This window comes from Pseudomonas sp. GW821-FHT02H09, assembly GCF_059421425.1.
On record NZ_JBWKVA010000006.1, the window covers coordinates 252,769 to 308,857 of the forward strand.

Sequence of the window (56,089 nt, forward strand, 5' to 3'; positions counted from 1 at the left end):
CACCGCTGGCTCTATGCCCGGCCGGCCAGCAGTCATGAATGGGGGGCGCTGGCCGACGCCGATCTGGGTCTGTATGTGTGTGGCGACTGGTGCCTTTCCGGGCGGGTCGAAGGGGCCTGGCTCAGCGGTCAGGAAGCCGCCCGACGCTTGCACGAACACCTGCAGTAAACCGCATCAAAGCGCGCAAATTGCTGCTGTCGAAATGGACAGCAGCCCACCGCGACCTCTCCCGGCAAACCTCCACAAAATACCTATACAGACAATTTGACTTGTAGACCTTTGAATCTATGATGAACAAAAGCTGTACAGACACAATGATTTGTATAGCTATAGATCCGAGGTTCTCCAATGCCCAGCGACCTTGCTGCAACCAGACCTAAAATTGCCATCAGCGCTGCAGACAAGCAGGAACTGCAGCATGTCATCGGCCAGTACCGCCACGGCATCGTGCCGCTGGTGGTGCCGCTAACGCTGCCCAAGCATCACTTGCGCCAGCATCCCGATCCGTATGTGGCGCAGCAGGTGTATCTGCAACCGCACCCGGAAAACCTCAGCCTGCAAAGTGCGATTTAGACCATGGCCAAGCCCGACACCACAACCAATGATGATCCTGCCCCCGACTACCAAAGGGCGCTGGACGAAGGCTGGCTACCGATTCGCGAAGTCGCCCGCCAGACCGGCGTCAACGCGGTCACGCTACGGGCATGGGAGCGGCGTTACGGCTTGATCGTGCCCCAGCGCACGCCCAAAGGTCACCGGCTGTTCTCGGCCGAGCATGTGCAGCGCATTCTGACGATTCTGACCTGGCTCAATCGCGGTGTTGCCGTCAGTCAGGTCAAGCAGTTGCTCGACACCCCACAGGCTTTCGCCCAGCCAGCCGACAACGATTGGCACGCCCTGCGTCAGAGCATGATGCACGCCATCAGCCAGTTGGCCGAACGCCAGGTCGACGATACCTTCAACCAGGCCATGTCGCTGTATCCCCCGCGAACGTTGTGTGAACAACTGCTCATACCGCTACTGGCAGAACTTGATCAGCGTTGGCAGGGCCAGTTCGGTACACGGATGGAGCGGGTGTTTTTCTATTCCTGGCTGCGCAGCAAGTTCGGCGCGAGGATCTACCACAACAACCGCCAGTTGCGCGGGGCACCGCTGCTGCTGATCAACCACTCGGACCTGCCGCTGGAGCCCCATCTGTGGCTCACCGCCTGGTTGGTGAGCAGCGCCGATTGCCCCGTGGAAGTCTTCGATTGGCCACTGCCCGCTGGCGAACTGGCAATGGCAGTCGATCATCTGCAAGCTCGTGGTGTACTGCTGTATTCGAGCAAAGCCATGAATGTGAGCCAACTGCCGAAAATTTTGAACGGTATCAGTTGCCCAAAAATCATTGCGGGAGCAACGGTGTGCATCCACCACGCCGAGTTGTCCGTAAGCACCGCTGAAATTGCTGATTTATTCCTGGCCGAAGATCCTTTGTCGACTCACCTGGGACTGGTTCAGTGCGGTCTAATTTAAGGAACGACCATGCAATTGATCTGGCTGCGCAGCGACCTGCGCCTACATGACAACACTGCCCTTACGGCCGCCGCAGTGTGCGGCCCGACCATAGCCGTGTACTTTCTGAGCCCGGAGCAATGGCAGGCCCACGACGACGCTCCGTGCAAAGTCGACTTCTGGCTGCGCAATCTACGCGAGCTAGGCAAAGCCCTTGGCGAACTGAATATCCCCTTGCTGATCCGCCATGCCCCTACTTGGGCACAAATACCCCATGTGCTACTTGAGTTATGCCAACAACTCGGTATCGACGCGGTTCACGCCAACGAGGAATACGGCACTCATGAAAGCCAGCGTGATGCGGCGGTCGCCAAAGCGCTGCAAACTCATGGCGTCACCTTTCACAGCTACCTCGATCAATTGCTGTTCAAGCCCGGCAGCGTGCTGACCAAAATGGGCACTTATTTCCAGGTCTTCAGCCAGTTTCGCAAAGTCTGCTACTCCCGCCTGCAAGGCGCACTGCCACGACTGATCGCAGCCCCCGAAGAACTGGCCGCCTGGCAGCAGGCGCGGACGGGGTTACCCATCATCGACGCAGCCATGCGCTAATTGCCGGAAACCGGATGGATGCACAACCGCCTGCGGATGGTCATGGTGATATTATTTCGATGCCAGGGCCCTGCGTTATGAAACTTTGTCTGCGGTTAGCCAAGCCATCGCATGGCTAAAAAGGAGAATGGGATGAGTCGCACACCTGCACGTCGTATCTGGCTGACCGGGGCCAGCAGCGGAATCGGTGCCGCGTTGGCCGAAGAACTGCTCAGGTCCGGTGTGCATCTTGCTGTCAGTTCGCGAACTGTCGCGCCGCTGGAAGCACTGTCCACGCGCTTCCCGGGGCAAGTGCTGCTGGTGCCCGCCGATCTCACCAACAGCCAGCAAGTCCGGGAAGTCGGCGAGCACATCGCAGAGGTTTGGGGGGCTCTCGACACGGTGATCCTCAACGCCGGGACCTGTGAATACGTCGACGCCAGGCAGTTAGACGCATCGATCATCGAGCATGTAATACGCACCAATCTGCTTGCCAGCAGTTATTGCATCGAAGCTGCGCTCCCCCTGCTGCGCGCCGGGAACTTACCGCACCTGGTGGGCATCGCCAGCTCGGTGACCTACCTGCCGTTGCCGCGATCCGAAGCCTTTGGCGCGTCCAAAGCCGGCTTGCGCTATCTGTTCGAGTCCCTGCGCGTCGATTTGGCACCGCAAAGCATCGCCGTCACCGTGGTCAGTCCTGGCTTCGTCGACGCCCCACTGGCCGATAAAAACGACGTCCCCATGCCGACGAGCTGGCCGGTGGACAAAGCCGCGCGGCATATCCTGGAGAAAATCCAGGATCGCCCCCTGGAGGTCGCTTTTCCGGCCTTGTTCATGGCGCAGTTCTGGCCGCTGTCAACGCTTCCCAACCAGACGAAACCGGCGATCGACCAGCTCATGGTCCGAAACGGACCGACGACCGAGGACTAGTCGTAAATGTCGACATCATCGGCAGTGGACACTCGACCGCTGCCCGGCAAGCGTTAGCTCACCGGGCGTCCGTCAGGCCTTTCACACAGCACGGGCCCACTGCCTTACACTGCGCGTCTATGACCAACATCCCCCTCACCGAAATTGCCGAACCGGCGATTACCTGCTCCACCTGCGCAGCCTGCTGCTGCCAACTGGAAGTCATGCTGATCACCGACACCGGCGTGCCTGAACGCTTTATCGACACTGACGATTGGGGCGGGGAAGTCATGCTGCGTCTGGATGATGGCTGGTGCGCCGCGCTGGACCGCAACAGCATGATGTGCACCATCTACGAGAAACGCCCGCTGATCTGCCGGGAGTTCGAGATGGGTGAAGCGGATTGCATCAACGAACGCCAAGGGATTGCTACCGCGTACCGTTGAATCTCAAACGTAAGCATTTGTGGCGAGCAGGCAAGCCCCTCGCCACAATAGTTCCCTGGCCAGTGTTCAGATCAAAGCGGCATCGTGTAATGCAGCGCGTAGCTCTCTATACCGTCGTTATGGCTGTTGATGCTGGCGTTGGAATAGTGAGTCGCGCGAATACCGATTTCATGTCCACCGCTAAAGCGCAGGCCTAAACCGATGCGATCTTCGAACTGAAACGACGACCCCAACTTGTTGTCTTCCACCTCGGTGTGGGCGAACAATGACACACCAATCCCTGCCTCGACATAAGGTTTGACGGTTTCGCCGGCGAACTCATAAACCAGTACCGGAGAGAATGACAGGCTGTGGTTGCTCGGCTTTTTGTCGCCGTTCCAGAAGGTGTAGGCGCCGCTCCAATAGCCGGTTAGACGACCGACATTACTCTGTAGCCAGCTCTTGTCCCAATCCAGTTGCATACCCAGGCGGTAGGTCTGGGTCGAGTCGCTGGTCTCGCCAATCGCGAACTCCACTCCAGCAGCCTGTGCCGAAAAACTTTGCCCCAACAGTGCGGCCGCAAGCGCAGCCAAACAGAATAGTCGCTTCATTAGAAACATCCTTTTCCGAACGATTTCGTATGGTTTTCGTATGGTTTTCGTACTACTCAACAGACTAGCTATAGAACTCGGTGCTGACGTAGAAGCTCAGCTCTTTTGAATCGTTTTTTTTAATTTTTTTACAAAGGGAAGCTTTGCACAGCGCCAGACTTATTCCATAGCAACGGCAAGATATTTCTCAGATGCTCAGGGCTGGCACTGGTCCAGAATTTCGCTTCGTGTGCGGGGCCTTCGGCGAGCATTTCACGCTCGGCGAGCAAGCGTTGAAGTTGCCGGGCCACGGCGGCGCCGGTATCGATCAGGCTGATCTCGTCAGCGAGCATCTGCTTGAGCAATGGCTTGAGAAAGGGATAGTGGGTGCAGCCGAGAATGATGGTGTCGCAACCTGCCGCCAACAGGGGCTCAAGGTAACCGAGCAGTAGCTGGCGAAGCACGGCACTGTGCAGATCACCCGCTTCAATCAGCTCCACCAGCCCGGGGCAAGGTTGGGTAATGACCCGCACATCGGTGGCGAAACGGTCGAGCAACGCGGCAAACTTGGCGCTCTGCAAGGTCCCGGTAGTTGCCAGCACGCCGACCACACCGCTGCGGGTCGCTGCCGCCGCCGGCTTCACCGCTGGCTCCATACCGACGATCGGCCAGTCCGGGTAATCGCGACGCAAGTCCGCAACACCGGCCACCGTCGCCGTGTTACAGGCCAGCACCAACGCCTTGGCACCCTGCCGGGCGAAGAATTCAGCCATCACGCTGCAGCGCTGCCGAATGAACTCCGGAGTCTTCTCGCCATAGGGAATGTTGCCGCAGTCGCCGAAGTACAGCAGCGACTCGTTGGGCAGCAGGCGCTGGATTTCACCCAGCACCGACAGACCGCCGACACCGGAGTCGAACACACCAATCGGCGCTTCACGCATGTTTTGGCCCGCAGACACCGCAGCCTGGATCACGCTTGACCCGCAGTTCGCGAAAGCGCGTACCCAAGGCATCGATCAACAGCAAGCGCCCCACCAGCGGTTCGCCAAAGCCGACCAGCAATTTCAGCGCCTCAAGGGCTTGCAGGCTACCGACCAGCCCCACCAGCGGACCGAGCACGCCGGCTTCACTGCAGGTCAATTCGGCTTCGCTGCCGTGCCCATACAAGCAGTGGTAACAAGGGTTCTCGGGCCGACGCGGATCGAACACCGAAAGCTGCCCCTCCAGGCGAATCGCCGCGCCGCTGACCAAGGGTTTGCGCGCCGCAACACAGGCCGCATTGACGGCTTCGCGGGTAGAGAAATTATCGGAGCAATCAAGAACCAGATCGACAGCAGCGACAGCGGCTGCCAGCGAGTCTTCGTCCAGCGCCGAGCGATGGGCGATCAACTGAATCTCTGGATTGATCGCTGTAAGGCGACGAATCGCCGAATCGACCTTACTCAGGCCAACGCTGTCCGTGTCATGAATGATCTGCCGTTGCAGGTTGGTCAGATCGACCGTATCGAAGTCCGCCAGATGCAGCTCGCCAACCCCGGCCGCCGCCAGGTACAAGGCCACCGGCGCACCGAGACCGCCGAGGCCGACGATCAATATGCGGCTGTTCTTGAGGCGCAACTGACCGTCGATGTCGACATGCTGCAACAAAATCTGCCGGCTATAGCGCAACAGCTCCTGATCATTCAGCACGGTAGACGCCCCAGACTGATACGTTCGTGGTCGCCCAGATCTTTACGACTGTGTACTTCTTCAAAGCCGCGAGTCAGCAGCAAATCACGCACTGCCAGCGCCTGGTCGTAGCCATGTTCAAGCATCAACCAGCCGCCCGCCTCGAGGTGTTGCGGTGCCTGGGCGATGATCAGACGCAGATCGTCGAGTCCGTCCACACCCGCCACCAGCGCACTGGCCGGCTCGAAACGCACATCACCGGCCACCAGATGCGGATCGGCATCGGCAATGTACGGCGGGTTACTGATAATTAGCTGGAAACGATGATCTTGCAGTGCGCTGAACCAGTGACTGTTGAGCACCGTGACATTGTTCAGGTTCAGCCGCTGCCGGTTGCGCTCGGCCAGGGCCACGGCTTCGAGCACCCGATCCACCGCCGTGACGTGCCAGGCCGGACGTTCACTGGCCAGGGCCAAGGCAATCGCGCCGCTGCCGGTGCCCAGATCGAGCACCTTGGCAGGTGTAGCCGGCAACAGTTCCAGCGCGGCCTCCACCAGCAGCTCAGTGTCCGGACGCGGAATCAGTGTATGCGGCGCGACTTCCAGGTCCAGCTTCCAGAAACCCTGCTGGCCGAGAATATAGGCCACCGGCTCGCCAGCGCGGCGGCGCTGTAAATAATCGGCAAAGGTCAGCGCAGCTTCGCTGCTGACGATCCGCTCTGGCCAGGTGTGCAGAAAACTGCGGGACTTGCCCAGAGCTGCTGCCAGCAATAACTCGGCATCCAGACGGGCCGTGGGCGAATCAGGCAGTTCGGCCGAGCGTAACAAGCTGGCAATAATCGTCATTTACTCACCTATCGATGCCAGTTGATCGGCCTGATATTCGGCCAGCAATGGCTCGATCACCGCTTCGACGCCGCCCGCGAGGATTTCATCAAGGGAATACAGGGTCAGGTTGACCCGATGATCGGTAACCCGGCCTTGAGCAAAGTTATAGGTACGGATCCGCTCGGAACGATCACCCGAACCTACCAGCAACTTACGCTCGCTGGCGATGGCATTGGCCGCGGCGCTGGTCTGCTGGTCGTTCAACTTGGCCGACAGCCAGGACATCGCCCGCGCACGGTTCTTGTGCTGAGAACGTTCTTCCTGGCACTCAACCACAATTCCCGAAGGAAGGTGAGTGATGCGGATCGCCGAGTCGGTCTTGTTGACGTGCTGACCACCGGCGCCGGAGGAGCGATAGGTATCGACCCGCAGGTCCGCCGGGTTGATCTCGATGGCTTCCTGTTCATCCGGCTCAGGCAATACCGCCACGGTACAGGCCGAGGTGTGAATACGGCCCTGAGATTCTGTCGCTGGAACCCGTTGCACGCGATGGGCACCCGATTCGAATTTCAGTTTGCCATAGACGTTGTCGCCTTCGACCCGGGCAATGACTTCTTTATAGCCGCCGTGCTCGCCTATGTTCTCCGAGAGAATTTCCACCCGCCAGCCGCGACGCTCGGCGTAGCGTGAATACATACGGAACAGGTCGCCGGAGAAAATCGCCGCTTCGTCACCGCCGGTGCCGGCACGTATCTCGAGGAAGACGTTGCGCCCGTCGTTGGGATCCTTGGGCAGCAGCATGCGTTGCAGGTCGCCTTCGAGCTCGATCAGCCGCTCTTTGGCTTCGCGCACTTCCTCGACCGCCATTTCGCGCATGTCCGGGTCGCTGTCCTTGAGTAGCGCCTGGGCGCCTTCGAGGTCAGCTTGAACCTTGAGCAGTTGTGCATAGGTGGTGACAATCGGTTCAACTTCCGCGTATTCCTTGGAATAGGTACGGAACTTGTTCTGGTCGGAAATGACTTCGCCATCGCCAAGCAAGGCGGTCAATTCCTCGAAACGGTCCTGGAGGATGTCCAGCTTATTGAGCAGTGACGCTTTCATTGCGGTTTTTTATCCGAAAAGCTATCCGATGGGCCCTCACCGAGGGCAAAGAGTTCCTGAGCCATGGCCAGCGCATCGAGGCGGCCTTCGGCGGAAAGCTTTTTCAACTGCACGCTCGGGGCATGCAGCAATTTGTTGGTCAGGCCGCGGGCCAGATGCACCAGCACGTCTTCGGCGTTGCTGCCATTGGCGAGCATGCGCTGGGCCTTGAGCAGCTCTTCATCACGCAGGCGTTCGCTTTGCTGGCGGTAGGCCTTGAGTACATCCACCGCCGCCAGTTCACGCAATCGCACCATGAAGTCGTCGGCGCCGATGGACACCATCTCTTCCGCCGCTTGCGCAGCACCCTGACGACTCTTGAGGTTTTCGGCGACCACTTCGTGGAGATCGTCGACGCTATAGAGGTAAACGTCGTCCAACTCGCCGACTTCCGGCTCGATATCGCGCGGCACGGCGATGTCAACCATGAAGATCGGTTTGTGCTTGCGCAGCTTCAATGCACTCTCGACCGCGCCCTTGCCCAGAATCGGCAACTGGCTGGCAGTGGAGCTGATGACGATGTCGCTGCGAACCAATTCTGCCGGGATATCCGAGAGCAGCACCGCGTGGGCACCGAACTGTTCGGCCAAAATGCTCGCGCGCTCCAGCGTGCGGTTGGCGACCACGATACGCTTGACGCCAAGCTCATGCAGATGTCGGGCGACCAGCGTGATGGTTTCGCCGGCGCCAATCAACAGAGCCTGGCTGCGTTGCAAGTCACTGAAAATCTGTTTCGCCAGGCTGACGGCGGCAAAGGCCACCGACACCGGGTTTTCACCGATGGCGGTGTCGGTACGCACCTGTTTGGCCGCATTGAACGTCGCCTGAAACAAGCGCCCGAGCAGCGGACCAATGGTGCCGGCCTCGCGAGCCACGGCGTAGGCCGACTTCATCTGGCCGAGAATCTGCGGTTCACCCAGCACCAGCGAATCCAGCCCTGAAGCCACACGCATCATGTGACGAACGGCCGCATCATCTTCATGCACATAAGCACTCGCACGCAGCTCCTCGAGGCTCAATTGGTGATAATCGGCCAGCCAGCGCAGCACGATGTCAGCCGAAAGGTGATCCTGTTCTATATACAGTTCACTGCGATTGCAGGTGGAGAGGATCGCAGCTTCGCGGCTATCGGTGAGGCGGCAGAGCTGCTGCAAGGCCTCAACCAACTGCTCAGGGGTAAAGGCCACGCGCTCGCGGACGTCTACTGAAGCAGTCTTGTGGTTGATACCGAGTGCAAGAAAGGCCATTCAAGGTCGCTGATGATGTCGAGAAGCCGTCAATTGTCCTACTTCGCCAGATTCAGAACAACCATTGCCGCAACGAATCCCCCCTGCACGAAGCATTCGAGCGCCCTTTAATATGAATTAACGGGGCGGTTATGTTTGGCCGAAGGCTTGTGTCATGATGATCCGACCGCAGGTTAGTCGTCCTCTTCCTATATGAATAGATCCTCCGCGTTGCTCCTTGCTTTTGTCTTCCTAAGCGGCTGCCAGGCCTTGGCACCCGTATCATCGGACGGTACGCCACCGGTCGAAGACAGCACTCCGGCCCCTGAAAAGCCCAAGGTTTACAGTTCGTTCAGCGAAGATACGATCTTCAGTCTGCTGAGTGCGGAACTGGCTGGCCAGCGCAATCGTTTCGACATTGCACTGGACAACTATGTGACCCAGGCCATCAATACTCAGGATCCGGGAATCTCCGAACGGGCGTTCCGCATCGCCGAGTACCTGGGTGCCGATCAGGCAGCGCTGGACACCGCTCTGATCTGGGCGAAAAACTCCCCGGACGATCTGGAGGCGCAACGTGCCGCAGCCGTTCAATTGGCCCGCGGCGGGCGTTATGACGATTCCATGGTCTACATGGAGAAAGTCCTGCAAGGCAAAGGCGACACCCATTTCGACTTTCTTGCCTTGTCTGCCGCCGATACCGACCAGGACACCCGCAACGGCTTGATCAAAAGTTTTGACCGGTTATTGCAGAAACACCCGAAAAACGGTCAGTTGATCTTCGGCAAAGCGTTGTTGCTGCAACAGAATGGTGAATCCGGGGCCGCACTGACCCTCCTTGAAAAAAATCCACCGGAAGATGGCGAAGTAGCACCGCTGTTGCTCCACGCCCGCCTGCTGCAAAGCATGGGTCGTGGCAAGGAAGCCTTGCCACTGCTGGAAAAAAGCATCCGTAAATACCCGGACGACAAACGCCTGCGCCTGACTTATGCACGCATGCTGGTCGAACAGGACCGCATGCACGACGCCAAAGTCGAGTTTTCCAGGCTGGTTCAGCAATACCCGGAAGATGACGAGCTGCGTTACTCACTGGCGCTTGTCTGCCTGGAAGCCAAGGCCTGGGAAGAGGCCAAGGGCTATCTGGAAGACCTGATCGCCCGGGAAAGCCACGTCGATTCGGCACACCTGAACCTGGGCCGCATCGCCGAAGAACGCAACGACCCACAAGGTGCACTGATCGAATACGCCCAGGTTGCACCGGGCAATGACTACCTGCCGGCGCAATTGCGTCAGGCCGATATTCTGATGAACAACGGTCGCACCAGCGAAGCCGAAAGCCGTTTGGCCACTGCCCGCGACACTCAACCCGATTACGCAATACAGCTGTATCTGATCGAGGTTGAGACCTTGTCTGCCAACAATCAGGGCGATCGCGCCTGGAAAGTATTGCAGCAAGCCTTGCAGCAGTACCCGGACGATCTGAATCTGCTGTATACCCGCGCCATGCAGGCGGAAAAGCGCAATGACCTGGCGCAGATGGAAAAAGACCTGCGGCTGATCATCAAGCACGATCCGAACAATGCGATGGCGCTGAATGCTCTCGGCTACACCTTGTCGGACCGTACAACGCGTTACGCCGAAGCCAAGGCGCTGATCGAACAGGCTCATCAGCTGAATCCGGAAGATCCGGCGGTACTCGACAGCCTCGGCTGGGTGAACTTCCGCCTGGGCAACCTCGATGAAGCCGAACGCTTGCTGCGCCAGGCCCTTGAGCGCTTCCCCGATCAGGAGGTCGCTGCGCACCTGGGCGAAGTCCTGTGGGCCAACGGCAAACAACGCGAGGCCAAGCAAATCTGGGGCAAATTCCTCAAGGATCAGCCCGACAGCCCTACCCTGCGCAGCACCATTAAGCGCCTGACCGGATCCGAGACTTTTTAAGATTATGTTTTTGCGCCACTTTATCGTTTTCAGCTTCATCGCCCTGCTTGCCGGTTGCGCGGGCTTTGGCGCCCGTGAGTCCGTCGAAGGTCACGGCAACCCCGCGCAATGGCGCGTGCACAAACAACAGTTGAGCAGCCTCGATGGCTGGCAGATCAGCGGCAAGGTCGGCATTCGCGCGCCGAAGGATTCGGGTAGCGGCACCTTGTTCTGGCTACAACGTCAGGACTACTACGACATACGCCTGTCCGGCCCATTGGGTCGCGGCGCGGCACGCCTGACCGGTCGCCCGGGCCGGGTGGCACTGGAAGTCGCCAACCAGGGACGCTATGAAGCGCCTACGCCAGAGGCCCTGCTGGAAGAACAACTCGGCTGGAGGCTGCCGGTCTCGCATCTGGTCTGGTGGGTTCGCGGTCTTCCCGCGCCCGATAGCAAAAGCCGCCTGAACCTCGATGCCGACAGCCGCCTGGCCAACCTCGAGCAGGATGGCTGGCAGGTCGAGTATTTGAGCTACGCCCAAGAGAACGGTTTCTGGCTACCGGAACGAATCAAGCTGCATGGTCCCGACCTCGACGTCACGCTGGTGATCAAGGACTGGCAACCGCGCAAACTGGGGCAATGACATGACAACTCCACGCCTGACCCTGCCTGCTCCGGCAAAACTCAATCTGATGCTGCATATCCTCGGTCGCCGTGAAGACGGCTACCACGAGCTGCAGACGTTGTTTCAGTTTCTCGATTATGCCGACGAACTGACCTTTGCCGTTCGCGATGACGGCATCATCAAGCTGCATACCGAATTCGACGGCGTCCCCCACGACAGCAATTTGATCGTGCGCGCGGCGAAAAAGCTTCAGGAACAATCCGGCTCCACGCTGGGAATCGATATCTGGATCGAAAAAATTCTGCCCATGGGCGGCGGAATCGGTGGCGGCAGTTCAAATGCGGCGACCACTCTGCTCGGCCTCAATCACCTCTGGCAAACGGGTTGGGATGAAGATCGATTAGCGGCTTTGGGCCTGACATTGGGCGCGGACGTCCCGGTTTTCGTGCGTGGGCACGCAGCTTTCGCTGAGGGTGTGGGAGAAAAACTCACCCCCGTAGACCCCGAAGAGCCGTGGTATCTCGTGCTTGTGCCGCAAGTATCTGTAAGTACAGCAGAAATTTTTTCAGATCCACTGTTGACACGTAACTCTCCGCCCATTAAAGTGCGCCCCGTTCCCAAGGGAAACAGTCGAAATGACTGCTTACCGGTGGTAGCAAGGCGTTATCCAGATGTACGTAACGCATTGAATTTGTTAGGTAAATTTACCGAAGCAAAACTCACCGGAACTGGAAGTTGTGTGTTTGGGGGCTTCCCAAGCAAAGCTGAAGCTGATAAAGTCTCGGCCCTTCTTACAGAGACCCTAACAGGGTTTGTAGCAAAGGGAAGCAACGTTTCGATGTTGCATCGCAAGCTGCAAAGTCTGCTCTAAAAGGAACCGGGTGCTGGGCACTCGTTGCAACAGATACAGGGGCGTCGCCAAGCGGTAAGGCAGCAGGTTTTGATCCTGCCATGCGTTGGTTCGAATCCAGCCGCCCCTGCCATTTTCCTATACTCATCCAGGTATACCCTCAGCCTTCAGGTACTGCGCGTGTCCAAGATGATGGTCTTTACGGGGAACGCTAACCCCGATCTGGCTCGGCGTGTTGTACGTCAGCTGCATATCCCACTCGGTGACATTTCTGTCGGTAAGTTCTCCGACGGCGAAATCACCGCTGAGATTAATGAAAACGTCCGCGGTAAAGACGTCTTCATCATTCAGCCGACGTGTGCTCCGACCAACGATAACCTGATGGAACTCGTCGTGATGGCTGATGCCTTCCGTCGCTCCTCAGCAACTCGAATCACTGCGGTGATCCCCTACTTTGGTTATGCCCGTCAGGACCGCCGTCCGCGTTCCGCACGTGTGGCTATCAGCGCGAAAGTCGTCGCTGACATGCTCACCGTAGTCGGCATCGATCGTGTTCTCACGGTTGATTTGCATGCTGACCAGATCCAGGGCTTCTTCGATATTCCGGTAGATAACATCTACGGCTCCCCGGTATTGGTGGATGACATCGAAGACCAACGCTTCGAAAACCTGATGATCGTGTCCCCGGACATTGGCGGCGTCGTGCGTGCACGTGCTGTTGCCAAATCCCTGGGCGTGGATCTTGGGATCATCGACAAGCGCCGTGAGAAAGCCAATCACTCTGAAGTGATGCATATCATCGGTGATGTCGAAGGGCGTACCTGTATTCTGGTCGATGACATGGTCGATACCGCCGGCACCTTGTGCCACGCGGCTAAAGCCTTGAAAGAGCATGGCGCTGCCAAGGTCTTTGCCTACTGCACACACCCTGTGCTGTCGGGGCGAGCGATCGAAAACATTGAAAATTCCATGCTGGACGAGCTGGTGGTGACTAACACCATCCCGCTGTCCGCTGCAGCACAAGCCTGTTCGCGTATCCGTCAACTGGATATCGCACCGGTAGTTGCCGAAGCGGTTCGCCGTATCAGCAACGAAGAATCGATCAGCGCGATGTTCCGCTAAGGGCCCTGCCCTTCGCACTCATCACGATGACGAAAAGCGCCCCGCCCCGGCATTCTTGTTGGGGCGGGGCTTTTTTGCCCATATCGCCTTTAGCGCTGGTCGCAAACGCTGGGGCGAATGTGGTTATTTTGGAGATACAACATGAACGATTTTACTCTGAATGCTGAAGTGCGTTCCGACCTGGGGAAAGGTGCGAGCCGCCGCCTGCGTCGTCTCGCAAGCCTGGTTCCAGCTGTAGTTTACGGTGGCGAAAAAGCCCCTGAATCCATCAGCATGCTGGCTAAAGAAGTTGCCAAACTGCTCGAAAACGAAGCTGCTTTCAGCCACGTTATCGAACTGAACGTTGGCGGCACCAAGCAAAACGTCGTTATCAAAGCTCTGCAGCGTCACCCGGCCAAAGGCCACGTGATGCACGCTGACTTCGTACGCGTTGTAGCTGGCCAGAAACTGACCGCTCACGTTCCAGTGCACTTCATCAACGAAGAAGCTGCCCTGAAGAAAGGCGGCGAAATTTCGCACGTTGTTGCTGAAGTCGAAGTTTCTTGCCTGCCAAAAGACCTGCCTGAATTCATCGAAGTCGACCTGGCTAGCGCCGTAATCGGTTCGATCATTCACCTGTCCGACCTCAAAGCACCTAAAGGCGTTGAGTTCGTAGCTCTGGCTCACGGTAACGACCTGGCTGTTGCCAACGTTCACGCTCCACGTGTTGCTCCAGAAGCTGCAGAAGGCGCTGCAGAGTAATTCACTCTGTACGCCGGAGTTTGTTGGAAACATCGCGGACTAGAGCGTAGCGAGAAAGCGGGCGAGAACGCGGAGTTTACATAATGGTAAATGAGCATTTTTCGTCCACTTTCGCCGCACAACCTCAACGCGGCGATGCTATCCACAACTCCAAAGAAGGGCCCCTGATGTGACTGCCATACAACTGATCGTTGGCCTGGGAAATCCAGGCACCGAATACGAACAGACCCGGCATAACGCAGGGGCCCTTTTTGTTGAGCGCATCGCATCGGCCCAGCGCATCAATCTGGTGCCCGAGCGCAAATTTTTTGGCCTGACCGGGCGCTTCACGCATCAGGGTCAGGATGTTCGTCTGCTGATTCCCACCACGTTCATGAACCGAAGTGGCCAGGCCGTAGCGGCACTTGCCGGTTTTTACCGCATCCCACCGGAAGCGATACTGGTGGCGCACGACGAACTCGACTTGCCACCCGGCGTAGCCAAGCTCAAACAGGGCGGCGGGCATGGCGGTCATAACGGCCTGCGCGACATCATCGCGCAGCTCGGCAATCAGAATACTTTCCACCGCTTGCGGCTTGGCATCGGCCACCCAGGCGTCGCCAGTATGGTTTCAAATTTTGTCCTGGGTCGTGCGCCACGCGCCGAACAGGAAAAACTCGATGCAAGCATCGACTTTGCCCTCGGCGTGCTGCCGGATATTCTCGCTGGTGAATGGAACCGCGCGATGAAAAACCTGCACAGCCAGAAGGCCTGACTCTTATCCGAGGGGAAACACCATGGGATTCAACTGCGGCATCGTCGGCCTGCCTAACGTCGGCAAGTCCACCCTGTTCAACGCCCTGACCAAATCCGGTATCGCGGCCGAGAACTTTCCCTTCTGCACCATCGAGCCGAACAGCGGCATAGTGCCAATGCCCGATCCGCGTCTGGACGCACTGGCGGAAATCGTCAAACCCAAGCGCATCCTGCCGACCACCATGGAGTTCGTCGACATCGCAGGCCTCGTTGCCGGCGCCTCGAAAGGTGAAGGTCTGGGCAACAAGTTCCTGGCCAACATCCGTGAAACCGATGCCATCGCCCACGTGGTCCGCTGCTTCGAAGACGAGAACGTGATTCACGTCTCCAACAGCGTCGACCCGAAACGCGACATCGAGATCATCGACCTCGAACTGATCTTCGCCGACCTCGACAGCTGCGAGAAGCAACTGCAGAAAGTCACCCGCAACGCCAAGGGTGGTGACAAGGACGCCGTGGTTCAGAAAGGCCTGTTGGAGCAGTTGATCGCTCACTTCACCGAAGGCAAGCCTGCGCGCAGCCTGATGAAGAACATGAGCACCGACGAGAAAGCGGTGATCCGTGGCTTCCACCTGCTGACCACCAAACCGGTCATGTACATCGCCAACGTTGCCGAGGACGGCTTCGAAAACAACCCGCTGCTCGACGTGGTCATGGCCATCGCCGAAGAAGAAGGTGCAGTGGTTGTACCGGTCTGCAACAAGATCGAAGCGGAAATCGCCGAGCTTGACGACGGCGAAGAGAAAGACATGTTCCTCGAGGCCCTGGGCCTGGAAGAGCCTGGCCTGAACCGCGTGATCCGCGCCGGCTACGAAATGCTGCACCTGCAGACCTACTTCACCGCCGGTGTTGAAGAAGTCCGCGCCTGGACCGTAAAAGTCGGTGCTACTGCGCCACAAGCGGCCGGGGTGATCCACACCGACTTCGAAAAAGGCTTCATCCGCGCCGAAGTCATCGCCTACAACGACTTCATCCAGTACAAGGGCGAAGCCGGCACCAAAGAAGCCGGTAAATGGCGTCTGGAAGGCAAGGATTACATCGTCAAAGACGGCGACGTGATGCACTTCCGCTTCAACGTGTAAAAGAAACGCCCAAGAAAAAGCCGCGTCTCGACGCGGCTTTTTTGTGCCTGGTGATTATCAAACCACCACATATTCCGTAGGAGCGAGGCTTACCCGCGATATAGACGCTACGGTCTTTCTATTAGACCGCGCCATCGTTCTTCGCGGGCAAGCTTCGCTCCAGGATCTCTGACTTATGCCTTTTTGGTTCTCGGCAAAAAGATCGCCAAAACACCGAACAACGGCAGGAACGAGCACAGCAGGTACACGTACTCGATGCCGTGTATGTCGGCCAGATGCCCAAGCAGCGCCGCACCAATCCCGCCGAAACCAAACATCAGACCAAAGAACACCCCGGCAATCATCCCGACGTTACCTGGTACCAATTCCTGTGCGTAAACCACAATGGCCGAGAATGCCGAAGCCAGAATGAAGCCGATCACCACGCTCAGCACGCTGGTCCAGAACAGGTCCACGTGAGGCAGCAACAACGTGAACGGCGCCACGCCGAGAATCGAGAACCAGATGACCGCCTTGCGACCGATCCTGTCGCCGATCGGGCCGCCAAAGAACGTCCCCGCCGCGACCGCACCGAGAAACAGGAACAGATGCAACTGCGAGCTGGCCACCGACAGGTCAAATTTCTCGATCAGGTAAAAAGTGAAATAGCTGGTGAAGCTGGCCATGTAGAAGTATTTGGAGAACACCAGCAGCCCAAGCACGACTAATGCACTCAGTACCCGCCCTTTCGACAAGCCATGGGTTGCGGCCTGGCCCTGCTTGAGTTTGAACAGGTTCAGGTGATTGCTGTACCAACGGCTGATCGCATACAGCACGCCCAAGGCGAACACCGCAAACACCCCGAACCAGGCGACGTTGCCCTGGCCGAACGGAATGATGATCGCTGCCGCCAGCAACGGCCCGAACGCCGAGCCGGCGTTACCACCGACCTGGAAGGTCGACTGCGCCAAGCCATAACGGCCGCCCGAGGCCAGTCGCGCGACCCGCGAAGCTTCCGGGTGAAAGGTCGAAGAGCCGATACCAATCAACGCCGAGGCCAACAGAATCAGCGGGAAGCTACCGACTTGAGACAGCATCAAAATGCCAATCAACGTGCTGACCATACCCAGCGGCAGCAGATAGGGCTGGGGATGGCGATCGGTGTAATACCCGACCCATGGCTGCAACAGCGAAGCGGTGAGCTGAAAGGTCAATGTGATCAAACCGACCTGAGTGAAGGTCAGTCCATAGTTGGCCTTGAGCATTGGATAGATCGATGGCAACACCGCCTGAATCAGGTCATTGATCAAATGCGCCAAAGCCACGGCACCGATGATGCGCATGACCAAAGGGCTGGTTTGCGGGGCGGTAGAAGCCGGGCTCGCGGAGGTCTGAAGGTTACTGATAGCCATAAGAGTTTCCGTACAACAGATGGGTGCGCATTTGCAGGTGGGTCAATGTGCCATTTTTCAGTGCAGCAAAGCCATCCCCTTAGCCTGCTAACAACTTCAAACCTTACAACGCATAACGTGATAGCTCAAAGCCATGGTCTGAATCTTGCCTTGCTTATCCACTTCAACGCGGCCCCTTACAAAGGGGACCGAGAATGGGAAGTTTCGCTACAGGGCTCACCGCACAGGGCTCGCGATTGCGATTTTCCGAGGCCTTTAACAGCAAGCACAGGTCCAGGCCACACCGCCAGGACTGCACGCCATTGGTGCGTGGTGCTCAGAGGAGTAGTCGGGCATGCAGGTTTTTCTATCACCAGGAATCAGACTGCTTGGGCGCTTCGGCTTTGCCCGCAAGTTTCAGCTGTTGTTTCTGCTGTTCATCCTGCCGCTGATGGGCAGCCTGTGGATAATCGGCCAGGACTACCGCGACAAGTTAAGCCTGATCTCCGGCGAGCGTGCCGGAGTTCGCCAATTGCTGGCCCTCGACAGTCTGGACAACTTGCTGGCCACTCAGCGTGACCGCGCCGCCCGCTGGCGAGCAACAGAAACCAATCGTCAGCCTACACCGGCGACCCTTGCCGCCATGGCTGCGTTCGACTCGGTCCAGCCCGCCGTCACTCAAGCCGTCACCGACCTCGGCACCGCTCTGCAAACCGAAGGTGCCGTCGGCGACACCTTGAGTCGCTATCAAGGGCTGCAAGCGGCTCTAAGCGGATTGGACTCCAAAAGCCTGAGCAGCGTCGGCTGGTGGCCGGACGGCTACGAGCGCTTCACCGCCGCATTGAGCGCGTTGCAAGCCCTGCGCGAGCAGATAGCCATGGACAACCGACTGATCCTCGCCCCATGGCTGGAAACCTGCCTGCTGACGCAGATTTCCACCCAGCACGCTCCAGACCTGATCGAACGGGTTGGTCGCCTGGCCAGTGTCGGCCAGGCCTCAGTGGTGTCCGGGCAATTCACCCTGCAAAGCCGCCTGCAACTGCGGGACCTGCGCAGCCGCATCGGCGACGCGCGCGAGCAGCTGGTGAAGACCGGCAGCCTGCTCGAAGCCCGGCTGCCCAGCGCGTTGCGATCCTGGGCCGGGCAATACCACGACAGCCTGAAGCATCTGGATGACGGCCTCAAAGTTCTCGACGACGGCGTGTTCGGCGGCAGCATCAATCTCAAGCCGCAAGACTTCGAGCGCAGCCTCGACGCCCTCCTCATGGACCTGTCATCGTTGCGCCAACAGTCTCTGGTGTCGCTGGACAGCCGCCTGGATTACTACCAGAGCTCGGCCATCCGCCAATTCATCCTGGTGGCGACGATCTTCGGCAGCCTGCTACTGGCAGCGCTGTACCTGTTCATCTGCTTGCAGACATCGATCCGTCGCAGTGCCAGCGGCATCACCTTGCTGGCCGAGTCCTTGCGTGACGGCAACCTGTCTTTGCAAGTACCGGTACACGGGCGCGATGAACTGGCCGCCATCAGTAGCGCGCTCAACGTCGCGGTGGTGCAGTTGCGTACCAGTCTGCTCGGGGTTGATCACGAAACCCTGCAACTGAGTGACGCGGTACGCACCCTCAACGACCACTCCAGCGGCGCCTTGGGCGAAGTCGAAGCACAGCAATTGCAGATCAGCCAGATCGCCGCGGCGGCGACCCAACTGGCCGCCACCTCACAAGGTGTCGCACACAGCTGCGAACAGGCTTCCGGCAGTGCCCGGCACACCCAGCGTATTGCCGCCGACAGCAGCCGCGACAGTCAGCGGACCACCGCCAGCATCCAGCAACTCAACCAGCGCCTGAACGAGACTGCCGCAGCACTTGGCCGGGTCAGCGAGCAAGGGCAGCAGATCCAGCTGGTGGTGGATACCATTCGCGGCGTCGCCGAGCAGACCAATCTGCTGGCGTTGAATGCCGCCATCGAGGCGGCCCGGGCCGGGGAGCAAGGTCGTGGGTTTGCCGTGGTGGCCGATGAAGTGCGCAGCCTGTCGCAGCGCACCCAATCCTCCACCGCGCAAATCGCCGGTACCGTCGATAGCCTGCGGGCCACGGTGAGCGAGGCCGTGGCCTTGATGGAAGCCGCCTGCGGTCAGGCACAAACCGATGCCCAGGCAGTGACCGGGCTTGGCGAACGCCTGGTAGAAATTGCCAGTGCGGTGCAAAGCGTCACCAATACCCTGGCGCAGATTGCGACTGCCGTCGAAGAACAGGCCAGCACCGCCGATGAAGTCAGCGGCAATATTCAACAGGTCGATCAAGCGGCCATGCGCCTGCTTGAAGGCGCACGAGCGGTGAACCGCGCGGCGGATACCTTGAGCCAGGGTAGTAAGGCGCTGAGTGAGAATACGGGGAGGTTTCGGTTGAACTAGGTGTCGCAATCTTCTGTAGCAGTTGCCGAAGGCTGCGTTCGAGCGCGCAGCAGTCGCAAAGAGTCCTGACACGATTCAACAGGACACTTGAGTTGCCCGGATTACGACCGCTGTGCGGCCGAACGCAGCCTTTGGCAGCTGCTACGGGGTAGGTGCAGGCCTTCACTTTTGACGTCAAGTCGGGGCCATCAAACCCCGACCACCGCCTCTGGAAACTCTTGCTCCAGCGACGTCGACAACCACTGGATAAACCATTGCACATCCGCCGACAACGCGGCTGACGGCGTCAGTACGCGATAGCTTTCCAGTCTCACCTGGGCCTCAACTGCTCGCACCAGGGTGCCGGCCTCAAGTTCATCGCGTACCAATACTTCGTTGGCCAGTGCAATACCCTGGCCGCTTTCGGCCACCGATAAGGCGTGGTCATTGTTGACGTACAACACGTCGGAAGTCAGGTGAATATCCAGATCATTGGCGGCGAACCACATGTTCCACCATTCGCCGTCGTCAAAGTGGATCAAATTGTGTTTTACCAGATCGACCGGGCTGTGAATCGGCTCGATGCTCGCCAGGTACCCCGGCGTACAAATCGGAAATACCCGCGGGCAGATCAAGGTCGCGCGGGAATTGGCGTACTGCCCATCCAGGCCATAAACGATGCCCAAGTCAGCGCTCTTGCCATCTACTTCGGTAAAGGTCGAGTTGGGTTCGATGGCGAACTTCAACCCCGGTCGCAGATGCCGCATCGCCTCAAGCCTGGGCGTCAGCCAGCGCTTGGCGAAGCCCGGCACCACCATGATCCGCAGCCAGCGCTCGGAATCTCTGGGCAGCAACTCCTTCCCGGCCTCAACGATCAACTGCAAAGCCGCGGAGATTTTGTGGTGGTATTTCTGCCCGGCGACTGTCAGCACAACCCCGCGTGAGGTCCGCTCAAATAGCTGCACGCCAAGCCACTCCTCAAGCAACTTCACATGCCGGCCAATCGCTGGCTGGGTCACGTGCAGCGCTTTTGAGGCTTCGACATAGCTGCCCAGACGCGCCGCCGCATCAAAAGCGCGTACGGCATTGAGTGGCGGCAAACGGTGGGTAGGCATTGGGTAGAACCGCCTCTAGCTATTAAATTATTTAACAGCTCCTATGTTAAAATTGAAGTTTCGCACCTGCAACCCCTCACTGATAATCGAGCCACACCAGAACAACAAGAACAGAACAAAGAGCCCGCCGACGCGGCTCGCTGCACACCCGAAAACATCTCGATCCTGCCCAAAAAAATAATATCCATGGCCTGACGACGCAGCTCTTTACAGAGCAGCACTCAAACGGGCGATGGGGGAATCGGAGGTAACGCATGAATGCCCTGCATTCGCTGCAAACGCTGGCTGTGTCCATTCGCTCAGTACGCAAGGTTTACGGTGATCCGCAAACCGGTCCGGTGGCGCTGAAAAGCATCGACCTGGATATCCGCGACAACGAGTTCTTCACCCTCCTCGGCCCTTCCGGCTGTGGCAAAACCACCCTTCTGCGGATGATCGCCGGGTTCGAGTTTCCGACCCAGGGCGAGATCCTGCTCTACGGCGAAAACATCGCCGATCGCCCGCCCTTCAAGCGCCCGGTCAATACGGTGTTCCAGCACTACGCGCTGTTCCCACATATGACCATCGCCGAGAACCTGGCCTTCGGCCTCGAATCGCAGCCCATGGGCAAAGTCCTGAGCAAGGTGCAGATCGCCGAGCGCGTGCGGGAAATGCTCGCACTGGTGCAGATGGAACGCTTCGCCACGCGCCGCCCGACACAATTGTCCGGCGGCCAGCAGCAACGGGTTGCCCTGGCCCGGGCACTGGCGCCGCATCCCAAGGTGCTGCTGCTCGACGAGCCGCTTTCGGCCCTTGACCTCAAGCTTCGCCAAGCCATGCGCGAAGAGCTGAAAACCATCCAGGCCAAGACCGGTATCACCTTCATTTTCGTCACCCACGACCAGGAAGAAGCGCTGACCATGTCCGACCGCATCGCCGTATTGTCCGAAGGCGAAGTGCAGCAGGTCGGTCGTCCGGAAGACATCTATGAGCGCCCGCGCAATCGCTTCGTCGCCGACTTTATTGGCGAGACCAACTTCATCGAAGGCCGGGTCTCACGAGTCGAGGCCGGGCTGGCCTGGTTCGATGGCCCGGCCGGTCACCCCTTGCCGGCTCAGCCCTGCAGCGACGTAGCCATCGGCGATAGCGTTGCGCTCTCGGTGCGTCCGGAACGCCTGCACCTGGTGCCAGACGGCGCCACCGGTGCACTGCCCTGCAGGATCGACGCGCAGATCTACCTGGGCACCGACCTGCAATACCAGGTCAGCCTGGCCGATGGTTCGCGCCTCACCGTGCGCACGCCCAACAGCGTCGACCAAAGCCAGCGCTTCCCGGTCAACAGTCGGGCCGGCCTGCTGTTCGATCGAGGCAGCGCCAGCGTTTTGCTGGATTGAGCGAGGGATTCCCATGCACGCTTCACCGATATCCACCACTCTGGCACGGCGCAAGGCCTTCGGCAGCTTCCTCGGGGTGACTCCCGCGCTACTCGCCATCGGCCTGTTTCTGATCGTGCCGATTCTGATCGTGATCGGCTATTCACTGATGGAAGCCAACCCCTATGGCGGGGTGAACAAGGTCTTCAGCAGCGACGCCTACACCTCGTTGCTGTTCGAACGGCAACTGGACGACAGCCTGGCCTTTGCCGACTCCTACCTGATCATCGCCCTGCGCTCCATCGGCATCGCCGGGCTGACTACGGTCATCACGCTGTTAATCGGTTTTCCAGTGGCGGTCTGGCTGGCCATGCAGCCGGCCCATCGTCGCGGGCTGCTGATATTCCTGATCACCGTGCCGTTCTGGGCCAATCTGCTGATCCGCACCTACGCCTGGATTCTGCTGCTACGTAACACCGGGGTGATCAACAACAGCCTGATGGGGCTCGGCGTGATCGATCAACCATTGCAACTGCTCTATACCGATGGCGCGGTGCTGCTGGGGCTGGTTTATACCTACGCACCGTTCGTGGTGCTGCCGATTTACGCGACCCTGGAAAAGATGGACATCCGCCTGCTGGAAGCTGCGCAGGACTTGTATGCCGGGCGTTGGCGGACGCTGATCAAAGTCGTGCTACCGATCGCCAAACCGGGGATTTTCGCCGGCGCGATCCTGACCTTCGTCCCTTGCCTGGGCGCGATGATTGCCCCGGAACTGCTCGGTGGCGGAACCAAAATGATGCTCGGCAACCTGATTTTCCGGCAGTTCAGCGATGCCCGTAACTGGCCGTTCGGCGCTGCCCTGTCGCTGGTGCTGATGGCGGCAGTGATGCTGGTGCTGACCGTTTACGCCCTGTGCGCAGAGCGCCAGCGCATCGCCAAAGGAGGTGAGTGATGTTGCGTCTGCTCAAACGAAACGGGCTCAGCGTGCAGGACTTCCCGGGCTTCGGCGGCTTCAGCTTGCTGTTCTACCTGTACCTCTACGCGCCGATCGTGGTGCTGGTGGTGTTCTCCTTCAACGCCAATCAATCGGCCACGGTCTGGACCGGTTTCAGTCTCGACTGGTACCGCGCGGCGTTTGCCAATCAGGCGTTGCGACAGGCCGCCGGTAACAGCCTGCTGATCGCCGTGTGCGCCAGCATGATCGCCACCGCGATTGCCACACTCGCGGCACTCGGTACCTCGCGGGGCGCCAAATTCAAGGGGATGCAACTGTCCATGGGCGCAATCATGTTGCCACTGGTGCTGCCGGAAATCGTCGTTGGCGTGGCCACGCTGGCGCTGTTCTCCACCATCGGCCTGTCGCTCGGTTACGGCAACCTGATCATCGCCCACACGGTGTTCTGCATCCCCTTCGCCTACCTGCCGATCCGCGCGCGGCTCAACGACATGGACCTGTCCCTGGAACACGCTTCGGCCGACCTCTATGCAGGCCCCTGGAGGACCTTTCGCAAGGTCACCCTGCCACTGCTGATGCCGGGGATCGTCTCCGGGCTGATGCTGGCCTTCATCGTCTCGCTGGATAACTTCGTGATCTCGATGATGGTCTCCCAAGCCGGCACCACCACCCTGCCGATCTTCATCTTCGGCTTGCTGCGAATGGGCGTAACACCCGACGTCAATGCCGTCTCGACCTTGATCCTCGGGGTCTCGGTGCTGTTCGTCAGCCTCTCCTGGCTGCTGGGTAAAAAGAAAGTCTGAACCTGCCTATTCCACCTTGAGGAAATACCATGAGCAAGTTGATCGCACGCTTCGGCACCTCTTTGTTACTGACATTGCCTCTGCTCGGCAGTGCTCAGGCGGCCGAAAAATTGAACGTGGTGAGCTGGAGCGGCTATTTCTCGCCGCAGATTCTCGCCAAGTTCCAGAAACAGACCGGCATCGAAGTCACCGTGGACTCCTACGACTCCAACGAGACACTGTTGGCCAAGCTCAAACAGGGCGGCGCGGGCTACGACGTGGCGATTCCGTCGCACCAGTTCATTCCGATCCTGATCAAGGAGCAACTGCTCGAGCGCTTTGACCCAGTCAACCAGCCCTACTACGCCAGCGTCGCCGATAATCTGAAAAAGCCCACCTGGGACCCGGAAGGCGCTTACTCCATGCCGTTCATCTGGGGCACCACCAGCGTGGTGCTGAACACCGAGCGCTACAAAGGCCCGACGGACAGCTACAAAGTCCTTTACGAGCCACCGGCCGAACTGCAAGGGCGGATCAACATGTTCGACTCGGTGAGCGATGTGGTCGACATGGCCAGCCTGTATCTGAACATTCCGCTGTGCAGCGAAGACCCGAAACAGATGCAGCAAGTGCTGACCCTGCTCAAAGCGCAAAAGCCCTTCGTCAAAACCTACAGCTCCAAGGCCGGCTCGATCCGCGAGAACCTGGCCTCGGGTGAAGTCGACATGTCGACCTTCTGGGGCGGATCGTCGATGCGCGCCCGTGAGATGAAACCCAGCCTGCGCTACCTCTACCCGAAAGAAGGCGTACTGGCCTGGGTCGACAACATGGTCATCCCCAAGGGCAGCAAAAACCCGGCTAACGCCAAGGCTTTCATCGCCTTCCTCAGCCAGCCTGAAAATGCCGCGATGACCCAGAACTTCCTCAAGCATCAGAGCCCGATCAAGGGCGTGGAACCCTTCCTCGATGCTGGCCTCAAGGACGCGCCCGAGCTGCACATCCCGGAGGGCACCCAAGTGGTGTTCAGCAAGACCTGCGGCGAAGGCGCTATCCGCCTTGCCGACCGTCTGTGGACCAGCCTGATGCGCTGACCCGACCGCCCCGACAGGGCGTCGGGGCGTTTTCCCAGTCTTCTACAAGGCAGCGTTTTAATGACCTCCAATAACATCAGCGAACTGGTCCTGCTGCAGGCCCACGAACTCGCCGAACGCATTCGCCTGCGCCAGGTGTCGTGTCGGGAAGTGATGCAGACTTACCTGGCCCACATCGAGCGCTTCAACCCATTGGTCAACGCATTGATCAGCCTGCAACCGGCTGACCAATTGCTGGCCCAGGCAGACCTGCGCGACGCAGAACTGGCTCGCGGTCTCTACCGTGGCTGGATGCACGGTTTGCCCCATGCCATCAAGGATCTGTCGCTGACCCGTGGCATCCGCACCACGCTCGGCTCACCGCTGTACAAAGATTTCGTGCCAGAGCGCGACGGCATCATGACCGAGCGGATCAAGGCCGCTGGCGCGATCATTATCGGCAAGACCAACACCCCGGAATTCGGCCTCGGCTCACAGACCTACAACCCATTGTTCGGCGCCACCGGCTGCGCTTACGACCCGAGCAAAACCGCAGGCGGTAGCAGCGGTGGTGCCGCCGCAGCGCTGGCCATGCACCTGGTGCCGGTGGCCGACGGCAGCGACATGATGGGTTCACTGCGCAACCCGGCAGCGTTCAACAACGTGTTCGGCTTTCGCCCATCCCAGGGCCGGGTGCCGTTCGATGACAGCGCCGACCTGTTCATCGACCAACTCGGCTACGAAGGCCCTATGGGCCGTAGCGTACGCGACGCCGCGCTGCTGCTCTCGGTACAGGCCGGCGCGGATGCGCGAGCACCGCTGTCCATCGCCGAATCCGGTAACGCCTTCGCCGCACCACTGGAGCGCGACTTCAAAGGCACCCGCCTCGGCTGGCTCGGCGACTTCAATGGCTATCTGCCGATGGAGAAAGGCATTCTCGAGCTTTGCCAGAGCGCCTTCGCCGACTTTGAAGCCATTGGCTGCAGCATTGAAGCCACGCAACCGGACTTCGCTGCGCAACAGCTCTGGAACAGTTGGCGCAGCCTGCGTCACTGGATGGTCGCCGGCTCCCTGGGCGCTGCCTATGCCGACCCGCAAAAGCGCACACAGTTGAAACCGGAGGCCTGCTGGGAAATCGAAAATGGCCTGAAGCTCTCTGCCAGCGACGTCTTCGCTGCGTCAGTGACCCGCAGCAACTGGTATCGCGCCATCAGCAAACTGTTCGAACGTTACGATTACCTGCTGCTGCCCAGCGCCCAGGTCTTCCCGTTCGATAAAACCACTCCCTGGCCGACCTCCATCGAAGGTGTGACCATGGACACCTATCACCGCTGGATGGAAGTGGTCATCCCCGGCACCCTCTGCGGATGCCCGGTGGCGAACGTGCAGGTCGGCTTCAGCCAGAACGGCCTGCCGATGGGTCTGCAAATCATCGGCCGGCACCAGGCCGACTTCGCCGTACTGCAGCTGGCCCACGCTTATGAACAGGCCAGTCAGTGGTTCCAACGTTACCCGGCGCCCCTGCTGACAGAGGTATTTCGATAAACAATTGATAGCGTAGATAAATTTTCAATAAAAACGCTTGACGCTTTTCCCTTCTCGGCGAATAATGCGCGCCACTTGGCTACATAGCTCAGTTGGTTAGAGCATAGCATTCATAATGCTGGGGTCCGGGGTTCAAGTCCCTGTGTAGCCACCAAGTACCTGTTTATAGATGTCTACAGCAGTCTATAAACAAATCAAGAAGCCCGCCTAGTGCGGGCTTTCTTGTTTCTGGCTATCTGTCCTTGCATCCCCCCATACCTTCCTTCCATATATCCCCCCTGTGACTCCTTGCAAGAAAACTGAACCAAGGGGATACAAGGAAATGAAACGCTCCAACATCAAACGTTGCCCTAATCAGCCCGCCCTTTTGGGACTGAAGCCGAACGCCTGGGAGTACCGCGAGCTGGATGCCGGCGGCCTGCATTCAGAGTAAAACCTGACGGCCAGACGCACGCTCAATGCCCCCCTCCCCGTAAAGCTCCGCACAATCGCGCAAGAACCTTACTAGACTGCCAACCAGGGAGTGAATCACGGGCCTGCGCTGTTCTGCATGGCTGATTCCGAAGGTCTCAACGAGACTTTTACGAAAATAACAGGAATATTACAGGGAGTACCTCATGCACTCTTTTACACGCCAGCCCTCACAGACACCAAGCCGATTGACAGTCCTGGCCATCGCCACCGCTTCGGCACTGGCAGCTGGCCAGGTCAGCGTCGCTCGGGCCAATGAGTATGGCATTGACAACAGCGGCACGCTCACGTTGCTGAACAACCCGGCGGGCAACATTATCAGTGGAAACAGTGCAGGTATCAGGAACTCGGGCAGAATCGGTACGCTGAGCAACAGCGGCACCATCTCTGGCGGCAATGCCGGTATTCGCAGCTACGACATCGATACGTTGAGCAATAGTGGCACCATCAGTGGCGGCACCTTTGGCATTCACAACATCGACACCCTCAACACACTGAACAACAGTGGCACTGTCACAAGTAATGGGTTCGCCATTTATACCGGTCCACACTCGACGCTGGGCACCATAACCAACTCCGGAACCATCGCCGGCACGATCCGCAATGACTCCGCGTCGAACATGACGATCAATGGCGGTCCAGGATCGGTGTTTGGCATCCTGACCGGCGCAGGCACGGGCGGTGTGAGCGCCACCAACATCGGCCTGATCAGCAGTATCGGCTCGAATGTGGTGTTCGGGCCGGGCAACCAGTTGCTCAATGACCACATCAACGTCGACACTCAAACTGCCGCCAATGACACTACCGGCACGCTGCAGGTCAACAATACGATCAAGATCACCGGCAATTACTACCAAGGCAGCGACGCCAGCCTGATTCTCGGTGTGGCCGACAATGCCGTGACCACCGGTGATATCAGCACCGACAGCGGCTATGGGCGCCTGGTGGTGTCCGGTAAGGCGAACATCGCTGCAGGCTCCACGGTCGGTTTGCAGAAGCTTGGCAGCTATGGTTTTGCCCAAGGCCAGCGATACATCGTGATTCAGGCCAACACCGCTGGCACGGCCTACAATGCCAGCAGCCTTCACTACACGGTCCCGGGTTATAACGCAGTGGGCACCAGTGTGACCGATGGCTCCCATGCCGACTTGCTGGTGACCCTGGGTGCGGCCATACCTGCGACGCCTCCGGTTGGTCCGGTCACACCTTCTTATGCGCCGATCAATCGGGCCACCAGTGCCAGCAGTGTCGCCCCGCTGGCCGGGCTGTTCAATTACGGCGGTTACGATGCCGGCCTGATGAACCTGTTCAACACCGCCGCGGCCCTCGACTCCCCGACCGCCGGCAACCACGCCGGGGCCCAATTGAGTCCGACCGCGAACCTGACGGCTGCCACTCAGGCGTCTACCGCGTCTACGGTGCAAGTGCTCAATGTCACCACGGCGCACCTCGAAGGCCTGCGCACCGCGCAGAACGACAACCTCGGCAGCGGCGTCGCCACCGGTGAAAGCGCCAGCAACACCGGGCTCTGGGGCCAGGCCTTTGGCGGCAGTTCTCGTCTGGGTGAGCGCGACGATGTGGCCGGCTACCACGCCCACTACAGCGGCCTGCTGCTGGGGGCCGATGCCGCGCTCAACGACAGCTGGCGCGCCGGCGGTCTGTTCAGCTACACCAAAACCACGGTGAACAATGACGGCGACAACACCGGCAGCTCCGCCGACGTGAAGTCCTACGGCCTGTTCGGCTATGCCAGCTACCAAGGCCAGCCGTGGTACCTGGACCTGTCGGCCGGTGCCGTTCAGCACCAATACGACACCACGCGTGAAATCGACTTCACCGGCTTTAGCGGTTCGGCCAAAGGCCAGCACGACGGGATGCAGTACATTGCCTCCGCACAGGCCGGTTACCCGATCGACCTCGGCGCGGCGCTGGCCCACACCGTCCTCACGCCAATTGCCGGCTTGACCTACAGCACCTTGCGCCAGGACAGCTTCACCGAAACCGGCGGCAACGGCGCGGCACTACATGTCGATTCCACCAGCACCAGTTCGCTCAAAAGCGATCTGGGCGCCAAGCTGGAACGCTCCTTCGCCACGTCCTACGGCAGCGTAGTACCGTCGGCGCAACTGACCTGGCGTCATGAGTACCACGACACCAGCCTGCAATCGGTCGCCAACTATGCCGCCGATACCTCGGGCGCCACCAGCTTCACCAGCCCGGGGGCGAAACCGGTCAATGACACCGGGGTCCTGGCACTGGGCGTCACGCTGCTGCACAGCGAAAACCTCAGCCTGGGGGCGAAGTACACCCTGGAAGCGGCGAACGGTTACACCGCCAATACCGGTGACGTGCAGGTGCGCTGGCAGTTCTGATCCGTTAGATTCAGCTGACCTGATAACGCCCATTTTTCAGTCATGAAAAATGGGCGTTTAACCTTCAAATGATCTCGGAATCAGTTTTCCAACAGTCGCGCAAACCGCCCGACTGAAAACGCCAGAAGATCTACGTCGCTTTGCCCATAAGCGAATCGCTGCGCCAATGCCTCATCAACTCCTGCCGAGTGCTTGAAGGCATGTCCGGAGCAGGCGCTGACTACCGTTACATTCCGAAGCTCAGGATGCTCGTCGATGATAAAGCCGAAATCCGGGGTCACCGTGTAAGCGCAAACGCTGGATTTGAGTAAATCCGCTGATACGCCAGCGAACCGGCCCTTCATGTGCGCACGATAAAAAGTCTCTGCCTGCGTCAGGCTAGTGGTTCGGTCGATCGATTGCGCAGAGGTGCTGACGTCGAACTGCTCGGTGGCGACTTTCATGCTGCCCTCACCCGGCATGGGTGGGAAACCGTAGCAGGCGTCGCTCTCGTTCGGGCCGTGGGTCAGGATGAAGCACGGGGATGCCCAGTTTTGCCAGTTGATAGAGCGTCGCCGCTCCCATGGCGCCCAAGCCGATGACGACGTCGTATTGGTTTTCCATCAGCGATGGGCCTTCCAGTGTTTCATCTCTTCTTCGATGAAATGATTGACCAGGTCGGTGTAGAGCTTTTCGATCGCTTCGGGGCTCAGACCTTCGGTTTCCGCCCATTCACGACGCTTGGCCAGCATCGCGCGGAAACGCTCCGGGGCCCGCACAGAGGTTTCAGAGGTTTTGAATTTCGACGCGGCCTGAACGTATTTGAAGCGCGCTCCCAGCATCTTGATGACTGCCCGATCGAGGAGATCGATCTCGCGCCGGATGTCTTCCATGCCTTGACACTCGTCAGGGCGCATTTGATTAATCACTTCCATGTAGCTAACTCCGACTTATCGAGAAAAAGCGTGGGCTGATGCTGCTTGCCCGATTAAACACGCAAAATCAGGCTCCGTCATTGCCGATGAACAACACCGCGTAGGCTCTCACTATTCGCCCGACCGGGCATCGCGCACGAACAGGGGCCGGCCTTTTATCAAGCCAACAGCGAGTGCTGACAGGATAAGCGCGATGGAAAAACCCTCACGGACGTCAACCCTGTGTCCGAGAAACAGGAGCGAGAACACTGCCACTCGATCAAGGTGCGTTACCAGGGTCATGGACGGCGCTGCCCCGTGAGCTAACCAGGTGAGCAGCAACAGCGGGATCGGCGGGAACAGGCCTGCTTGCTGGCGGCCGTGGTTCGCTTGGGAAACGGAGAACCTGTTACTCGAGTGGCGATGGATCTGGGCTACAGCAGTCCCAGCGCGTTCACTAACGTATTTCGCAGGGTGCTGGGTGAGACACCCAGTCGATACTTTTCCAAAACCCTGCTCTGAAACGATAGGAGCAGCATCGAAGACGCTCGCCTGAGCAGCCAGCAAAATCGTCCAACGCGTTGCGTCTACCGCTGTCGGCCGATACATTCCCCCGCACGCGAGCGCATCTATTGGCTGCGCTCGATACCTCATCTACCCACGGACGGAGTGCCCCGCGTGTTCTCAGCCTTCAACTTGAGCCACTACCGCCTATCTGCCCTTTCGCTGATAGCCGCCGCTTTAACCCTCGCGGCCTGCAATACCCCGCCGTCTGCACCCTCCGTCAGCGCTCTACCGGTCGCCCCGGAAATCGCCTCGGGTTACCGCACCGACATGCGCACCCAATACGCCGCGCGCCACATGGCGGCGGCAGCCAACCCGCTGGCAGCCGAGGCCGGGCGTGAGATGTTGCGTCAGGGGGGCTCGGCGATCGATGCCGCGATCGCGATGCAAGCGGTACTGACGTTGGTGGAACCACAATCTTCAGGCATTGGCGGCGGCGCGCTGATCATGCTCTGGGACGGCAAAACAGTGCGCGCCTATGACGGACGCGAAACCGCGCCGGCAGGTGCTACCGAAAAGCTCTTCCTGCAACCTGACGGCAAGCCGATGCCGTTCAGCCAGGCACAGATTGGCGGTCGTTCGGTGGGCACACCAGGTGCATTGCGTGCGCTTGAACTGGCCCATAAGACACAAGGTCGTCTGCCGTGGGCGCAATTGTTCGAACCGGCCATTCGCCTGGCAGAGCAAGGTTTCCCGATCTCGCCGCGGCTTCACGCGATGATTGCGTCTGACCCGTTCCTGCCGCGCTCGCCGGACATGGCCGAGTATTTCCTGAATGCCGACGGCAGCCCGAAAGCCATCGGTACCTTGCTGAAAAACCCAAACTTGGCCGGCGTTCTGAAACGGATTGCCAAAGAAGGTCCGGATGCCCTTTATCGAGGCTCGATCGCCCACGAGATCGTCACCAAGGTTCAGGGCAACGCCAACCCCGGCAGCCTGTCGATGACTGATCTGCAAGGCTACACTGCCAAAGAGCGCACGCCGCTGTGCACCGACTACAAACGCTGGCAAGTCTGCGGCATGCCGCCGCCGTCCTCGGGCGGGATAGCCGTCGCGCAAATCCTCGGCACCTTGCAGGCGCTGGAAGTACGGGATAGCCGCTTTGCCCTGCCGCCGCTCAAGCCGGTCAAAACCAACGCCCCGGCCGGAACAGAACCTGCACTTGAAGCCGTGCACCTGATTGCCGAAGCCGAGCGTCTGGCCTATGCCGACCGCGGGCTCTATGTGGCTGATTCAGACTTCGTCCCCGTCCCGATCGCAGGCCTGGTCGCCCCCAGCTATCTGGCAGGTCGAGCAGCCTTGATCAGTGAGCACAGCATGGGTACGGCCAAGCCCGGCCACCCGGCCGGCATCCAGGTGGCGTACGCTCCAGACCGTTCGCCGATGCGGATATCCACCTCGCAGGTAGTGGCGGTAGACGACCAGGGCGGTGCCGTGTCGATGACCACCACGGTGGAAGCGGCCTTTGGCTCTCACCTCATGGTTCAGGGCTTCATGCTCAATAACCAGATGACCGACTTCTCCTTCGTCCCTGAGGAAAACAGCCAACCCGTCGCCAATCGCGTCGAACCCGGTAAACGTCCGCGCTCCTCCATGGCTCCGACACTGATCTTCGACCGCCAGAGCGGTGAACTGGTAGCCACAGTCGGCTCTCCCGGCGGCTCGCAAATCATCGAATACGTGGCCAAGTCAGTGGTGGCCATGCTCGACTGGAACATGGACCCGCAAGCCGCCATCAGCCTGCCCAACTTTGGCAGCCGCAACGGCCCGACCGAATTGGAGCAAGGGCAATTCACACCCGCACTGGTGCAAGCTCTCAAAGACAAAGGGCATACCGTGAACGAGATCGACATGACCAGCGGCACCCAAGCCATCGTCCGTGTCCGCGATGCTCAAGGCAAAGCTTCATGGGCTGGCGGCGCCGATCCGCGGCGTGAGGGTGAAGCGCTGGGGGATTGATCGAGGTTAGGCTGCTGACATCCAAAAAGAGCAGAAGAGATCAGCGAACTGCGTACTTACAGCTCAATGCCTGAATTTGCCGATTATCGACGAAGCACTCATCGCGATGAGGCAAAGTCGTTTCAGTACTCATGGATTGAACGGAGGTAAGCATGGACATCGCATTCGAAGCCACCACGCAGGACGACGCCGAAGTCCTTGTCCTGATGCGGATTGCGTCGATGCAAGAAAGTCTTGAGCGCATTGGTCGCTTTGATCCGCAAAGGGCGCGCGTCAGATTTCTCGCCACGTTTGAACCAGCATTGTGCAGCTTCATCGTCAGTGATGGTCAACGGGCAGGCTTTCTTCAGATCAGGCGAAAAGCTGATCACTTGTTCCTGGAGCATCTGTACGTCATGCCAGAACATCAAGGCAAAGGCCTTGGCTCGGCAGCCTTGTGTTCCGTTCTCGACAATGCCGCCCAGGAAGGACTCCCGATCCGTCTGGGCGCATTGCGCGGCAGTGACTCGAATCGCTTTTATCAACGTCATGGATTTGTGCGAGTCGACGAAAGCGAGTGGGATATCAATTACATTCGCGAAGCTGTTCGGTGGCCCAAACCATGAAAGCATCCATCCTCACCGAGGGTGCCGTGAACGATGGGGAAGATCACGTCGACATGCCCCAGCAGCTACTGGCAGTGGCCTGTACGGTTAGTTCGTTAGTTCAAATTCGGATGCCAGAAGTCCCTGGCCAAGGCGCTGTGACGAGTCATAGCCCGCTATGGCGAGGAACAGCAACGCAGGATAGGGGCTTGTGGCGCCGAAGTTGACTAACAGAACTAACCACACAGGCCACTAGACTTGCCTGGCACCACGGCGAGCTCGCGGTTCGACTGGTTGAGGGCGATCAGCGCCGGGTTTTCCTGGTTGATCAGGTAGTTCGAGGTGTCATTCAGGTGCCAGCTTCCTTGCTTGTCGATGCCGATCAGCATCGGCTCGAAGCGCGAGCGGTCCAGCGCGTCGACGATGTTCTTCACCGACTGCAGCGAAACCTCATGTTCTGCCGAGCGGCCACCAAAAATAACCCGACCCGCAACTTGCTCATCATCCAGCCTCATTTTGAAAATACGGTTTCTTGACCCGGCAATCGCATCCAGCAAAAGACTCAGGCCTGTGCCAAGCGCATATGAATCAGCGCCACCCGCGCGCCTTTTTTGTCTTTGCGCTCTTCGATGGCGTAAGGCGTAAACCCGAGTTTGGGATAGAACAGCAGTCCTGCAAGGTTCTGGTGGAAGCAAGACAGCGTCACCTCCTTGGCGCGGTGCTTGGTCAGCGCAATCTCGATCATGTGCTTGATGAGGTGCCCGCCAATCCCGCCCGCACGCATTTCGGGATCGACGATGACATTGCCGATGGTGCAGGCTCCCCCGGTTTCCCAACGGTAGAAGTTGGCGAAACCGACCACTTGCCCGTCCTGCTCAATCACCGTCGAATCTGATCGCTGGGCAATCGAGTTGCGCAGTTGCTCATGGGTCAACGGCCAGGTGGCCGCGGGAAAGAAGAAAAACAACTCCTCCTCGTTCCGGGCAAAGCTGCAAATCCGTGGGACGTCCTGTTCCTCTACCGGTCGGTAGCCAAATTTCATTTTTTAGTCTCCTGACATTTTGCGTGTGTCGTCGCGGTTATTCGCTGCGATCCTGCTCTTCAGCGATTGAGCTGCAAACGCACTCAACCCGACTGCTGACAAAGAGCCTGGCCACGCTTCAATACCCGCAACGACAACGGACCGGCGTGCCTCAGATGTAGTAGCTTCATCGAACAAACCATCCTTGTGTTGTTGTGGTGAAGTCATGGCGCCATGGGTAACCGCGCTCGTTTGGGTATTTCTACTCGAATTCAGACGTATGGACCAACAGCCGTTTTAGAAGGCTCTGCACCTTAAAACAACCTCTTCCCCGCGATTGTCGGCTCCGGCCTCTAACGAGGAAGTTGGCAGCTATGCTGAAATTACGGGTCATCTCCGGCTTCTGCGGGGGCCTGACTACGTTCTCGGCACAAACCCCAGGCTTGATCCAGGAAGGGAGACTCAGCAGGCAACGGGCGCCATGTTGCTCCACGTCGCGGGCTCGCTGGCGATGATCGCTGGGGGCCTTCTTTCGTTCCAACTGTTAAGCGCACGCTAAGGGAGATTGATCATGAGCGGTTTCCTGGTGATTTTCTTTACTCAGCAGAGTCGTCGCTACCACGGCAAAATGCTGGGTGACTGGATCGTCGATTTAGCGAAAGAAATGGGGCTGCGCGGAGCCACACTGGCAACCGCCATCGAGGGTTTTGGGCATACGGGCCGCCTGCATTCCGCGCACTTTTTTGAGCTGGCCGACCAGCCCACCGAGATTCGGCTGGCGATTACCGAAGATGAGTGCGTGCGCTTGTTTGAGCGCCTGGAGACCGAGGACTTTTCCTTGTTCTACACCAAGACCCCGATTGAGTTTGGAACGGTCGGCAAAAAAGCCGAGAAGTCCTCTCACCCATCCGAATGACCGCGCAATGAGAAGAAGGCACCTTGAAAAAAGCCTTCGGGTCCGATGAAGACAGCCGGTTCGCAGTGCGTTACCGTATTTTCGTTGCGCACACAGAGCAAGGACCGCCCCCCATGGGCAAACACAACAGCCACACCGACTGGCTCCACCGCGCGCCCCGCACCAGTGGCCTGGAGCGCATCGAAGCGTACTTCTCGGGTTACGGGTATGACCTGCACCGTCACGACACCTATGCGATAGGCCGCACGCTTGCTGGCGTGCAAAGCTTTCAGTATCGCGGCGCGTGGCGTCATAGCCTGCCGGGCGGGACCATGGTGCTGCACCCGGATGAAGTCCACGACGGCGAGGCGGGCACCGAGGATGGTTTCAAGTACCGGATGATGTACATCGAGCCGGCGCTGATTCAGCAGGTGCTCGGTGGCAAGCCTTTGCCCTTTATCAAGACTGGCCTGTCTGACGACCCACGGCTATACGCGGTAACCAATGTGTTGCTGCAGAGCCTGGACTGCCCCCTTGATCCACTGGAAGAACAGGACGCGCTGTTCGACCTGGCGAATGCCTTGAGTGCCGTGTCAGGCGTGACAGCGCCCCGTCAGAGCTTCGACTACCTGGCGGCAGAACGGGCTCGGGAATTCATGCACGGCGCACTGGATCGCACCGTGACACTGGAGGAACTGGCCGAGCACAGCGGCCGGGATCGCTGGGGCCTGTCGCGGGACTTTCGCCTGCTGTTCGGTACCAGCCCTTACCGCTACCTGACCATGCGCCGCCTGGATCTGGTCCGCTCATTGCTGATGCAGGGCCAGCCACTGGTCAGCGCGGCACTGATCGCCGGTTTCACCGATCAAAGCCACATGACCCGACAGTTCAGCAAAACCTACGGCCTGTCGCCAGCGCGCTGGTTGAAAATGCACGGACGCTGATGGCTGCACAATCGTACAAGAAACACGCTGCCGCCTTGGCTATCGTGGGTTCACGATCAGTCAGCGGACAAACCTCATGAACCATTATCGAAGTCTGAACTTTGCGCAAAAACTCAACCTGTTCAGCGAGCAATGGACGCCCAAGGTCATCGCCGAAATGAACGACTACCAATTCAAGGTGGTGAAGCTGCAAGGGGACTTCATCTGGCATGACCACGCCGATACTGACGAGACCTTCATCGTGCTCGAAGGTCAACTGCGCATCGACTTTCGCGACGGCCAGGTGTCTGTCTCCCAGGGTGAGATGTTTGTCGTGCCCAAAGGCGTCGAGCACAAACCCTTTGCCGAGTATGAGGTCAAGCTGCTGCTGATCGAGCCCAAGGGAGTGCTGAACACCGGGCACGAAGGTGGCGAACGGACAGCAGTGAGTGATGTGTGGATCTGAAACCACTGGATGTGACCGGGGCTGTTTTAATCAGCCCCTCTCCAACCATCAGCAGTGTTCCCCTATCGTCACCAATCCAGCCTGCAATCGGCTGCGCAGTCGCGACGCTAACGCCGCGCCCACCAAGGCAATCACCGCACTGGCACCTATCGCCAGCTCGATCCCTCTCGCCAGCGTTGCATTGCCCTCGCCGCTCAATCCGGTGTTGGCCAAAGAAACCAACAGCGCCAATCCCAGAGCGCCACCGATCTGCTGACTGGTAGAGGCCATACCTGCCGCAACACCTTGTTCACCCGGCGCGATACCTTGCCCCGCAGACACCCACATGGCGGTCCAGGTCATGCCCTGGCCAATGCTGAGGATGATGATCCCGGGCAGTAACCGCCAATAGCCCGCGCCGTCAGGCAGCGCGAAATACACCTGCGCAATTCCGACAGCGCCAGCCAGCAAGCCGCTGACCAGAGTAGTGCGCAGCCCCAGTTTCAACAGCGAACGTTCGGCCAACCATATGCCCAGGGTGCAGAGCAGGGTCGGCAGCAGGAACGCCAACCCGGACTGCAACACGCTGTAGCCGTAAACCTGTTGGTAGTACAGCGTCAAAAAGTAGTACTGCACGCCGAAGCTGCTCATGAATATGGCCGTGAGCAGCATCGCCATGCGCAACTCGCTATAGCTGAACAGGCGCAGCGGCATCAATGGGTCGTGGCCTTTGTGCTCGATCCAGACGAACAGCCCCAGCAACGCGACCGCCAACGCCATACAACCGAGGGTAGCGGGGGCCGTCCAGCCCCACTCCGGGCCCTGAACGATGGCGAACACCAACAGCGTACCGCCGACAGTAACGGTCAATGCACCACTTAGGTCGAAGTGGCGCCCGCGTTGCCGTTCTCCATCGGCCGGTATCCAGCGCCGTGCCGCCAAGGCACAGGCTCCAGCCAACGGGACATTGACCAGAAACACCGCTTCCCAGCCCCACCACTGAGTCAACACACCACCCAACAACGCGCCCAGGGCCAGACCTGCCGCCGAAGCGCCGCTCCATATCGCGAAGGCACGGTTACGCGCCGGCCCTTCTGCATAGTGGGTGTTGATCAACGCCAACGTCGCCGGGAACAACATCGCCCCGCCCACGCCCTGTACCGCTCGTGCCAATACCAACAGCAATGCGCTGCCACCCAACCCGCCGGCCAGCGACGCCAACGCATACAGCACTTGTCCCACCACGTAGAAGCGGCGCTTGCCCAACAGATCAGCCGCGCGCCCGCCCAACAGCAGGAAACCACCGAAGGCCACGCTGTAAGCGCTGACCACCCACTGCAATTGCTGCGCGGAAAAACCCAGATGGCTGCCGATCTCAGGCAACGCAACAAACACTATGGTCGCGTCCAGGGCGATGATCAGCTGCGCAGCGGCCAGCAGCAAAAGCATCCAGCCTGAGGGCTTGGGTAAACGGTTGGAGGGCATCTTTGCGCGTCCTTTCCAGAAATGAAGAGGCGCCAGTGTCTTTGATGCCGATTAAATGATAAATACCAATCCAGCTCTTTCAGTGATGACTTTAATCATGGATCTAAACGCCGTCCGCTTGCTGGTCCGGGTCGCAGAGACTCGCAGTTTTACCCGCGCCGCCGGTGATCTGGGGCTCACGCAATCAGGTCTGTCCCGAGCCATCTCGCGGCTGGAAAGCGAGCTGGGTGTGCGCTTGCTGCAACGCAATACCCGCAGCGTCAGCCTCACGCCAGACGGCCAGGTGCTCTATGAACGCAGCGCACCACTGCTCGCCGAACTTGCTGAAGCCGAGAAGCTGCTGCTGGACCGTCGTTGCTCGCCGTCCGGGTTGCTGAAGATCAGCACTCCCTCGTTGTTCGGGCGCAAAGTGGTGATGCCGGTCATCGGCGAATTGACTCAGCGTTACCCCGACCTGTGCATCGAGGCGGTGATGTCCGACCGCTTGGTGGACATCGTCGATGAGGGCTTCGATGCGGTACTGCGCACCGGAGAAATCCAGGACCAGCGCTTGATCGCCCGCCCAATGCAACCGTTACGCTGGGTCACAGTGGCATCACCGGATTACCTCGCACGCCATGGCACGCCACAAACGGTCGACGATCTACAACAGCACAACTGCCTGAGCGTGCGCAATCTGCGCAGTGGCCGTTTGGTGGACTGGCAGTTCATGCTGGACCGCAAAGTGCGCGACATAAGCGTCAGTAGCCGGCTGATCTTCGATATCGGCGACGCCTTGGTGGATGCTGTGCTCGGCGGCTACGGTATTGCCCAACTGATGACGTTCGCCGTCAAGGACGCGATAGGTGATGGCCGCCTGGTACCGCTGCTGGAGGACTATGCCGGCCGCAGCCGTGCACTTTCTCTGGTCTACCCGCCGTCACGGCAATACTCGCCGAAGCTGATGGCATTTGCCGATGCATTGGGGCAAGCCCGTTGGTGAGCCAAGCCTGAAATGATCTCGCCTTGAGCTTGTGTCAAGATGAAATGCCGTGGTCTTTTCAAATGCCCCAGGACCTCCCGACCAACGAATAAGGACATTCATTGAACGACTTCCCCAGGCTCGAAACTGATCGCCTGTTTATGCGTGAAATCGTCATGAGCGACGCGCCGATGCTGCTTGATATGCACGGTGATGCTGAAGCCATGAAGTAGTTCGGAATCGACCCCGCCTGGATCAGAACCACTGTGTTCAATCCTGCAACGTCTTCCCATCCACAGGGTCGCCAATCTTCAGAAAATGCCCGCCTGCGACATGGTGCAGGGTGCGTAGCGCATCCTGCCCTTCGAAGTGCCAGCGGCCGTCGCTGAAGACTCGCTCGTCTGCCTGGGCGGATATCACCTCGGCCAGGAACAGATCGTACTGTTGATGGTTGTGGGGCTCCGGCAACAGCCGGCATTCCAGCCAGGCGACGCAACCTTCCAGCATCGGCGCTTCGACGATATCGCTGGCAAAAGTTTGCAGGCCATAGGTCTGGAATTTATCGCGACCTTCGCCCTGAGACAGTTCGAGCCCGGAGGTCGAACCTACGGTCTGCACGATATCGGCCTGAGCGGCGCAAGGAACGTTGAGTACGAAGGTGCCCGAGGCTTCGAGCAGTTGTCGGGTCCAGGTGGATTTATCGAGGACCACGGCAACTTTCGGCGGTTCGAAATCCAGCGGCATGGCCCAAGCGGCGGCCATGATATTGCGCTGCCCGGCGTGGGCAGCGCTGACCAGTACGGTCGGTCCGTGGTTGAGCAGACGGTAGGCTTTGGACAAGGGAACCGGACGACGGTGGGAAACGCTCATGGCTGTCTGCTCCTGAGAAAAGAGCCGATTGTAACGGTATACGGCAGGCGTGGATTACGAGCTTGAATCCGATTGCCGATCGTGAGATGAAAGCCCCCTCGCACAATGGATTGAGGCGCTGACGTCATGCCAATACTGAATATCGCAGCCCCCCACGAAAACGACGCAGATGAATTGCTCGGGTTCGAACTCGGCAACCGGGCGTTTTTCGAGAGCTGGATCAATGCCCGACCTGCGGACTATTACTCTCGGGAAGGCGTGGCGAGAGCAATCGAAACAGCAGCTCAGGACGCCGCTCAAGACCTCGCGTACCAATTTCTTGTTCGCGAGAATGACATTCTCGTGGGACGACTCAATCTGACCCAAATCAAGCGGCCGCATTTTCAGTCAGCGGCGCTGGGATACCGGATTGGCTCCAAATACACCGGACGCGGTCTCGCTAAAGAAGCGGTTCGTCTGGGATTGGAAATCGCCTTTGATGAGCTGTCGCTGATGCGGGTCGAGGCAACGGCCCGACCGCAAAACGCTGGATCGATCCGAGTCCTTGAGGTCAGTGGCTTCAAGCAGTTTGGCCACTCGCGCAAGAGTTTTCTGCTGCACGGCGAATGGTTTGACCTGCTGCACTATGAAATTCACCGGAAAGACTAAGCGCTTCCCGGAAAGCAAAAAGCCGGGTCTCGTCTGACACATGGCATGAGATTGCCGGCCGTTACGCGGTCCGTAGCAGCTGGCGGAGCCTGCTGCTACAGGGATAGCCCACTCTTCACAGTTCCGCGTAAAGCATTTACGCCGACAGTTGATTCGCAAACTGCCCCACCGCACTGACCACTTTCTGCGCACCGTCCTGAATCTCGACAATCACCGTGCCCGCTTCGGCGGCCAGCGCCAGGCCTTGTTCGGCCTGGAGTTTGCCATCGCTCATCAAGGCCACGGCGTCACGAGCCATGTCCTGGTTCTGGCGCACCACCCCGACGATTTCGTCGGTGGCTTTGCTGGTACGCGAGGCCAGCTGTCGAACCTCGTCCGCGACCACCGCGAAACCCCGACCTTGCTCGCCGGCACGGGCCGCCTCGATCGCGGCGTTGAGCGCCAGCAAGTTGGTCTGCTCGGCGATGCCGCTGATGGTTTTGACGATGGTGCCAATCACCAGTGATTGCTCATTCAGCGCTTCGATACCTTCGCCGGCCTGTTGCATATGCCTGGCCAGATCGCGCATCACATTCACTGCCTGAGTGACCACCGTGGTGCCGCGCTGGGCGCAGCTGTCGGTCTGCAACGAAGTGCTGTAGGCGATATTCGCGGCTTCGGCGACGGCTTGTTCCCGATTCACCTGATCAGTGATCACCGTGGCAAATTTGACGACTTTGTAGAGTTTGTCATTAGCATCGGTCACCGGGTTATAGGAGGCCTCCAGCCAGACCACTCGACCATGGCTGTCGATGCGTTTGAAGCGGTCGGCAACAAACTCGCCTGCATTCAAGCGTTTCCAGAACCCCTGATATGCCTCGCTGTTGTATTCCTCCGGCGCGCAGAACGTACGGTGATGTTTACCTTGGATCTGCGCCAGGCTGTAACCCATGCCGTTGAGAAACCGGTCGTTGGCCGTCAGCACGTTACCGCTCATATCGAACTCAATCACCGCCGTTGAACGCACCAACGCACCGATCAGGTTTTCGTGCTCACGGGAAGCTTCAATGGTGCGGGTCAGGTCGCTGGCGTAAATCGAAAAATTCTTTATCCGCCCGTCCGAGCCTCTGACAGGCTGCACGATCGAGCGCAGCCAGGCTTCCTCGCCGTTGCCTCTGAGCAAGCGAACCGCCCCGGCAAAGTGCTCACCGCGGGTCAGCGCGGCCTTGAAACGATGGTGAAATTCATCCGTTTTCACATGGGCCGGGACGATGTCTTCGATGTGCCGCCCGAGCAAATCACTGCTCTTATAGAGCATCTCGGCAATGAAATTCTGATTGGCTGATTGAACCCGTCCATCGGGGTCAAGGTTGATGACGAGCATCTCGCTCTCCAGGCTTTCTTTCACTTGTACAAGGCTGGAGAGTTCTTCGCGAAGAGCCGACAGCTCCTGCTTCAAGCGTTTGTTGAACATGGGAAAATTTACCGATGGGCAGGGTTAAGAGCGGCATTCAGCCAAGCCATCGGCCACGCAAAACTTTTCTGAAGAGCGGCTCGAGGTTGCTCTGCAAAAATAGTGGCAGTTTGCCGCGTCGGCTGCGAAGCCCGTGTGGAAGCGGGCTTGCCCGTGAATGACGTTTCTAAATGCCAGAAACCACCGCGCCACAATTAACCCGCTGCACACGCGAACCGAAATACGCCGCGCTAGCCATTCCGAGCGCGCCCATCACTGCGCAATAAATCACGCACACCCATGGGCTCCAGGGCATCAAACCGATCAACAACAGCGGAGTGATACTTGCCCACAGCGCATAGGCGATGTTGTAGGTGAAGGAGATCCCGGAGACGCGGATCCGCGCCGGAAACAGGCTGACCATCACCGACGGCACCGCGCCGACCACCCCGCAACTCAGGCCGGCGATAGCGTAGGCGACGCCGATCCAGCTGCCACCGGCGATCAGACAGGTATAAAGCACGCCAATGCCCAGCGGCAGTAGCAGGCTGTAGAGCATCACCGTGCGCCAGGCACCGATGCGGTCGACGATCAGCCCGGCCAGAACACAGCCGATGTTCAGGAAAACGATGCCCAGGCTGCTCAGGGCAAAGGTATGGCTGGCAGTCATGCCGAAGGTTTTTTGCATCATGGTCGGGGTAATCACCACAAACACCACCACCGCCGAGGTCAAGACGCAGGTCAGGATCATCGCCGGCAGCATGGCCTTACGATGGTTACGCAGCACGGTACGCAGCGGCAGTTCGGCGTCGGATTCGCGGCGGGCCTGCATAGCCATGAACACGGGTGTCTCGCTCAACCAGCGACGCAACCAAACGCCCACCACGCCAAACACCCCGCCCAGTAGAAATGGATAGCGCCAGGCGTAATCGAGGATTTCTGTCGGGGAGTAGACCTGCGCCAGAAACGTCGCGGTCAGCGCTCCGATGAGATAACCGAAAGTCAGCCCGGCCTGCAGAAAACCCAAGGCATAGCCGCGATGGCCGACCGGTGCATGCTCGGCGACAAACACCCAGGCGCTCGGCACCTCACCGCCCACCGCCGCGCCTTGCAGCACCCTCAGCGCCAGCAACAGCAACGGTGCGAAATAGCCGATCTGGGCGTAGGTCGGCATGATCCCGATCAGCAGACACGGCAGTGCCATCAGTAAAATGCTCAGGCTGAAAACCCGCTTGCGCCCCAGCTGATCGGCGAAATGCGCCATCAGAATCCCACCCAGCGGTCGCGCCAGATATCCGGTGACGAAGATCCCGAAGCTTTGCAGCAAGCGCAGCCATTCTGGCATTTGCGGTGGGAAAAACAGCTGGCTGAGGGTCAGCGCGAAAAATACGAAAATGATGAAATCGTAAATTTCCAGCGCGCCACCGAGGGCCGCCAGCCCTAGGGTTTTGTAGTCAGACCGGGAGAACGGCGCCGGTCGTAAATCGGTAATGGCAGTCATAAAACAAACCCTGAATAGGCAAAACCACGGCGCCAATGGTCTACGCAAAAGCCCTCAGGAACAACCCGACCAGGTCACTGGGTTGGTTTTTAGCGATTTTCTGTGCATTGAATTCAACCGGGCGAAACCAATATTCGGGCACTTTCCAACCCACAGCACAATCAGGAAAGTCGCCATAGGCAGGCTCGCATGAATGTCAAAGCCGGGATCCCCCCCACATAAAGCACGTCAATCAGACAAAGGTCGTTGCAAAAAACCCAAATAGCTTCGGCAACAAAAGTTGGATTGATCTACTGTTCGCTCACGACCAAAAGAGCCACTGCTGCTCTGCGGACACCACAATAAACATAAAAATCCTTGAGGTATTTTCATGGCCGCTGATATCGAAGATAGCCGCTATGCCCGCTTTGCCCTGCATTGCTCAAGCTTTGCCGAGCGCTGGTTTCCTGACTCATGGGTGTTTGCTGCGCTGGCAGTCATCATTGTCTCTGTGGCGACCATGACCATCGGCGCCAAACCGACCGAGGCCGCCATGGCCTTCGGCGACGGATTCTGGAGCCTGATTCCGTTCACTATGCAAATGGCCTTTGTGGTCATCGGCGGCTACGTGGTTGCCAGTTCGCCGCCAGCGGTGAAGCTGATCGATCGTCTGGCGAACATCCCGAAGAACGGCCGTTCCGCCGTGGCCTGGGTGGCGCTGATTTCCATGGTCGCATCGCTGTTGAATTGGGGCCTGTCGCTGGTGTTTGGCGGATTGCTGGTTCGCGCACTGGCCCGTCGCACCGATTTACACATGGACTACCGCGCCGCGGGTGCCGCAGCCTATCTGGGGCTGGGCGCAGTCTGGGCACTGGGGCTTTCTTCATCCGCCGCGCAGTTGCAAGCCAACCCCGCCAGCCTGCCGCCGTCGATTCTGTCGATCACAGGTGTGATTCCGTTCACCCAAACCATTTTTCTCTGGCAGTCCGGCGTGTTGCTGCTGGCGTTGATCGTGGTCTCGCTGACCATCGCCTACGCCACCGCGCCCGGCCCGGCTACCGCCCGGGATGCCAAGGCTTGCGGTGTCGACCCGGGTTTCAGCATCCCTGAACCGCAACCACGCACACGCCCTGGCGAATGGCTGGAATACAGTCCGGTGCTGACGATTTTGCTGGTGCTGTTGGCGCTAGGCTGGCTGTTCCATGAGTTTTCGACCAAACCTGCAATCAGTGCGATCTCCGGTCTGAACACCTACAACTTCCTGTTTCTGATGCTCGGCGCACTCCTGCACTGGCGTCCGCGCAGCTTCCTCGATGCGGTGGCCCGGGCAGTACCCACCACCACCGGCGTGCTGATCCAGTTTCCGCTTTACGGCTCCATCGCCGCGCTGATGACCGTGGTCAAAGGCTCCGACGGCCAAGCCCTGGCGCACCATATCTCGACCTTCTTCGTACAGATCGCCTCCCACGATACCTACGCCCTGCTGATGGGCGTGTATTCGGCGGTGCTGGGCTTCTTCATCCCCTCAGGCGGCGGTAAATGGATCATCGAAGCGCCTTATGTCATGCAAGTCGCCAACGACCTGAAGTACCACCTGGGCTGGGCCGTGCAGATCTATAACGCTGCCGAAGCGTTGCCAAACCTGATCAACCCGTTCTACATGCTGCCACTGCTGGGCGTGCTCGGGATGAAGGCACGAGACTTGATCGGCTTTTCGTTTGTGCAGTTGCTGGTACACGCACCTCTGGTGCTGTTTCTGCTGTGGGCACTTGGGACGACGCTGACGCATGTGCCGCCGATGATGCCGTAGGTCAATCGAGACCGCTTCGCGACCTTTCGCGGGCTTGCCCGCGAAGGCGTATCTGCAATCAACCTGAAAGCTAATGAAACATCTGCGAAACCAAAAGTTCCGCTGTTTCATCCAGACTGCCCCCTGACCTAGAGCCCCCGTGTAGCCTTTCGGTCATGTTTCATTGCTACCTTTCGACCGAAAAACTTTGTAACTATTTAACGAACCAGCGAGCAAAACCGAATGACTGACGAAAAAGAAGGCAACGGCGCGCAATCTCTTGAAGTGGACAACCCCACCGACACCAGCCGCCGTCGCTTCCTTGGCGGCGTTGCGGTTTTAGGTGTCGGCGCGACGCTGAGCGCCTGCGGCAGCAATGGCGATGAGGGAGGTAAACCTGCCGAGCGTCCGCTGTCGCCTGCCGAGTTGGACAAGGCACTGCACGATCAGGTGAAAACCGTGGTAGTGATCTATGCCGAGAACCGCAGTTTCAACAATTTGTTCGGCGACTTTCCCGGTGTGGAAAAGCCACTGTCATCACTCAAACCTGCCGATTATCAGCAACACGACCGTGACGGCAGTCTGCTGGAAACTTTGCCACCGGCCTGGGGCGGAGTGCTGCAAATCGGCCCGCAAACCCTCGATGGTGTGACTTACCCAAACGAAACCCAATTTCAGGAACACCTGCCCAATGCCCCGTTCGCCCTCAAAGGCCCGAACGGTGAGGATTTGCCATTCGGACTGGTCACCCGCGACCTGTGGCATGTGTTCTATCAAAATCAGATGCAGATCAACGGTGGCAAGAACGACCGTTTCGTCGCCTGGGCTGACTCCGGTGGCTTGACCATGGGGCATTACGCCCAAAGCCGGTATTCATTGCGTTTGTGGGATGTGGCCAAAGAGTTTGTGCTCTGCGACAACTTTTTCCAGGGCGCTTTCGGCGGTTCATTTCTCAACCATCAGTATCTGATCAGCGCCACCGTGCCGTTTTATCCGGACGCCGCCAACTCGGTGGCCAAAGCGCAGATCGCCTCATTGCAGAGCGATGACCCGCTGGACACTCGCCTCAAGCCATTGGAGAAATCACCGGCCAGCGCCATGACCGGCCCGCCGCAGTTCGGCCCCAGCGCTCTGACGCCCGACGGCTACGCGGTCAATACCCTGGCTCCGCCGTATTGGCCGACATGGATCCGCGATCCCGAACGCCCTGAATACTCCAAACCCGACTTGCCCAATGTCCTGGTCCCGCAGACTCACGAGCACATCGGCGACAAACTCTCAAAGAACAACATCGACTGGGCCTGGTACGCCGGTGCCTGGCAAGCGACTCTGGATGCGTACAAGGACTCGGGCGGTATTCCGAAGATTCCGAACTTTCAGTACCACCATCAGCCGTTCAACTATTTCAAACGACAGGGTCCGGAGAATCCCGGAGAGCGCAGCAAGCGCTTGCGGGACGCTGGCCTGGGCGATGAATCAGGCACCAACAAATTCTTCGCCGATGCCGAGGCAGGAAAACTGCCGGCCGTGAGTTTCTATAAACCTCAGGGCAATCTGAACATGCACGCCGGTTACGCCGATGTCGCATCCGGCGACCGGCACATTGTCCGCGCCCTGAAGGTGCTGCGCGAAAGTCCGCAATGGAAAAACATGGTGGTCGTGGTCACAGTCGACGAAAACGGCGGTTGGTGGGATCACGTTGCCCCTCCACAAGGTGATCGTTGGGGCCCTGGAACGCGGGTGCCAGCGCTGGTGGTCTCGCCGTTCGCCCGTAAAGGCACGGTGGATCATGCGGTCTATGACACCGCTTCGATTCTGCGGTTGATTACTCGGGTATTTCAGCTGGAGAAACTCGACGGGCTCAAGCAGCGAGATGAGGCGATGGTAGCCCGCGGGCAGAAGCCAATGGGCGATTTGAGCAATGCGTTGCACTTTGCGGTTTGATTGAAACCTGGCATTTGACCGCTCCAGACCCGTTTTGTGAGCGGTCGCCAGCATCTTGAAAAAAGATTCTCCCACCTACTTCTTTGTCACCCGTTACTGCTCCAGTATGGACGTCCGCCCCGTACAAACGGGGTCTTTGCTGACAAGGAGCCAAGCATGTTGAAAGTCGCTGGACTCGCCCTGACCCTCACCGCCCTCACCTTGAGTGCAACCGTACACGCCAACGCCGACCTGAAGCTGGGCAGCACCGAGCGTGTCACCCGACTGTTCGCCTACCCCAACAACTGCGATGTGATTTGTTTCCGTAACTGGACGCTTGAGCAGACCGTCGAGCACTACCTGACCCAAAGCGTGCAACGCGATGGCTACAGCGCGGCGAAAGTCAGCGTCAAAACCGACAACGATCAGCTTTATGCGGCGATCAGCGGTGTGCCTGCCGGTTATGAGAAACCTCTTGCGGCGCTGCTCAATGCCGGAGATTTGGCCTACAACGGCGCAAGCAAACTGAATGCCGACGGCAAGTGGGCTTATAGTTGGTATCTGTTCCTGCCGCTGGGAATGGCGCTGGAGAACCGCAAGAGTGTCGAGTTGCTGCACTTCCCGCCGGACTACTCGCTGACCCAGGCGCAGGACTATCTGGAATCCAAGACCACCGATCGCTGGGCCACGTTGTTGACGGCCAACGACATTCCCGCCGAACAGACGCCGGGCTACCAGACCATCATCGACATCGCGCCGATTGCAGCGCCCTCCACCGCTGGCAAGGACCTGGAAGGCGTCTACGACTACTTCAAGGACTACCAGATCACCATGGTCAAGGAAGTCAGCCTGAACGCCAGTGGCGCAGCCTTGCCAATGGTTGCCTTCGGCGCACCGGTGCGTAACTGGATCAAGCAGCAATATGGTGCGACCGTAAGTGTGCTGGGCCTGGCAGAGATCAGCCCGACCGAAGGCGTGAAGGTGCCGGTTCTAGGCTCCAATCACCCAAGCTATATCTGGTATGCGGCAGACCCTGCGACTTATAACGGCGATGAAGCCAAGGCAGATGCCGCCGGCTTGAAAGTCATGGGGCAGGACTTGAGTGCCGCGTGCTGGCAGGCCGGGATGGGCAGCAAACCAGGAAGTAATCCGGATGCGCAGTTGAAAAGCTGTACGCAAACCTGGCAAGTCACCCAGAAAGAAAAAACCTGTGAGTTGTTCTACACCTCAATCCGCAATCTGACACCCGAACAAGCTCAGGCCAAATGCTCTACAACCCCAATCAAATCTCAGCTGGACCAGCTGAAAGCCCCCGCACCGGCGCCTTCGGTGGCCACCTCGCACCTGTAAATCCAGCCGCCTATCCTGCGTCAGACGTTGCTGACGCAGGATAGAGCACTGGCACAGACTCTTTTGAGCAGCGAACGTTAAATCGCCCCGACCGGGCGCAATCGATATTGCGGCGGTAGTTGTTCAAAGCCACTGATAGTCGCGTTCAGGCTTTTCCAGCGGCCGTCCTTGATGCCATAGATGCAACCGTGGACCGACAGGCTCTGTCCGCGATGCCAGGCGTTTTGCACAATGCTGGTATGACCGACGTTGGCCACTTGCTGAATCACGTTCAGCTCGCAGAGACGATCAACCCGCTCTTCTTCCGTAGCCAACAGGGCCAGCGGCTCACGGTGTTCGTAATAAAGGTCGCGAATCGAACGCAGCCAGCCGTCGATCAGACCCAACTGACGATCCTGCATCGAGGCGCGCACACCGCCGCAGCCATAGTGACCGGTGACGAGGATATGTTTGACCTTGAGCACATCCACCGCGTACTGGATGACCGACAGGCAGTTGAGATCAGTGTGCAGCACCACGTTGGCCACGTTGCGGTGGACGAACAGGTCACCAGGCAGCATGCCAACGATCTCGTTGGCCGGTACGCGAGCATCTGAACAGCCGATCCATAGATATTCAGGGGTTTGCTGGCGAGCCAGTTTGGCGAAAAAGTCAGGATCTTCCTGCTTGATCGCATCCGCCCAGCGCTCGTTGTTATCAATCAGATCTTGTAGTTCGTTCATCTTTGAAGCCTCAAGAATGATGCGCTGTTTTGACAGACGACCGCCGGTCGAGGTCACGCTCAGAATGCAACTAGCCAAGCGGGGAATACCGTGGAATCTTAAAGGGTAGGGCCTGTCCATCCTATAGGCCCCACATTATGAGGAATTGCCATGACCGAATCACGACGTCCCTACGGCGCTCCGCAACCCGAGCCCATTGATGACAACGACGATCGCATGGGCACGATGGAGGAGCTGCACTTCGATGATGAAGAAACCAGTGGCCGCATCTCTGAGCTGACGCCCGAGAGCGAACGCTATCAAGAACAACCGCCCAAGCGTGGCCACGAAGCTGGCATGACTGGCGCCACGACACCTGACCATGAGTCAACCGACGACGACCTCAGCCAGGAAACCATGATACTTGAAGACGGAGCGCGCGACGCCCATGAAGCCGGTGACGATGAACCGGCCGACTGGGACCTGAGCATCGTCGATGAAGACGAAATCGGTGGCGGCAATGGCCTGGATGAAGCCGAAATGGCGGAAACTGACCCCGTGGATGGTAATCGGTAGCGCATCCGTATCACTGGAAAAGCGCCAAACCCACAGGAGCTGCCGCAGGTCTTTGACGTTATGACGTCGGTCCTGAATCTGCAGCGCGGCGCAGCCCGCTAAAGATCGCAGTCTGCGGCAGCTCCTATGGGAGCTTCTTATCTAGTCGACCAACGTGCAAGCCATAACCACCGCGTCTTCGCGCCCGCCCACTGCCGGGTAGTAATCGCGGCGGCGGCCGATTTCGTTGAAACCATAGCGCTCATACAACCGAAAGGCCGCTCGGTTGCTGTCACGCACTTCCAGGAAACATTCCCGTGCCTTTACTTCATAGGCGCGAGACATCAAGTGTTCCAGCAGGCGCAAACCGAGGCCGCGGCCCTGGTTCTCCGGCTTGACCGTGATGTTCAGCAGATGCGCTTCATCAAGGATTATCTGAACGACACCGTGCCCCACCTGTTGCTCGCCTTCGAACATCAGCCAGATTTGATACTTGCCCAGGCCATCCAGAAAAATGCCGCGGGTCCAGGGATGGCTGAACGCCGCGTATTCAATTTTCAGTACAGCATCGAGATCCGCCTCGGTCATCGGGCGGAAAGTTACAGCATCACTCATCGTTACGTTTCCAGCGCGCCATCAGCCGACGCATGGCTTGCCAGACATCAGCCTTACGCTGTGGCTCTTCCATTAATAGTTCCAGGCCAGGTAGCGCCCAGACCGAGCCCAGACCTTCGACCTGCAGTTCCAGATTGTAGGATTGCGCATTCGCTTCACCAGCAAAACGTACTGCTGGCAGGCCGATCAGCCATAGACAGACGCAGGGCGCGTCCTCAAGACGTGCCGAAACAAAACCCTGCACGAAGTCGCGGGCCGCTTCAGGGCCTTGATCCATCGTGCCGCGCACCAGCAATGGCCAGCGCACTGGCTCGCCAACGATTTGCGGGCTGTCCGGCAGACCGGCGGCGCGCAGCAGGTCTTTAAGCAATAAATAGGCAGGATCGCGGGTCTGGAAGGCTTCGCCTGTGGGTAACTCTACCAGCAGCAGGCAAGCACCGGCCCGCAGCAGTTGCAAGGCGAAACGTGGCGGGGGCACTTGCGGCGCCTTGGCCACCGGGGCTGGAGCCTCTTGGGCCTGGACCGCCGGCTTGCTCACGCTCGTCGGACGCGGCACTTCGATCTTCGCCCGCTCGGCAGGCCTGGCCACAGGCTCGGCAGCCGTTTTGGCAACTGGAGCATGCGCAACCGGCTCGACCAGCGGCTCAGGCATCACCAGCAACTCTGGGCGCGATGGTGCAGCAAACGGCAATTCGGTGCGCGGCAGCCAATTGACCACCTGCATGGCGGTCAGATAAGCGCGGCGACGGGACTCGATAAGCAAAGGTCGGCCACTTGTGGATAACTAAAGAGTGGGGATTCTACCGCCCTTCGCCCAAGATCGCCCGCAGTTGATCAATAGAAAACCGGCAGCCCGTCTCATCAAACGCCCTGGGGTGAATCGCAACCCGTCTGATGCAGTACAATCGCCGCTTTTAATCGCCAACCAGCCGGCCTTTCCCATGATCGAACCCAAGCGCGTCTTGCGCGCCCTCGCCGAACACTGGGCACTCCTGGAGCCACTGTGCGAGCACTTCGACCAAGGCACTTTGAGCCTCAACGAACTGCGTTCACAACTGGCCGCTCAGCAACTGGACAGCACGCCACAGGACATCACCAGCCTGCTGGACGTGTGGATCCGCCTGGATATTCTGGTTCCTGTGGCGAAAAGCCCGAACCGTTTCGAGCTGAATGCGCAGATCCACGACTTCCTCGCCTACCTGCGACGTGAACACCGTCTTGGCCTGTGCCTGGAAATCGAAGCCTATCTGCGACATCTGGAGCGGTTGGCCGGTTATATCCAGGATGCCTTCGACATTCGCGACGGCAGTGACCTGGCGCGCCAGTTGCGCTTGCTCGACATGCGGGTACGGGATGTCCTGAAGAAACTCGCCAACGACGAACAGGCCCTGGTGGCTGTCGCCGAGCGAGCCAAGACCAGCGACCGGCAGATCCCGCTGCGTCAGCGCTACGCCGAAGTGCTGGCGACCTGGGACGAATACGTTGAGCCGATGATCCAGTTGGTCAACGCTGACGGCGCTTTCGAGCAAGGCGTGCGCAAAGTCGAGAACGTGCTGCTACGCATGCTCAGCGAACAGCAGCGCCTCGGCCACCTGGTCGATGACGACATGCTGCTGCGTACCCACGCGCGCATCCTCGAGATGCAGACCAGCGCCCAATTGACGCTGCGTCACGCCCGGGAACTGCTGCTGCCGCTGCGCGAAGAAGCCCGCCGGCACAATGCCGTGACCCGTGGCGCGGCACTCGCATTGTCGGCCATTCGTCGCAAAGGTATCGATGCGGTGCCGCAAGCGGCGATGCCCATGTTCACCCGGCCGCAAAGTACGTTTCTGGGCAGTGCCAGCCAGGTCGAGGCCTATGTTTACGCCCTGGCTCGTTTCGAGCCGAAACCGGCGCGTTTCCCCAAAGCCCACAACACCCAAAAAGGCGAGGCCCCACGTGCGCCGCGCACCGTTCGCGAAATGCTTGAACGCTGCGAAGACGCCCTGCCAATGCCAGATCTCATGACCTGGTTGCTGGCGCAAGAACCGGACGGCGCCACCGACGAGTTGCTGTACTGGTTCTCGCGGCTCTCGCGGGACAAACGCTTCAAACGCGAGCGTCTCGAGCGTCGCAACTACCACACACACGAGCACCAGGTCAGCCTGCGCTCCTTCGCCCTGCTCTCGGCCCGCGATGACGCGCCTGAGAATTCTGCGAGCACTCCCCATGCATCTTGATCTTTCCGAACTGTCCCAGCTGGCGCCGATCTTTCGCGAGCTGTTCAAGGGCTACCACGTCAGCCGCCGGGACCCGGAGCTGTACGCGCAACTGTCGAACTTCCAGGATCAATACCGCACGCTGTTCAAGGCGTTGGGCTTTGAGCTGGTCTGCGACACCCGTGGTTTCTACTACTTCGTTCCGGAGCTGGCCGCCGCCGCGGTGAACAAGACCGCGCAACGTCTGGCGCTGTTCACCTTCATCATCGTCGAGCATCTGGCTGATCAGGGTCGCGATCCGGTCGCGGTCCTTGATGGCGGCAGCCTTGGCCGCGATGAACTGCCATCGCTGCTGGAAAAGTACCGCGACCTGTTTATCCAGGCCGAAGTGCAGACTCAGGAAGAGCTGGAAGAAAAAATCATGCGCCGCATGACCCAGCTCGGCTTTGCCAGCGAAGAAAACGGCATCTACCGGTTCCTGCCACCGATGCACCGCTTCCTCGATGTTTGCCTGTCTGTGCAGCAGGACCGTGACCTGGCAGCGAGCCTGCATAGCGTGTTGCCGTTGCCGGCACCGGTGCTGATCGATGACGACAGTGACGAAAAACTGCTGGAAACCGATGACCCGCTGGACCTCAGTGAATTCAAGATAGAGAGCGAGGAAGACGCATTGGCTCGCGCCATTGCCGATGAACAGGAGATCGACGCATGAGCCAGGAACGCTACGGCATTCGCCGCTTTGCCCTGCTGAACACCGCCGGTTACAGTCTCGGGCTGTTCCCGCTGGAACATCCATTGTCGGTGTACGGCGCGAACAACCTCGGTAAATCTGCCTCGATCAACGCCTTGCAGTTCCCGATCCTGGCGCGCATGTCCGACATGAGCTTCGGCAAGTACAGCCTGGAGCAATCGCGGCGCTTCTACTTTGCTTCGGACACCAGCTACATCCTCGTCGAGGTCTCCCTGCCCCACGGTCCGCACGTCATCGGCGTGGTCGGCCGTGGTCCGGGCGGCGGTTTCGGTCACCAGTTCTTTGCCTACGCCGGAAAACTGGACCTGGCGCACTACCAGAAAGACGAGACCTGCCTGCGGCAGAAAGAGTTGTTCGCCAATCTTGAGCGCCAGGGTCTTAAAGCCTACGAGCTCAAGCCCGAGGAACTGCGTCGTTTGCTGGTAGGCGGTCACACATCGATTCCGCTGGACCTGACACTGATCCCGTTGCGCTCTACCAGCGAACAGAGCCTGAAAACCTTCCGCGCACTGTTCATCAACCTGCTGCACATGCGTGAAATTACCGCGGCCAAGCTCAAGCAACTATTCCTCGATGCCTTCGAGCACAGCCTGCGTTCCGGCAGCGTCGACTACATCGCTGCCTGCGAAGAAGCCTTCCGCGACGTTCGCCGGATGGAGCAGGACTACAATTCGCTGGTCACCGCAGGTCCCCTGGTCGAAGCCCTGGCCGCCGGGGTCACGCAGCGCAACATCCTGCGCGGCAAGTTGCACCGGCTATCGCCGCTGCTCGACTCATTGCTCGGAACCTGGTCGGACTACGCCAGCGCGCGCAAGGAAGAGTTACTGATTCAATCCGAGCATTACCGCAATGAACAGGACGCCCTGCAAAACGACCAACGCGGTGGCACCCAGGAACTGATGCGCCTGGAACGGGAAATCAGCGGCATCCAGCGCTGGCTCGGCGAATTGTCGGTGCTCAAGCATCGTTTCGCCCTGATCGACGACGTCAAGGTCCTCGAACAGCAATTGCTGGCTGCCAAGGATGCTCACGATGAGCTGGCCGGCGCCCTCGCGCAGTCCCGACAGTTCAGCGCCGAAGATCTGGAAGAACGTCTTCGCGATCTGGAAAAACGCCTGAAGTCGGTCAAGCAGCAACTCGACCACGCCGACAACAACAGCTATGCCCGTCTGCGTGAAGAGTTCTCGCAACAGGACGTCGAGCGCCTGATGCGCCTGTTCAACAGCGCGCTGTTCAGCTTGCCGCTGGGCGAGCACGGCATTGCGCTGGACGAGAACGGCGAGTGGGTCAAATCCATGGAGCTGATTCTCGATGGCTTCAAGGGCGAGCGTTTCGAAGTACCGGGCCTGTCCATAGATCTGTCGCACATCGAGCCGCCGGCGCTGCAAGCCCTGGCCGACCGCGCCGCGCTACGGGATCAGAAAGAGCGTCTGGAAAAAGAACTCAAGCAACTGAAAACTCAAGCGGCCGTCGCGGCAGACCGTGCAGCCAGCAAGACCCAGACCGAAGCGTTGTATCAGCAAGTGCTGGATGCACAGAAAGCTCTGGAAGACTTCCGTCGCTCGCAAACCCTGAGCGCCGAGGAAGACGACAAGCTTGAGCAACTGGCACAGATGGAAGCCGCTCAGGATGAATTGAAACGCTCCAGCGATGCCTTCACCGAACGTGTCCAGCAACTGTCGGCCAAACTTCAACTCGTCGGTCGGCAGATCGGTGACATGGAAGCCAAGCAACGCACGCTCGACGATGCCCTGCGTCGCCGTCAGCTGTTACCTGCCGACCTGCCGTTCGGCACGCCGTTCATGGAACCGGTCGACGACTCCATGGACAACCTGCTGCCATTGCTCAATGACTATCAGGACAGCTGGCAAGGCCTGCTGCGCAGCGATGGACAGATCGAAGCGCTATATGCTCAGGTTCGCCTCAAGGGCGTGGCCAAGTTCGACAGTGAAGACGATGTGGAGCGTCGCCTGCAACTGCTGATCAACGCGTACGCGCACCGTACCGACGAAGCACTGACCCTGGGCAAAGCCCGCCGTGCGGCTGTCACCGATATCGCCCGGACCCTGCGCAACATCCGCAGCGACTACGACAGCCTCGAACACCAGTTGGCCTTGTTCAACCGCGAGATCAACAAGCGTCAGGTGTCCAACCTGCAAAGCTTCCGCATTGTCCTGGCGCCGAACAAGGAAGCCCTCAAGCATATCGACCAGATCATCCACAGCGCCGGTCAGTATGAAGAAGGCGAAACCCTCTCGGTATTCGACTTGAGCCAAAGCGCCGATCAGGACAACAAGAACGAAGAGGCCAAGGAATACCTGGCGCGTCTGGTAGCGGCGAACCATAACCAGCTGGGCCTCAAGGACCTGTTCGAACTGGCGTTCGAGATCACCAAGGTCAACGGCCAGCCGGTCATCCACACCGATATCGATGGTGCGGCGTCCAACGGCACAACCATGACCATCAAGGCGCTGACCAACATGTACTTGTTGCTGCACTTGATGGACCGCGATCAGGCCGGGCGTGTGCGTCTGCCGTACTACCTCGACGAGGCCGCAGACATCGACGAGAAAAACCAGGCGGCGTTGCTGGAAACCAGCTTGCAGCTGGGCTTCGTGCCG

51 protein-coding genes, 2 tRNA genes and 6 pseudogenes (2 of these 59 running past the window's edge) are annotated in these 56,089 nt (G+C 59.0%); 38 read left to right on the forward strand and 21 right to left on the reverse strand.

Annotation, left to right across the window (positions count from 1 at the left end; translation table 11 throughout):
* The 6 genes and pseudogenes from AC07VR_RS10535 to AC07VR_RS10560 all read left to right on the forward strand — a co-directional run.
* Positions 1-168, forward strand: the 3' end of a protein-coding gene (locus tag AC07VR_RS10535; RefSeq protein ID WP_494991793.1) for an NAD(P)/FAD-dependent oxidoreductase. 819 nt of this gene lie to the left of the window's left edge; 168 of the gene's 987 nt are visible here — the last part of the coding sequence; its start codon lies beyond the left edge, outside the window; it ends in the stop codon at positions 166-168.
* A 210-nt stretch (positions 169-378) separates the two neighbouring features.
* Positions 379-573: pseudogene (locus AC07VR_RS10540) on the forward strand (DUF1722 domain-containing protein); the annotation flags it as partial.
* Between the two features lie 3 nt (positions 574-576).
* Entirely contained in the window at positions 577-1,515 is a 939-nt protein-coding gene (locus AC07VR_RS10545) for a MerR family transcriptional regulator (RefSeq protein ID WP_494991791.1), read from the forward strand.
* 9 nt (positions 1,516-1,524) lie between these two features.
* Positions 1,525-2,103, forward strand: coding sequence for a deoxyribodipyrimidine photo-lyase (locus AC07VR_RS10550; RefSeq protein WP_495011196.1), 579 nt, complete (start codon positions 1,525-1,527; stop codon positions 2,101-2,103).
* Between the two features lie 132 nt (positions 2,104-2,235).
* The gene (locus tag AC07VR_RS10555) at positions 2,236-3,012 is read left to right on the forward strand and encodes an SDR family NAD(P)-dependent oxidoreductase (RefSeq protein WP_495011197.1); all 777 of its coding nucleotides are present in this window, start codon (positions 2,236-2,238) and stop codon (positions 3,010-3,012) included.
* A gap of 119 nt (positions 3,013-3,131) precedes the next feature.
* Positions 3,132-3,437 carry a YkgJ family cysteine cluster protein gene (locus tag AC07VR_RS10560; RefSeq protein WP_494991788.1) on the forward strand — a complete coding sequence of 102 codons (306 nt, stop codon included), beginning with the start codon at positions 3,132-3,134 and terminating at the stop codon, positions 3,435-3,437.
* 71 nt (positions 3,438-3,508) lie between these two features.
* Here the strand turns inward: AC07VR_RS10560 and AC07VR_RS10565 are convergent, their stop codons facing one another.
* The 6 genes from AC07VR_RS10565 to hemA all read right to left on the reverse strand — a co-directional run bounded on the left by AC07VR_RS10565 (position 3,509) and on the right by hemA (position 8,888).
* Positions 3,509-4,027 (reverse strand): acyloxyacyl hydrolase, encoded by a 519-nt coding sequence (locus AC07VR_RS10565; protein WP_494991787.1) that lies wholly within the window; start codon positions 4,025-4,027, stop codon positions 3,509-3,511.
* A 128-nt stretch (positions 4,028-4,155) separates the two neighbouring features.
* Entirely contained in the window at positions 4,156-4,947 is a 792-nt protein-coding gene (murI, locus tag AC07VR_RS10570) for a glutamate racemase (protein ID WP_495011198.1), read from the reverse strand.
* On the reverse strand, positions 4,940-5,695 hold the full coding sequence (locus tag AC07VR_RS10575) for a molybdopterin-synthase adenylyltransferase MoeB (protein ID WP_495011199.1): 756 nt from the start codon (positions 5,693-5,695) through the stop codon (positions 4,940-4,942). Before AC07VR_RS10575 ends, murI begins: the two co-directional genes overlap by 8 nt.
* Positions 5,689-6,519: a peptide chain release factor N(5)-glutamine methyltransferase gene (gene prmC, locus AC07VR_RS10580; protein ID WP_494991784.1), complete on the reverse strand. Its 831-nt coding sequence runs from the start codon at positions 6,517-6,519 to the stop codon at positions 5,689-5,691. The genes AC07VR_RS10575 and prmC overlap by 7 nt, the downstream gene beginning before the upstream one ends.
* On the reverse strand, positions 6,520-7,602 hold the full coding sequence (gene prfA, locus AC07VR_RS10585; protein WP_494991783.1) for a peptide chain release factor 1: 1,083 nt from the start codon (positions 7,600-7,602) through the stop codon (positions 6,520-6,522).
* Positions 7,599-8,888, reverse strand: a complete 1,290-nt coding sequence (hemA, locus tag AC07VR_RS10590; RefSeq protein WP_494991782.1) for a glutamyl-tRNA reductase — start codon at positions 8,886-8,888, stop codon at positions 7,599-7,601. The genes prfA and hemA overlap by 4 nt, the downstream gene beginning before the upstream one ends.
* Positions 8,889-9,080: 192 nt before the next feature.
* Between hemA and AC07VR_RS10595 the strand changes: the two genes are divergently transcribed.
* The 8 genes from AC07VR_RS10595 (at position 9,081) to ychF (ending at position 15,999) form a co-directional block, all read left to right on the forward strand.
* Positions 9,081-10,805, forward strand: a complete 1,725-nt coding sequence (locus AC07VR_RS10595; protein WP_495011200.1) for a tetratricopeptide repeat protein — start codon at positions 9,081-9,083, stop codon at positions 10,803-10,805.
* A 4-nt stretch (positions 10,806-10,809) separates the two neighbouring features.
* Positions 10,810-11,427, forward strand: a complete 618-nt coding sequence (gene lolB, locus AC07VR_RS10600; RefSeq protein WP_495011201.1) for a lipoprotein insertase outer membrane protein LolB — start codon at positions 10,810-10,812, stop codon at positions 11,425-11,427.
* Between the two features lies 1 nt (position 11,428).
* Complete coding sequence (ispE, locus tag AC07VR_RS10605; RefSeq protein WP_494991779.1) at positions 11,429-12,280, forward strand: 4-(cytidine 5'-diphospho)-2-C-methyl-D-erythritol kinase; 852 nt, start codon at positions 11,429-11,431, stop codon at positions 12,278-12,280.
* 37 nt (positions 12,281-12,317) lie between these two features.
* Positions 12,318-12,392, forward strand: a tRNA-Gln gene (locus AC07VR_RS10610).
* A 47-nt stretch (positions 12,393-12,439) separates the two neighbouring features.
* On the forward strand, positions 12,440-13,381 hold the full coding sequence (locus AC07VR_RS10615) for a ribose-phosphate pyrophosphokinase (protein ID WP_003208392.1): 942 nt from the start codon (positions 12,440-12,442) through the stop codon (positions 13,379-13,381).
* A 141-nt stretch (positions 13,382-13,522) separates the two neighbouring features.
* A complete protein-coding gene (locus AC07VR_RS10620) occupies positions 13,523-14,122 on the forward strand; it encodes a 50S ribosomal protein L25/general stress protein Ctc (protein ID WP_494991778.1) in 600 nt (199 codons plus the stop codon).
* 169 nt (positions 14,123-14,291) lie between these two features.
* The gene (pth, locus tag AC07VR_RS10625) at positions 14,292-14,876 is read left to right on the forward strand and encodes an aminoacyl-tRNA hydrolase (protein ID WP_489072296.1); all 585 of its coding nucleotides are present in this window, start codon (positions 14,292-14,294) and stop codon (positions 14,874-14,876) included.
* Positions 14,877-14,898: 22 nt separating this feature from the next.
* Positions 14,899-15,999: a redox-regulated ATPase YchF gene (gene ychF / locus AC07VR_RS10630; protein WP_494991777.1), complete on the forward strand. Its 1,101-nt coding sequence runs from the start codon at positions 14,899-14,901 to the stop codon at positions 15,997-15,999.
* Between the two features lie 173 nt (positions 16,000-16,172).
* Here the strand turns inward: ychF and AC07VR_RS10635 are convergent, their stop codons facing one another.
* Positions 16,173-17,390 carry an MFS transporter gene (locus tag AC07VR_RS10635; protein WP_494991776.1) on the reverse strand — a complete coding sequence of 406 codons (1,218 nt, stop codon included), beginning with the start codon at positions 17,388-17,390 and terminating at the stop codon, positions 16,173-16,175.
* A gap of 334 nt (positions 17,391-17,724) precedes the next feature.
* Here AC07VR_RS10635 and AC07VR_RS10640 point away from each other — a divergent pair, with 334 nt between their 5' ends.
* Complete coding sequence (locus tag AC07VR_RS10640) at positions 17,725-19,782, forward strand: methyl-accepting chemotaxis protein (protein WP_495011202.1); 2,058 nt, start codon at positions 17,725-17,727, stop codon at positions 19,780-19,782.
* Between the two features lie 188 nt (positions 19,783-19,970).
* Here AC07VR_RS10640 and AC07VR_RS10645 read toward each other — a convergent pair whose 3' ends face one another.
* A complete protein-coding gene (locus AC07VR_RS10645) occupies positions 19,971-20,876 on the reverse strand; it encodes a LysR substrate-binding domain-containing protein (RefSeq protein ID WP_495011203.1) in 906 nt (301 codons plus the stop codon).
* Between the two features lie 254 nt (positions 20,877-21,130).
* Here AC07VR_RS10645 and AC07VR_RS10650 point away from each other — a divergent pair, with 254 nt between their 5' ends.
* The 7 genes from AC07VR_RS10650 to AC07VR_RS10680 all read left to right on the forward strand — a co-directional run bounded on the left by AC07VR_RS10650 (position 21,131) and on the right by AC07VR_RS10680 (position 29,426).
* Positions 21,131-22,249, forward strand: coding sequence for an ABC transporter ATP-binding protein (locus tag AC07VR_RS10650; RefSeq protein WP_495011204.1), 1,119 nt, complete (start codon positions 21,131-21,133; stop codon positions 22,247-22,249).
* A 13-nt stretch (positions 22,250-22,262) separates the two neighbouring features.
* Entirely contained in the window at positions 22,263-23,183 is a 921-nt protein-coding gene (locus tag AC07VR_RS10655; protein WP_495011205.1) for an ABC transporter permease, read from the forward strand.
* Positions 23,180-23,989 (forward strand): ABC transporter permease, encoded by an 810-nt coding sequence (locus tag AC07VR_RS10660; protein ID WP_494991771.1) that lies wholly within the window; start codon positions 23,180-23,182, stop codon positions 23,987-23,989. Before AC07VR_RS10655 ends, AC07VR_RS10660 begins: the two co-directional genes overlap by 4 nt.
* Positions 23,990-24,018: 29 nt before the next feature.
* On the forward strand, positions 24,019-25,059 hold the full coding sequence (locus tag AC07VR_RS10665; protein WP_495011206.1) for an ABC transporter substrate-binding protein: 1,041 nt from the start codon (positions 24,019-24,021) through the stop codon (positions 25,057-25,059).
* Between the two features lie 60 nt (positions 25,060-25,119).
* Complete coding sequence (locus AC07VR_RS10670; RefSeq protein WP_495011207.1) at positions 25,120-26,583, forward strand: amidase; 1,464 nt, start codon at positions 25,120-25,122, stop codon at positions 26,581-26,583.
* Positions 26,584-26,660: 77 nt separating this feature from the next.
* Positions 26,661-26,737: transfer RNA gene (locus AC07VR_RS10675), tRNA-Met, on the forward strand.
* 463 nt (positions 26,738-27,200) lie between these two features.
* Positions 27,201-29,426 carry an autotransporter family protein gene (locus AC07VR_RS10680; protein WP_495011208.1) on the forward strand — a complete coding sequence of 742 codons (2,226 nt, stop codon included), beginning with the start codon at positions 27,201-27,203 and terminating at the stop codon, positions 29,424-29,426.
* An 80-nt stretch (positions 29,427-29,506) separates the two neighbouring features.
* Here the strand turns inward: AC07VR_RS10680 and AC07VR_RS10685 are convergent.
* The 3 genes and pseudogenes from AC07VR_RS10685 to AC07VR_RS10695 form a co-directional block, all read right to left on the reverse strand.
* Positions 29,507-29,950: pseudogene (locus tag AC07VR_RS10685) on the reverse strand (FAD-dependent oxidoreductase); the annotation flags it as partial.
* Positions 29,877-30,029 carry a hypothetical protein gene (locus AC07VR_RS10690; protein ID WP_495011209.1) on the reverse strand — a complete coding sequence of 51 codons (153 nt, stop codon included), beginning with the start codon at positions 30,027-30,029 and terminating at the stop codon, positions 29,877-29,879. The gene AC07VR_RS10690 and the pseudogene AC07VR_RS10685, both read right to left, overlap by 74 nt.
* Complete coding sequence (locus AC07VR_RS10695; RefSeq protein WP_495011210.1) at positions 30,029-30,340, reverse strand: isochorismate lyase; 312 nt, start codon at positions 30,338-30,340, stop codon at positions 30,029-30,031. Before AC07VR_RS10695 ends, AC07VR_RS10690 begins: the two co-directional genes overlap by 1 nt.
* A 333-nt stretch (positions 30,341-30,673) precedes the next feature.
* Between AC07VR_RS10695 and AC07VR_RS10700 the strand changes: the two are divergent.
* The 3 genes and pseudogenes from AC07VR_RS10700 to AC07VR_RS10710 form a co-directional block, all read left to right on the forward strand.
* Positions 30,674-30,841: pseudogene (locus tag AC07VR_RS10700) on the forward strand (helix-turn-helix domain-containing protein); the annotation flags it as partial.
* Positions 30,842-30,997: 156 nt separating this feature from the next.
* Positions 30,998-32,842: a gamma-glutamyltransferase gene (gene ggt / locus AC07VR_RS10705; protein ID WP_495011211.1), complete on the forward strand. Its 1,845-nt coding sequence runs from the start codon at positions 30,998-31,000 to the stop codon at positions 32,840-32,842.
* 221 nt (positions 32,843-33,063) lie between these two features.
* Positions 33,064-33,447, forward strand: a complete 384-nt coding sequence (locus AC07VR_RS10710) for a GNAT family N-acetyltransferase (RefSeq protein WP_495011230.1) — start codon at positions 33,064-33,066, stop codon at positions 33,445-33,447.
* Positions 33,448-33,680: 233 nt separating this feature from the next.
* Here the strand turns inward: AC07VR_RS10710 and AC07VR_RS10715 are convergent.
* Together AC07VR_RS10715 and AC07VR_RS10720 are read right to left on the reverse strand one after the other, a co-directional pair.
* Positions 33,681-33,928 (reverse strand): annotated as a pseudogene (locus AC07VR_RS10715) (D-alanine--D-alanine ligase A); the annotation flags it as partial.
* A 60-nt stretch (positions 33,929-33,988) separates the two neighbouring features.
* Entirely contained in the window at positions 33,989-34,468 is a 480-nt protein-coding gene (locus AC07VR_RS10720) for a GNAT family N-acetyltransferase (RefSeq protein ID WP_495011212.1), read from the reverse strand.
* Between the two features lie 359 nt (positions 34,469-34,827).
* On the opposite strand from AC07VR_RS10720, the pseudogene AC07VR_RS10725 reads away from it, so the two are divergent.
* The 4 genes and pseudogenes from AC07VR_RS10725 to AC07VR_RS10740 form a co-directional block, all read left to right on the forward strand.
* A pseudogene (locus tag AC07VR_RS10725) lies at positions 34,828-35,006 on the forward strand (CrcB family protein); the annotation flags it as partial.
* A gap of 12 nt (positions 35,007-35,018) precedes the next feature.
* Entirely contained in the window at positions 35,019-35,363 is a 345-nt protein-coding gene (locus AC07VR_RS10730; protein WP_495011213.1) for a DUF190 domain-containing protein, read from the forward strand.
* A gap of 113 nt (positions 35,364-35,476) precedes the next feature.
* Positions 35,477-36,286, forward strand: coding sequence for an AraC family transcriptional regulator (locus AC07VR_RS10735; protein ID WP_495011214.1), 810 nt, complete (start codon positions 35,477-35,479; stop codon positions 36,284-36,286).
* A gap of 76 nt (positions 36,287-36,362) precedes the next feature.
* Positions 36,363-36,731 carry a cupin domain-containing protein gene (locus tag AC07VR_RS10740; RefSeq protein WP_495011215.1) on the forward strand — a complete coding sequence of 123 codons (369 nt, stop codon included), beginning with the start codon at positions 36,363-36,365 and terminating at the stop codon, positions 36,729-36,731.
* A gap of 48 nt (positions 36,732-36,779) precedes the next feature.
* Here the strand turns inward: AC07VR_RS10740 and AC07VR_RS10745 are convergent, their stop codons facing one another.
* Positions 36,780-38,159: an MFS transporter gene (locus AC07VR_RS10745; protein WP_495011231.1), complete on the reverse strand. Its 1,380-nt coding sequence runs from the start codon at positions 38,157-38,159 to the stop codon at positions 36,780-36,782.
* Between the two features lie 133 nt (positions 38,160-38,292).
* Between AC07VR_RS10745 and AC07VR_RS10750 the strand changes: the two genes are divergently transcribed.
* A complete protein-coding gene (locus AC07VR_RS10750) occupies positions 38,293-39,177 on the forward strand; it encodes a LysR family transcriptional regulator (protein WP_494991757.1) in 885 nt (294 codons plus the stop codon).
* A gap of 249 nt (positions 39,178-39,426) precedes the next feature.
* On the opposite strand, the gene AC07VR_RS10755 is transcribed toward AC07VR_RS10750, so the two are convergent.
* Positions 39,427-40,026, reverse strand: coding sequence for a flavin reductase family protein (locus AC07VR_RS10755; RefSeq protein WP_494991756.1), 600 nt, complete (start codon positions 40,024-40,026; stop codon positions 39,427-39,429).
* Positions 40,027-40,152: 126 nt separating this feature from the next.
* Here AC07VR_RS10755 and AC07VR_RS10760 point away from each other — a divergent pair, with 126 nt between their 5' ends.
* Positions 40,153-40,674: a GNAT family N-acetyltransferase gene (locus tag AC07VR_RS10760; protein WP_495011216.1), complete on the forward strand. Its 522-nt coding sequence runs from the start codon at positions 40,153-40,155 to the stop codon at positions 40,672-40,674.
* 136 nt (positions 40,675-40,810) lie between these two features.
* Here the strand turns inward: AC07VR_RS10760 and AC07VR_RS10765 are convergent, their stop codons facing one another.
* The 3 genes and pseudogenes from AC07VR_RS10765 to AC07VR_RS10775 form a co-directional block, all read right to left on the reverse strand.
* Positions 40,811-41,242 (reverse strand): methyl-accepting chemotaxis protein, encoded by a 432-nt coding sequence (locus AC07VR_RS10765; protein WP_419117797.1) that lies wholly within the window; start codon positions 41,240-41,242, stop codon positions 40,811-40,813.
* 156 nt (positions 41,243-41,398) lie between these two features.
* A pseudogene (locus AC07VR_RS10770) lies at positions 41,399-42,127 on the reverse strand (PAS domain-containing protein); the annotation flags it as partial.
* A gap of 166 nt (positions 42,128-42,293) precedes the next feature.
* Positions 42,294-43,607 carry an MFS transporter gene (locus AC07VR_RS10775; protein ID WP_495011217.1) on the reverse strand — a complete coding sequence of 438 codons (1,314 nt, stop codon included), beginning with the start codon at positions 43,605-43,607 and terminating at the stop codon, positions 42,294-42,296.
* Between the two features lie 370 nt (positions 43,608-43,977).
* Here AC07VR_RS10775 and AC07VR_RS10780 point away from each other — a divergent pair, with 370 nt between their 5' ends.
* The 3 genes from AC07VR_RS10780 (at position 43,978) to AC07VR_RS10790 (ending at position 48,648) form a co-directional block, all read left to right on the forward strand.
* Entirely contained in the window at positions 43,978-45,396 is a 1,419-nt protein-coding gene (locus AC07VR_RS10780; protein ID WP_495011218.1) for a short-chain fatty acid transporter, read from the forward strand.
* A gap of 222 nt (positions 45,397-45,618) precedes the next feature.
* On the forward strand, positions 45,619-47,319 hold the full coding sequence (locus AC07VR_RS10785) for an acid phosphatase (RefSeq protein WP_495011219.1): 1,701 nt from the start codon (positions 45,619-45,621) through the stop codon (positions 47,317-47,319).
* Between the two features lie 156 nt (positions 47,320-47,475).
* On the forward strand, positions 47,476-48,648 hold the full coding sequence (locus tag AC07VR_RS10790; protein WP_495011220.1) for a hypothetical protein: 1,173 nt from the start codon (positions 47,476-47,478) through the stop codon (positions 48,646-48,648).
* A 77-nt stretch (positions 48,649-48,725) separates the two neighbouring features.
* Here the strand turns inward: AC07VR_RS10790 and can are convergent, their stop codons facing one another.
* Entirely contained in the window at positions 48,726-49,370 is a 645-nt protein-coding gene (gene can / locus AC07VR_RS10795) for a carbonate dehydratase (protein WP_494991750.1), read from the reverse strand.
* A 150-nt stretch (positions 49,371-49,520) separates the two neighbouring features.
* Here can and AC07VR_RS10800 point away from each other — a divergent pair, with 150 nt between their 5' ends.
* Positions 49,521-49,925, forward strand: coding sequence for a serine kinase/phosphatase (locus AC07VR_RS10800; RefSeq protein WP_495011221.1), 405 nt, complete (start codon positions 49,521-49,523; stop codon positions 49,923-49,925).
* Positions 49,926-50,066: 141 nt separating this feature from the next.
* Here AC07VR_RS10800 and rimI read toward each other — a convergent pair whose 3' ends face one another.
* Positions 50,067-50,519, reverse strand: coding sequence for a ribosomal protein S18-alanine N-acetyltransferase (gene rimI / locus AC07VR_RS10805; protein WP_494991748.1), 453 nt, complete (start codon positions 50,517-50,519; stop codon positions 50,067-50,069).
* Positions 50,512-51,282 (reverse strand): energy transducer TonB, encoded by a 771-nt coding sequence (locus AC07VR_RS10810; protein WP_494991747.1) that lies wholly within the window; start codon positions 51,280-51,282, stop codon positions 50,512-50,514. Before AC07VR_RS10810 ends, rimI begins: the two co-directional genes overlap by 8 nt.
* Positions 51,283-51,460: 178 nt before the next feature.
* On the opposite strand from AC07VR_RS10810, the gene mksB reads away from it, so the two are divergent.
* The 3 genes in view from mksB to mksF are tightly spaced (each overlapping or abutting the next) and all read left to right on the forward strand, a layout consistent with a single transcriptional unit that may run on beyond the window.
* The gene (mksB, locus tag AC07VR_RS10815) at positions 51,461-52,738 is read left to right on the forward strand and encodes an Mks condensin complex protein MksB (protein ID WP_494991746.1); all 1,278 of its coding nucleotides are present in this window, start codon (positions 51,461-51,463) and stop codon (positions 52,736-52,738) included.
* On the forward strand, positions 52,728-53,429 hold the full coding sequence (gene mksE / locus AC07VR_RS10820) for an Mks condensin complex protein MksE (protein ID WP_494991745.1): 702 nt from the start codon (positions 52,728-52,730) through the stop codon (positions 53,427-53,429). The genes mksB and mksE overlap by 11 nt, the downstream gene beginning before the upstream one ends.
* Positions 53,426-56,089, forward strand: partial view of an Mks condensin complex protein MksF gene (gene mksF / locus AC07VR_RS10825; RefSeq protein ID WP_495011222.1) — the 5' portion only. Its footprint extends 177 nt past the window's final position; 2,664 of the gene's 2,841 nt are visible here — the first part of the coding sequence; the start codon lies at positions 53,426-53,428; its stop codon lies beyond the right edge, outside the window. Before mksE ends, mksF begins: the two co-directional genes overlap by 4 nt.

What these genes read in the sequence shown, in the direction of transcription:
- AC07VR_RS10720 (WP_495011212.1), bottom strand. Translation starts at nt 34,468, where the DNA reads ATGAAATTTGGCTACCGACCGGTAGAGGAACAGGACGTCCCACGGATT.
- AC07VR_RS10635 (WP_494991776.1), bottom strand. Translation starts at nt 17,390, where the DNA reads ATGGCTATCAGTAACCTTCAGACCTCCGCGAGCCCGGCTTCTACCGCC.
- AC07VR_RS10750 (WP_494991757.1), top strand. Translation starts at nt 38,293, where the DNA reads ATGGATCTAAACGCCGTCCGCTTGCTGGTCCGGGTCGCAGAGACTCGC.
- AC07VR_RS10790 (WP_495011220.1), top strand. Translation starts at nt 47,476, where the DNA reads ATGTTGAAAGTCGCTGGACTCGCCCTGACCCTCACCGCCCTCACCTTG.
- lolB (WP_495011201.1), top strand. Translation starts at nt 10,810, where the DNA reads ATGTTTTTGCGCCACTTTATCGTTTTCAGCTTCATCGCCCTGCTTGCC.
- AC07VR_RS10670 (WP_495011207.1), top strand. Translation starts at nt 25,120, where the DNA reads ATGACCTCCAATAACATCAGCGAACTGGTCCTGCTGCAGGCCCACGAA.
- AC07VR_RS10745 (WP_495011231.1), bottom strand. Translation starts at nt 38,159, where the DNA reads ATGCTTTTGCTGCTGGCCGCTGCGCAGCTGATCATCGCCCTGGACGCG.
- mksE (WP_494991745.1), top strand. Translation starts at nt 52,728, where the DNA reads ATGCATCTTGATCTTTCCGAACTGTCCCAGCTGGCGCCGATCTTTCGC.
- AC07VR_RS10690 (WP_495011209.1), bottom strand. Translation starts at nt 30,029, where the DNA reads ATGGAAAACCAATACGACGTCGTCATCGGCTTGGGCGCCATGGGAGCG.
- AC07VR_RS10730 (WP_495011213.1), top strand. Translation starts at nt 35,019, where the DNA reads ATGAGCGGTTTCCTGGTGATTTTCTTTACTCAGCAGAGTCGTCGCTAC.
- AC07VR_RS10545 (WP_494991791.1), top strand. Translation starts at nt 577, where the DNA reads ATGGCCAAGCCCGACACCACAACCAATGATGATCCTGCCCCCGACTAC.
- can (WP_494991750.1), bottom strand. Translation starts at nt 49,370, where the DNA reads ATGAACGAACTACAAGATCTGATTGATAACAACGAGCGCTGGGCGGAT.
- AC07VR_RS10680 (WP_495011208.1), top strand. Translation starts at nt 27,201, where the DNA reads ATGCACTCTTTTACACGCCAGCCCTCACAGACACCAAGCCGATTGACA.
- AC07VR_RS10655 (WP_495011205.1), top strand. Translation starts at nt 22,263, where the DNA reads ATGCACGCTTCACCGATATCCACCACTCTGGCACGGCGCAAGGCCTTC.
- AC07VR_RS10565 (WP_494991787.1), bottom strand. Translation starts at nt 4,027, where the DNA reads ATGAAGCGACTATTCTGTTTGGCTGCGCTTGCGGCCGCACTGTTGGGG.
- AC07VR_RS10775 (WP_495011217.1), bottom strand. Translation starts at nt 43,607, where the DNA reads ATGACTGCCATTACCGATTTACGACCGGCGCCGTTCTCCCGGTCTGAC.
- AC07VR_RS10785 (WP_495011219.1), top strand. Translation starts at nt 45,619, where the DNA reads ATGACTGACGAAAAAGAAGGCAACGGCGCGCAATCTCTTGAAGTGGAC.
- murI (WP_495011198.1), bottom strand. Translation starts at nt 4,947, where the DNA reads ATGCGTGAAGCGCCGATTGGTGTGTTCGACTCCGGTGTCGGCGGTCTG.
- AC07VR_RS10550 (WP_495011196.1), top strand. Translation starts at nt 1,525, where the DNA reads ATGCAATTGATCTGGCTGCGCAGCGACCTGCGCCTACATGACAACACT.
- prmC (WP_494991784.1), bottom strand. Translation starts at nt 6,519, where the DNA reads ATGACGATTATTGCCAGCTTGTTACGCTCGGCCGAACTGCCTGATTCG.
- hemA (WP_494991782.1), bottom strand. Translation starts at nt 8,888, where the DNA reads ATGGCCTTTCTTGCACTCGGTATCAACCACAAGACTGCTTCAGTAGAC.
- AC07VR_RS10765 (WP_419117797.1), bottom strand. Translation starts at nt 41,242, where the DNA reads ATGCGCGATCTGGCCAGGCATATGCAACAGGCCGGCGAAGGTATCGAA.
- AC07VR_RS10800 (WP_495011221.1), top strand. Translation starts at nt 49,521, where the DNA reads ATGACCGAATCACGACGTCCCTACGGCGCTCCGCAACCCGAGCCCATT.
- AC07VR_RS10735 (WP_495011214.1), top strand. Translation starts at nt 35,477, where the DNA reads ATGGGCAAACACAACAGCCACACCGACTGGCTCCACCGCGCGCCCCGC.
- ychF (WP_494991777.1), top strand. Translation starts at nt 14,899, where the DNA reads ATGGGATTCAACTGCGGCATCGTCGGCCTGCCTAACGTCGGCAAGTCC.
- AC07VR_RS10760 (WP_495011216.1), top strand. Translation starts at nt 40,153, where the DNA reads ATGCCAATACTGAATATCGCAGCCCCCCACGAAAACGACGCAGATGAA.
- AC07VR_RS10665 (WP_495011206.1), top strand. Translation starts at nt 24,019, where the DNA reads ATGAGCAAGTTGATCGCACGCTTCGGCACCTCTTTGTTACTGACATTG.
- AC07VR_RS10650 (WP_495011204.1), top strand. Translation starts at nt 21,131, where the DNA reads ATGAATGCCCTGCATTCGCTGCAAACGCTGGCTGTGTCCATTCGCTCA.
- AC07VR_RS10740 (WP_495011215.1), top strand. Translation starts at nt 36,363, where the DNA reads ATGAACCATTATCGAAGTCTGAACTTTGCGCAAAAACTCAACCTGTTC.
- AC07VR_RS10645 (WP_495011203.1), bottom strand. Translation starts at nt 20,876, where the DNA reads ATGCCTACCCACCGTTTGCCGCCACTCAATGCCGTACGCGCTTTTGAT.
- AC07VR_RS10695 (WP_495011210.1), bottom strand. Translation starts at nt 30,340, where the DNA reads ATGGAAGTGATTAATCAAATGCGCCCTGACGAGTGTCAAGGCATGGAA.
- AC07VR_RS10640 (WP_495011202.1), top strand. Translation starts at nt 17,725, where the DNA reads ATGCAGGTTTTTCTATCACCAGGAATCAGACTGCTTGGGCGCTTCGGC.
- AC07VR_RS10780 (WP_495011218.1), top strand. Translation starts at nt 43,978, where the DNA reads ATGGCCGCTGATATCGAAGATAGCCGCTATGCCCGCTTTGCCCTGCAT.
- AC07VR_RS10595 (WP_495011200.1), top strand. Translation starts at nt 9,081, where the DNA reads ATGAATAGATCCTCCGCGTTGCTCCTTGCTTTTGTCTTCCTAAGCGGC.
- AC07VR_RS10560 (WP_494991788.1), top strand. Translation starts at nt 3,132, where the DNA reads ATGACCAACATCCCCCTCACCGAAATTGCCGAACCGGCGATTACCTGC.
- AC07VR_RS10710 (WP_495011230.1), top strand. Translation starts at nt 33,064, where the DNA reads ATGCAAGAAAGTCTTGAGCGCATTGGTCGCTTTGATCCGCAAAGGGCG.
- ispE (WP_494991779.1), top strand. Translation starts at nt 11,429, where the DNA reads ATGACAACTCCACGCCTGACCCTGCCTGCTCCGGCAAAACTCAATCTG.
- AC07VR_RS10755 (WP_494991756.1), bottom strand. Translation starts at nt 40,026, where the DNA reads ATGAGCGTTTCCCACCGTCGTCCGGTTCCCTTGTCCAAAGCCTACCGT.
- AC07VR_RS10620 (WP_494991778.1), top strand. Translation starts at nt 13,523, where the DNA reads ATGAACGATTTTACTCTGAATGCTGAAGTGCGTTCCGACCTGGGGAAA.
- rimI (WP_494991748.1), bottom strand. Translation starts at nt 50,519, where the DNA reads ATGAGTGATGCTGTAACTTTCCGCCCGATGACCGAGGCGGATCTCGAT.
- AC07VR_RS10555 (WP_495011197.1), top strand. Translation starts at nt 2,236, where the DNA reads ATGAGTCGCACACCTGCACGTCGTATCTGGCTGACCGGGGCCAGCAGC.
- mksB (WP_494991746.1), top strand. Translation starts at nt 51,461, where the DNA reads ATGATCGAACCCAAGCGCGTCTTGCGCGCCCTCGCCGAACACTGGGCA.
- prfA (WP_494991783.1), bottom strand. Translation starts at nt 7,602, where the DNA reads ATGAAAGCGTCACTGCTCAATAAGCTGGACATCCTCCAGGACCGTTTC.